Source organism: Vibrio sp. 10N.222.51.C5 (assembly GCF_041474575.1).
GTDB classification, from domain to species: Bacteria; Pseudomonadota; Gammaproteobacteria; order Enterobacterales; family Vibrionaceae; genus Vibrio; species Vibrio crassostreae_C.
The window spans coordinates 173,015-214,043 of sequence record NZ_JBFRUJ010000005.1; the positions used below are offsets into that span (position 1 = coordinate 173,015).

A 41,029-nucleotide genomic window follows, 5' to 3' on the forward strand; every position below is an offset into this window, starting at 1 on the left:
TTCTCACGACCAGGTGTTAGTGCGAATAGACAATCACACCCCATCGCGTTGTATTAATCTTCTAAGTTTTCTACATCAATGCGATTTGCTTTATCAAGCACTGACGCTTTTGCACGAATCTTAGCTTCAAGTTTGTCGACAAGGTCATCGTTGTCGAAGCGCTCTTTCTGACGCTTACCATCTTCGTAGAAGGCACTCTTACGTGCACTACCAGCTAAACCTAAGTGAGACACTTCAGCTTCACCAGGGCCGTTAACCACACAACCGATGATAGATACGTCCATTGGAGTGATCACGTCTTCTAGGCGCTCTTCAAGGGCATTAACGGTGTTAATAACATCGAACTCTTGACGAGAACAGCTCGGACACGCAATGAAGTTGATGCCACGCGAACGAATGCGCAAAGATTTAAGAATATCAAAGCCAACTTTGATCTCTTCAACCGGATCAGCCGCTAGCGATATACGCAGCGTATCGCCGATACCTTCAGAAAGAAGCATACCTAAACCTACCGCTGACTTCACAGAGCCTGCACGCGCACCACCCGCTTCGGTAATACCAAGGTGGAGAGGTTGATCAATCTGCTTAGCCAGCAAACGGTAAGAACCGACAGCAAGGAATACATCAGAAGCCTTCACGCTGACTTTGAATTGATCAAAGTTCAGACGGTCTAGGATATCTACATGACGCATTGCTGATTCAACAAGCGCTTCTGCTGTAGGTTCTGTGTATTTCTCTTGGATCTCTTTCTCAAGAGAGCCGCCGTTAACACCAATACGAATCGGAATATTCATATCACGTGCACAATCAACAACTGAGCGGATACGGCTTTCGTTACCGATGTTACCTGGGTTGATACGCAGACAGTCAACGCCGTATTCCGCCACTTTAAGTGCGATACGGTAGTCGAAGTGAATATCAGCAACCAAAGGAACAGAGACCTGCTGCTTGATTAGCTTAAAGGCTTCAGCTGCATCCATAGTCGGTACAGATACGCGAACGATATCAGCGCCAACTTTTTCCAGAGCTCTAATTTGAGCAACGGTCGCGGCTACATCTGTTGTTCTTGTGTTGGTCATGGATTGCACAGCAATTGGTGCACCATCACCGATCGGCACATCACCCACATAAATACGGGTTGATTTGCGACGAATAATAGGAGATTCGTGTTGCATATTAACTCTAAGGTAAGGTTATTCTAGCTACTTTGCCTGAAGTATACCCAGAAAGGTCGACAGGTTCACTTGCAAATGTCATTGATACGCCTTCTGGCGCACCTAGAATCACTTTATATGGCGCAGTTCCTGATAGATTTAACGACTGACCTGCTTTTTTAATGCCAGTCGACAAGGTTTTACCCGTTGCATCTTTTACTTGGATCCAGCAATCAGCGGTGAACTGCATCACTAGTTCGTTAGCCACAGCTTCAGGAGCCGTGCTAGCTTCAACCGTTTCTGCATTCGCAGCAGCTTCAGCAGTTGGTTCAGTCTCTGTTGTTTGTTGTGCAGAAGTTTCGTCAGCTGGAGTAACAGCATCTGAAGTATCTTCCGCATCGCTTATCGCAGCAAGGCCTTCAGCACCTTCAACAACAGAAGCACCCGCTTCGTTTTGTTCAGCTTCAATCACTTCTAAAGAGGTGAATTCAGGGGCAAGTGACTCTTCTACCGCTAGCTCTTCTGAGCTTTCAGTATTCGCTAAAGATTGAGATAGGGTGTCTTGCTGTTGGTTCTGCCACCACCAAAGTGAGGAGATACCCGCAATGACCGCAAAAATGCTCCAAGTCAGGATCATAATACGGCTGTTGTGCTTCTCGGTTTTGGTCTTACGAGAAAAACTCAGCATTTCTTGCTCTTGATGCTGAGCATCACCGGCATGATGCAGCGCACTCAATACGACTTTTTCGTCAAGATTGACGTATTTCGCGTATGAACGAATATAGCCACGCATAAACGTCGCCACTTGATCTGACTCGAATTGGTTTTCTTCAATTTGTTGGATCAGAGTAACGCGAAGTTTCAAGCGATCAGAAATCTGCTTTTGCGTTAAACCAAGAGATTCTCGTTTGTTCTTAAGCAGCGTTCCCGCTTCCAAAGCTGGAGCTACGTTTTCTTGCGCTTGTGTATCTTGTTCTGTGTTCATAGAGAGTGAACTTCTAAAGTATTATCGCAGGTTGAGGAGAGCGTTTTCTTATTGTCGTTTAAGCTCAATCTAACAACCCACGTTATGTGGAATTTTTCCTGCTATCTAAATCATCAACCCTTAAAGGCGAACATCATTCATTTATTATGGATGACCTTCTCAGGAAGCTAGTTTATCAAGTAGCCAACCTAAATAGACATATTGATGATCAGTAGCAAGCGAGCACTTAAATTAATTTAAGATTAGTTAATCATAAGCTAATGCCATTACAAGGCAAAAACACTTTAAACAAAATTTACCGTCAGCTCATGGTTTTGTCCAAAATTTGACGAAAAATGTAAGAAAGCGTGGGCAAGAAGTCCAAAAAATCAAAAACTGCACCCCAGAAAAGCAACAAGCCAGAAGTAAGACTTCTGGCTTGTTTAGGTTCTAATCGCGTTTTATACCGCTTTTACTTCAATCACACCACCGGCAATCAAGTTCGCTTCAGAGGCTGCTTTAAGCATTTTAGTACGCTTGGTTCTATCAATCACATCACCGACTAACTGACCACACGCGGCATCAATATCATCACCACGAGTCTTACGAACGGTTACTGTGTAGTTGTATTCCATCAGCGTTTTTTGGAAGCGATCAATACGAGAGTTGCTTGGCTTCTTATAAGGCGACCCCGGGTAAGGGTTGAATGGAATCAAGTTGATCTTACAAGGCGTCTCTTTCATTAGCTCAGCAAGTTCACGTGCGTGGTCCATATCATCATTCACATGATCCAATAACACGTACTCAACCGTTACTTTACCGCGGTTAGCATTTGAAGATGCAATGTAACGACGAACAGATGCTAGGAAGTCTTGGATATCCCAACGGTCGTTGATCGGCATGATTTGGCTACGTAGTGCATCGTTTGGCGCATGTAGAGAAATAGCCAATGCGACATCGATGTTGTCTGTCATTTGGTCAAGGCCAGAAACAACACCAGAAGTTGATACGGTTACACGACGCTTAGACAGTGCGAAACCTAGATCATCAAGCATGATTTCTAATGATGGCATTAGGTTCTTCATGTTCAATAGAGGCTCGCCCATACCCATCATTACAACGTTAGTAATTGGACGACGACCGGTTTCTTTTTCTAGGCCGATTTCGCGAGATGCACGCCAGATTTGGCCAACAATCTCTGAAACTTTTAGGTTACGGTTGAAGCCTTGTTGAGCTGTAGAACAGAACTTACATTCAAGTGCACAACCAACCTGTGAAGATACACATAGCGTCGCACGGTCACCATCTGGGATGTATACCGTTTCAACGTCTTGGTCGCCAACGCTCATCGCCCATTTAATTGTGCCATCTGAAGAGTGTTGAGCTTCAGAAACAACAGGTGCAACAATCTCACAGCGACGTTGAAGTTTCTCACGTAACTTTTTGTTGATGTTATTCATTTGTTCGAAGTCATCGACACCGAAGTGATAAATCCACTTCATCACTTGCTCTGCTCGAAACGCTTTCTCATTCAGTTCTTCTGTGAAAAATTTACGAAGACCTTTACGATCAAAATCGAGTAGATTGACTTTAGCTGTGGTCATGATGCCTCTCAATGACGGAACAATAATTAAGGGCGCGAATTGTACAGGCTTTACGCAACTTCAACAAGCATTGTAAAACCCTGTGTTTATTAAGACATTCAAACTTAAGCGATTAAAATTTGAACAATTGTATTTATCGGCCTGAGATTAGCCAATTTAAACAAAGATTCCCGATTACACTCCTTCGTCGCTTTCGGGAATGACGTAAATAATCACCAATTGCTTGATAATATTTACCACGAGATGGTTGCTCCAAAGTTCCCCGTCATTCCAGAACTGAGGAACGAAGTATCTGGAATCTCCAATAACAAAAACAGATTCCCGATTACGCTCCTTCGTCGCTTTCGAGAATGACGACTAAATTGATTATCGAGAGCGTAAAATCCACTTACAAAAAAGGCCTCACCGAGGTGAAGCCTTTAGAATAATTTGCAGTGCCGATTATTGAGCTGGGCGTGGGCAAATTTCAGATTCTGGGAAGAAGAATTCGATTTCGCGAGCTGCAGACTCAGGGCTGTCGCTGCCGTGAACTGAGTTGTAACGCATGCTGATTGCGTAGTCAGCACGGATAGTACCGCATGCCGCTTCTTCTGGGTTTGTTTTACCCATAAGTTCACGGTAACGAGCGATAGCGTTTTCGCCTTCAAGCACTTGAACCATGATAGGACCAGAAGTCATAAACTCTTTAAGAGCTGGGAAGAACTCTTTGCCTTCATGTTCAGCGTAGAAGCCACTCGCTTGCTCTTCAGTAAGACGAACCATTTTAGCAGCAATAATTTCTAGGCCTGCTTTTTCGATACGGTGGTAGATTTCACCAACAAGGTTACGCTTAACTGCATCCGGCTTAACAATTGAGAACGTTCTTTCTAGAGCCATAGGGATTCCTTCACTTCATTTTTTTGTTATTAAATACTGAAATTACTGAGATCTTTCGATCTGAGCTTTATGAATGAGCGGCACAAAATACCGCTCACCCTTATTATTATTTTGCTTGGTCGATAAGAAGACGAGCCAGTGTGCGAACGCCCATACCCGTTGCGCCTGCCGCCCACTTGTCACTTGCTGACTTACGGTAAGTACCCGCGCAATCCATATGAATCCAACCTTTTTTGTAATCATCTACAAAGTAAGAAAGGAATGCCGCTGCTGTACTTGCACCCGGTGTGTAATCGCCTGTGCTGATGTTTGAAAGATCAGCAAAGTTTGAAGGCAACATACCACGGTGGAAATCAGCAAGAGGCAGTGGCCATAAGCCTTCTTTCTCTTGGTTTGCCGCTGTTAGCGCTTGGTGAGACAACTCATCATCGAAGCTTAATAGTGCGTGGTAGTCGTTACCTAATGCGTTTTTAGCCGCGCCTGTTAGCGTTGCACAGTCGATGATCAGCTCAGGGCTTTGTGCACTTGCGTACATCAGGCCATCAGCTAGCACTAAGCGACCTTCCGCATCAGTGTTCATGATCTCAACTGTTTTACCGTTTTTGTAGGTAATGATATCGCCAAGCTTCAATGCGCGACCAGAGATCATGTTCTCTGCGCAACATAGAATAAGCTTGATGCGCTTGTTAAGACCGCGTTCAATCGCAAGACCTAAACCACCAGTAATCGTTGCTGCGCCACCCATGTCAGCTTTCATCGCTGTCATGAATTGGCCTGGCTTGATACTGTAACCGCCCGAATCGAACGTAATACCTTTACCGACTAAACAGGCAAATACAGGTGCGTTTTCATCGCCTGTTGGGTTGAAGTCCAGTTGCAGCATTGCTGATGTACGCTCAGAGCCACGACCTACCGCGTAGATGCCTTCCCAACCTTCGGTTAGTAGATCCTTGTCTTTAACAATCTTCGCTTTAACAGTGCCCGCTGGTGCCACTGACTTGATGTATTCTGCAGCCATTGTCGCAAGTTGACGAGGTGCCACTTCTTCAGCGGTTTTATTGATAATGTCACGCGTCCAGTCAGTTGTGCGAATACGAGCTTCAAGCTCAGTTTGATCGGCTTCTGAAAGTGCATCCCATTCCAATGCATTCTTTTTCTTTGGTCCACGGTAGCCTTGGTAGAAAGCCCAAACGCTTTCTAGATCCCAACCTTCACCACGAAGTGAAACGAATGCGATACCTTGTCCGTCAAGCGTACGACCCGCACGTTGAACTGCGCCTAGATCGTGGCCTTCACCAATGTGAATTGTCGCTCCCGCTTCTGAGAACGATAAAATAGCTCTTGCTCCCCACTGAGGCTGGGCAGCTTCTTGACTTAAAAATACTGACATCTGTGTAGACATGATTTCTCCTTGTCATGAACCACTGTGAGTGTGTGATTCTGATTATTTTTTATTAGCGCACTGATGTTAGCATTATGTAGGAGGAAAATGTCATTTTGATAAAAAAACGGACCATAAGGTCCGCTTTTTTTAGTAAGAATTGTTAACTTGGCTGCGTTTTATATTGGACTGATACCAACCCGCGACCAAATCATTAGACAAGAGGATTAATCCATCTCATCCATCCAGCACAAAATAATAGCCTCTAAGATTTTCTCATTCGAGTGGTTAGGCTCGTCGTCGAACTCTTCAAGGTCTAGCACCCATTGATGCAGATCGGTAAAACGTACCGTTTTAGGATCAGTATCAGGGTACAAATCACATAGCTCAATTGCGATATCTCGCGAATCAATCCACTTCAAGCTCATAACACTTCCTTATATTTATCAGCGACGCTCTGTCACCTTTATGATCTATATTCTAGGCCAGTTTTCTTAGTATGTTTGTCTAAGCAATAACTCTCTCAGTCATCGCTGTATTAGCCATGACTGAGAACAGGTTCTTAATGGTCTTCAGAAGCCAGGTTCAACGTGTACTTTGGAATCTCTACAACAAGATCCGTATCAGCCACTTTAGCTTGGCAACCCAAGCGAGATTCCATCTCTAAGCCCCATGCTTTATCTAGCATGTCGTCTTCTAGATCATCACTCTCTTCTAAAGAATCAAAACCTTCACGAATCACAACGTGACATGTTGTACATGCACACGATTTTTCACATGCGTGTTCAATACCAATACCGGCCTTCAATGCAACATCAAGAACCGTCTCACCAGTTTTTGCTTCTAAAACAGCGCCTTCTGGACATAGATCTTCGTGAGGTAAAACAATAATCTTTGGCATGTTTATCTATTCTCTAACTATTAAATATTATCGACTGACTGACCTGACAGTGCAGCACGAATTGATTTATCCATACGACGAGAAGCAAAGTCTTGGCTCGCTTTGTCGGTATTCTTAATTTCTAGTTCAATAGCATCAGCGTTGTCGCCATTACGCACTTCAATCAGTGCTTCAATCGCTTGAACAAGTTGTTGTTTGCCTTGCTCATCAAGTAGCTCGTCACCGTCGGCTTGCATTGCAGCGATAAGGCCTTCGATAACGCGATCCGCTTCTACGCGTTGCTCAGCAAGAGCACGCGCTTGCATGTCTTCTTTTGCAAACGTCATCGAATCTTTCAGCATGCTAGCCACTTCGTTGTCGCTTAGACCGTAAGAAGGCTTAACTTGGATTTCAGCTTGAACGCCAGTGCTCTTCTCCATTGCGGTAACCGATAGCAGGCCATCAGCATCCACTTGGTAAGTAACACGAATATGAGCAGCACCTGCAGTCATCGGCGGGATGCCTTTCAGAGCAAATCGAGCCAGTGAACGACAGTCATCAACCATCTCACGCTCGCCTTGCACGGTGTGTACTGTCATTGCAGTTTGACCGTCTTTGAACGTGGTAAACTCTTGTGCACGAGCAACTGGGATCGTGGTATTACGAGGGATGATCTTTTCGACTAAGCCACCCATGGTTTCGATACCCAGTGACAGAGGGATAACATCCAATAGCAGCATCTCAGAGTCAGGCTTGTTGCCAACTAAGATATCCGCTTGAATCGATGCGCCAATCGCAACCACTTCATCAGGGTTAATACTGGTTAATGGAGTACGACCAAAGAAGCCACCGACCATTTCACGAACAAGTAAGGTACGAGTTGAACCACCTACCATCACGACTTCTAGTACTTCATCCGCGTCAACTTCCGCATCTTTCAGTGCTCGGCGGCACGAAAGCAGCGTTTTCTTAACTAGTGGCTTGATGATCTCTTCGAACTCTTCACGAGTTAAAGAGCCAGACCAACCTAGTGCTTCAACATTAACGCTTTCAGCTTCAGATAAGCCAATCTTCGCTTCTGTTGCTGCGTCTAGAAGAATACGGTTCTGTTCTGCTGTCAGCTCTAACAAGCCCATTTGCTCTTGGAAATGATCCGCAATTAAATGGTCAAAGTCATCGCCGCCTAATGCAGAGTCACCACCGGTTGCTAAAACTTCGAAGACACCTTTAGACAGGCGTAGGATAGAGATATCAAACGTACCACCGCCTAAGTCATAAACAGCGATTACCCCTTCTTTACCTGAATCCAAGCCATAAGCAATCGCAGCTGCAGTGGGTTCATTAAGAAGACGTAACACATGAAGACCAGCAAGTTGCGCTGCGTCTTTGGTACCTGCACGTTGTGCATCATCAAAGTACGCAGGGACGGTAATCACGGCACCAGCCAATTCACCACCTAACGTCGACTCAGCACGTTGACCGAGTGCACGAAGAATATCTGCAGATACTTGAATTGGGTTCTTATTTCCTTGCGCTGTGTTAATCACAGGCAGGCCATTATCACTTTCTTCAAACTGATATGGCAGAGATGGGTATCGCTGTTGAATATCTGACAGTGAACGACCGATTAATCGCTTAACTGAGATAATAGTATTTTTAGGATCAGTTTGTGCATTTACACGCGCTTCATCACCAGTCGTGTACGACTCTGACGTATAGTGAACAACGGAAGGAAGAATACTGCGACCTTGTTGATCAACCAGTGTGCTCGCCTCACCACTGCGCACTGCCGCAACCAATGAGTTTGTTGTACCTAAATCAATACCCACAGCAAGCTTGTGCTGGTGAGGAGCGGCGCTTTGCCCTGGTTCTGCAATCTGAAGTAGTGCCATGGATGTGTCCTTGTTATACGAACTAGCCGATCAGACGATCTTCAACTAACTCGATTTCATTCTTTAATTTTGCAATAAACTTAAGCTTTCTTACTCGGTCTGCAGCTTCTAACCAAGCCTCACTGTCGAGTTCTTGTTGGATAGCGCTTAATTGTTGTTTATACATTTTGCTAACCTTTCCTTCAAATGCAAACAAAGCATCTTCAGGATCAGAACTGTCGGCGATGTCTTCAAGCTCTTCACGCAATTCCATTTGCTCCATCAGGAACATAGGATCTTGCAGGGTCTGCTGCTCACCACGAATATCCTCACCATGTTGAACTAACAGGTATTCAGCGCGGCTGACTGGATTTTTCAACACCTGGTACGCATCATTGATTTGCGCAGCTTTTTGCACAGCCAGCAAGCGATCTCGCTCAGAAGCCGTGGCAAATTTATCAGGGTGGAATTGGCGTTGCAGATCTCTAAACTGAGAAGAAAGAAGGCTACCATCCAGTTGAAACTGAAGTGGTAGCCCAAATAATTCGAAATGATTCATGTAACGGTGGTCCTAAGTTTAGGCTCTTTACTTAGAGCCTAATTTTATTCTTCGCTCATTATAAACGCTCAACGATTGAGGCGTTTATACATTGAAGCTCTCACCACAACCACATTCGCCTTTCGCGTTAGGGTTGTTGAATTCAAAACCTTCGTTTAGGCCTTCTTTTACGTAATCAAGCTCAGTACCGTCTAGGTAAACTAGGCTCTTTGGATCAATGATGACCTTAACACCTGAATGCTCGAACACTTCGTCTTCTTCGTTGAGCTCGTCAACGAATTCCAGTACATACGCCATACCCGAACAGCCAGTAGTTTTTACCGCTAAGCGCAACCCGATACCTTTACCTCGGTTATCTAGGAAAGCTTGAACTCGGCTTGCTGCCGTATCTGTCATGGTGATGGCCATACTACAACCTTGTGTTTTATATAAATTGAGAACTCAGGGGAGCACAAAGGGTGCTCCCAAATATTACTTTTTTGAAGTGATTACGTTGTAGAAACGATTAGTGCTTCTTTTTGTAATCCGCAACCGCTGCTTTGATTGCATCTTCAGCAAGAATTGAACAGTGAACTTTCACTGGTGGCAACTCTAGCTCTTCTGCGATTTCAGAGTTTTTAATAGCAGCTGCTTCATCAATACTTTTACCTTTAACCCACTCAGTGACTAGTGAGCTAGAAGCGATTGCGCTACCGCAACCGTAAGTCTTGAATTTTGCGTCTTCAATAATACCTTCTGCAGATACTTTGATTTGCAGTTTCATTACGTCACCACAAGCTGGTGCGCCAACCATGCCGCTACCTACACTTGGATCTTCTTTATCAAACGAACCTACGTTACGTGGGTTTTCGTAGTGATCAATTACTTTTTCGCTATATGCCATGATAGTTACCTCGAATCCTCTATTTCCGTGAGATTAGTGATGAGCCCACTCAACAGTGTTCAAATCAATCCCTTCTTTATACATATCCCATAGAGGAGACATGTCGCGTAATTTATTTACTGCTACACGGATTTGTGCAATCGCGTAGTCGATTTCTTCTTCCGTAGTGAAACGGCCGAATGAAAAACGTACTGAGCTGTGTGCCAGTTCATCGTTTAAGCCAAGAGCGCGTAAAACGTATGAAGGCTCAAGACTCGCTGATGTACATGCAGAACCTGATGATACCGCTAAGTCTTTTAAAGACATAAGCAGAGATTCACCTTCAACGAAAGCAAAGCTCACGTTTAGGTTATGTGGTACACGTTGATCTAAGTCGCCATTTACCGTTACTGCTTCTAGATCTTGAACCCCTTTCAATAGACGCTCGCGAAGTGCTAGTGCGTGGTCATAATCTTTCTGCATGTCTTGTTTAGCGACAGCAAAAGCTTCACCCATACCCACGATTTGGTGAGTAGCAAGCGTACCAGAACGGAAACCACGTTCGTGACCTCCACCGTGCATCTGTGCTTCAAGACGAATACGTGGCTTACGACGAACGTACAAAGCACCAATGCCTTTAGGGCCGTATGCTTTGTGTGCAGAAAGAGAGATAAGGTCAACTTTCATCTCTTTTACATCTAGTGGGATTTTACCCGCAGACTGAGCCGCATCAACGTGGAAGATGATCTTGCGTGAACGACATAATTCGCCGATTGCAGAGATATCTTGGATTACACCAATCTCGTTGTTTACGTGCATGATAGAAACAAGAACCGTATCTTCACGCATTGCTGCTTGTAGCTTGTCTAAATCAATGATGCCGTTTGCTTCAGGCTCAAGGTAAGTCACCTCAAAACCTTCACGCTCTAGTTGGCGACATGGATCAAGAACCGCTTTATGTTCTGTTTTACACGTGATTACGTGCTTACCTTTCTTCTCGTAAAAGTGCGCTGCACCTTTGATAGCAAGGTTGTCTGACTCTGTAGCACCTGACGTGAAAACAATCTCACGTGGGTCTGCATTTAGTAGATCGGCAATTTGCTCACGAGCATTATCTACTGATTCTTCTGCCTGCCAGCCGTAACGGTGTGAACGAGATGCAGGGTTACCGAAGTTACCGTCCATCGTCATGCACTGAACCATTTTTTCAGCAACACGTGGATCGACTGGGCATGTAGCTGAATAGTCAAAGTAAATAGGCAGTTTCATTTTCTACTCCAATGTAAAAACTGACCGCTAAGAGCGGGCATTAACACCGTGAGGTGCTGCACTAATCGTTGTAGTGCTCGTATTTTTATGTGCAAAACCATTATTAACCGCAAGATCGATATCTTGACGATCAGAAATCTCTAAAACTTCGTTATCTTTCATTAGCTCACCGAGCGTAATGTCATTTAAGAAGCTGCTGATTCGGGAGCTTAAATCACGCCAAAGAGTGTGAGTTAAACAACGACTACCACCTTGGCAATCTGCTCGACCGTGACACTTAGTTGCATCAACTGATTCGTCTACTGCAGCAATTACAGTTCCGACAGCGATGTCGCTCGCTTCAGCACCTAAACGGTAACCACCGCCAGGACCACGAACACTAGCAACTAAGCCAGCTTTACGTAACTTAGAAAATAGCTGTTCTAAGTAAGATAATGAGATGCCCTGTCGCTCTGAAATATCAGCCAGAGGAACTGGGCTTTTTTGCGAATGCAGTGCTACATCTAGCATAGCTGTTACCGCATATCTTCCTTTAGATGTAAGTTTCATATCACACCGAATCCACATTGTTTATGTGGTTGGAATCTTCCCATACCCGACTAAATTGGTCAAGTATTTAGTTGACTATTTTAGTCAGGTATTCACCCTTAGGGTTTGTGCGGGTTTTATTTGTCGTTTTTGCTCTTCTCAATTGAAGTCAAAATGCCGCGTAGAGTGTTGATCTCTTGCAACTCTGGACGAGCTCGACTGAACAGACGACGTAGTTTATTCATCACCTGACCTGGCTTATCCTTAGAGATAAATTGGGTATCAATGATCACTTTTTCAAGGTGCTCATAGAACATTTCTAGTTCTTCGTGACGAGGGTACTCATCTTGTTGCTGTGGCTGATATTGGCTAGCGACCATATCAAGGTGAGCTACACGCACTTCGTAGCTCAGAGTCTGCACTGCCATTGCTAGGTTTAGCGAGCTGTATTCAGGGTTAGCTGGGATACATACATGGAAGTGGCACTTCTGAAGCTCATCGTTAGTCAAGCCAGTACGTTCACGGCCGAACACTAATGCGACTGGGTGCTTTTGACCTTCAATCGCAAACTTTTGTCCACACTCACGAGGCTCAAGCATTGGCCATTCAAGCGTACGTGAACGTGCACTCGAACCAACCACTAAACCACAGTCTTTTACGGCTTCGTCTAATGTAGAAACGATGGTCGCGTTTTCTGCGATGTCACCTGCACCCGCAGCCAGTGCTAAGGTCTGCTCGTCAACTTCACATTGAGGGTCTACAAGAACTAATTGACTCAAACCCATCACTTTCATTGCGCGAGCTGCTGATCCGATATTTCCCGAATGAGACGTACCAACCAGAACGACTTTTACATTGTCTAACATGCTATATGACACCACTTTAAAAATAATCGCGAGATATTAACACATAGCAAAGTAAAATGGTCAGACCCTTCGCGTAATGTGAAACCAAGAGTTCAAAAAATAACCACTTCCCTTTTGGTAAAACTTTGGTATACTCGCCGCCGCTTTAAATTGTTCTTTAACATCTTGTGGGAAAAACCATATGCATCCAATGCTAAACATTGCGATACGCGCTGCGCGTAAAGCTGGCAACCATATTGCTAAATCTCTAGAAACAACTGATAAGATCGAATCGTCTCTAAAAGGTAACAACGATTACGTTACTAACATTGCTCAAGAAGCTGAGTACATGATCATTGAGACAATCAAAGCATCTTACCCAGAGCACAGCATTATTTCTGAAGAGAAAGGCCTGACTGAAGGTAAAGACTCTGATGTACAATGGATCGTTGACCCACTGGATGGCACCAACAACTTTGTAAAAGGTTTCCCTCACTTCTCTGTATCTATCGCTGTTCGCATGAACGGTCGTACAGAAGTTGCTTGTGTTTATGACCCAATGCTAAACGAGCTATTCACAGCTCAACGTGGCGCTGGCGCTCAACTTAACAACGCTCGTATGCGTGTTACTCAACTAAAAGACCTTCAAGGTACTGTTCTAGCGACTGGTTTCCCATTCAAGCAAAAACAACACTCTGAATCTTTCATGAAGATCATCTCTGGTCTATTCATCGACTGTGCTGATTTCCGTCGTACAGGTTCTCCTGCTCTTGACCTATGTTACCTAGCGGCTGGCCGTGTTGATGGTTACCTAGAACTTGGCCTTAAGCCATGGGATCTAGCAGCTGGCGATCTAATCGCTCGTGAAGCTGGCGCTATCATGACTGACTTTGCTGGCGGTACTGATTACATGACTTCTGGTAATGTTGTTGCTTCAAGCGCACGTGGTGTTAAGTCTATTCTTAAGCACGTTCGTGAGAACGCTAACGAAGGTATGCTGAAGTAATTCAGACCTTACGTTAACGCTCCCTATTTTAAGGGCGCATAAAAATTCCAAAGCCTCGCTATATAGCTATAGCGAGGCTTTTTTGTATCTGCGATACGAGATACGAGATACGAGATACGAGATACGAGATACGATCAGGATGTCTCTTAGTGAAATGAAGTTCAACATACTTCAACGCTAAATTGTATTGAGCTTCCCTAGAATACAGACGTAAAAAAACCGCTAGTTGCCTAGCGGTTTTTTTGGTTTAGCGAAACTTATTAAGCCAAGGCCTAAGGCATCTCGTCAAACTCTTCACCTTCTTTGTCCACTTGTGGTGGCATTAGGTGTTCACGCGTAATACCTAACTTCATAGCCAGTGCAGATGCAACGTAGATAGAAGAGTAAGTACCAACCGTAATACCCAGTAGAAGTGCAGTCGCGAAGCCGTGAATCATAGCGCCGCCCTGAACGAACAGTGCGATAACTACGAATAACGTGGTACCAGAAGTGATCAATGTACGACTCAATGTTTGTGTGATTGAGCTGTTCAGTACTTCAGGCGCTTCACCCTTACGCATCTTACGGAAGTTCTCACGAATACGGTCGAATACAACAATGGTATCGTTGAGGGAGTAACCGACGACCGTTAGCAAGGCTGCTACGATGGTAAGGTCGACCTCAATTTGCATTAGAGAGAACACACCCAGAGTGATGATAACGTCGTGCGCCAGTGCTAATACTGCACCCGCAGCCAAACGCCATTCAAATCGCACTGATACGTAGATCAAGATACAGATAAGAGAAACTAGAATAGCAAGGCCACCCGCTTCTGTTAATTCGTCACCCACGTTAGGACCAACGAACTCGATACGACGCATTTCAACTTGCTCACCAGTACCATTCTCAATAGCAGAAAGGATTTGGTTACCAAGCGTTTCGCCCGCTACGCCATCACGTGGACGTAAACGAACCATCACATCACGAGCTGAACCGAAGTTCTGTACCGTTGCATCACCAAAGCCTTCGGCTTCTAGTGCACTACGAATATCAGGAAGGTGTGCCGGTTGTTCAAAACCAACTTCAATCAGAGTACCGCCAGTAAAATCTAGACCCCAGTTCAACGATTTCGTTGTTAGGGTGAAGATAGCAGTACCAATCATCAAGATAGAAAAAACAAAGGCAACCTTTGACCAACGCATAAAGTCGATCATTTTGTCTGCTTTTAGAATCTGAAACATATTAATTCCTAGCCTTAGATCGACAGTTTTTTAACGCGTTTGCCGCCATACATCAGGTTCACGATACAACGTGTTCCGATAATAGCTGTAAACATTGAAGTCAAGATACCGATAGACAGCGTTACCGCGAAGCCTTTGATAGCACCCGTACCCACAGCAAATAGAATGATTGCTGTTAGTAGTGTGGTGATGTTGGCATCGGCGATTGTGCTGAATGCGTTCGCGTAACCTTGGTGAATCGCTTGTTGTGGACTGCGTCCATCTCGAAGCTCTTCACGTATACGCTCAAAGATCAGAACGTTCGCATCAACCGCCATACCAACCGTTAATACGATACCGGCAATACCTGGTAGGGTCATGGTAGCCCCCGGAATCATCGACATAACACCGATAATCAACACCAAGTTAGCCATTAGCGCAACGTTCGCAATCAGACCAAAGCTACGGTAGTAAAGCAGCGTAAACAGCATTACAGCAGCCATACCCCAAACCATCGCCATGATACCCATATCGATGTTTTGCTGCCCCATAGATGGACCAATGGTACGTTCTTCTACAATCGAGATAGGCGCAATCAATGCACCAGCACGCAGTAGAAGTGCCAAGTTATGAGCTTCAGCCGTTGAATCGATACCAGTAATACGGAAGTTACGGCCTAGCGCAGATTGAATCGTCGCTTGGTTAATCACTTCTTCGTGCTTACTCAAGATAACTCGACCTTCCGGTGTTTTACGACCGCTGTCTTTGTACTCTGCAAATACCGTTGCCATTAGCTTACCGATATTCTGACGAGAGAATGCAGACATCTTGCTACCACCTTCGCTGTCTAGCGAGATGTTAACTTGAGGACGACCATATTCATCAACACTTGAGCTTGCATCAGTAATACTTGAGCCGCCTAGAATAACGCGCTTCTTAAGTACCACAGGACGACCATCACGATCTTGCTTGATTTCGCTACCCGCAGGGGCACGACCAGAAGCGGCAGCGGCTAAGTCAGCACTGCTATCCACTTCACGGAACTCAAGCGTCGCGGTAGCACCAAGAATTTCTTTAGCGCGAGCCGTGTCTTGAACACCAGGCAATTCCACTACGATACGGCTAGAGCCTTGACGTTGAACCAAAGGTTCAGCAACACCAAGTTCGTTAACACGGTTACGTAGAATGGTAATGTTTTGCTCTACCGCATAGTTGCGGATTTCTTGAAGACGAGCCTCTGTGAAGCTAGCAACCAAAGAAAAACGACCATTAGATTCAGAATCTACAAACGTCATGTCTTGGTGCTTAGATTGCAGTAGCGATTTCGCTTCAGCAAGCTGCTCGGCGTTACGTAGAATCACTTCAACCGCATCTTTACCAGATGGGCGAATTGCACGGTAACGGATTTTTTCTTCACGAAGTTCGCTACGGAACGCTTCTTCTTGTTGGCCAACCAGCTTTTGCATCGCAGCGTCCATATCCACTTCCATCAAGAAGTGAACACCACCACGTAGGTCAAGACCAAGCTTCATTGGTGCAGCACCAATAGATTCAAGCCAATCAGGAGTTGAAGCAGCTAAGTTTAAAGCAACGATTACGTCTTCATCTAATGCTTCAGTGATGACATCACGAGCACTAATTTGAGAGTCTGTATCGTTAAAGCGAACAAGAATGGAACCGTTTTCTAGAGCAACGGATTTAGTAGAAAGGTTTTCAGCTTCAAGAGCATTGGTGACAGCATCCAGCGTAGACATATCTACAGAGGCGCCGCGCGCCCCTGTAACTTGAACTGCCGGATCTTCACCGTATATATTCGGAAGTGCGTACAACGCAGCGATGGCGATAGTAAACACCACCATCAGGTACTTCCATAACGGGTAACGGTTTAGCACAGCGAGGATCCTCTAGCTGTTTATAGAGATTTCAGAGTACCTTTTGGTAGCACTGCTGTAACGAAGTCTTTCTTGATAACTACTTCGTTGTTTGCATTCAGTTCGATAGCAACGTAGTCGCTGTCTTCTGCAATCTTAGTGATCTTGCCAATTAGGCCGCCGCTTGTAAGAACTTCATCACCTTTGCCCATAGAAGACATAAGGTTCTTGTGCTCTTTAACACGCTTAGCTTGTGGACGGTAGATCATGAAGTAGAAGATCACAGCGAACATACCTAGCATGATAAGCATTTCGAAACCGCCGCCTGCTGGTGCACCTTCTGCTGCTGCGTGAGCTTGAGAAATAAACATTTAAAACATCCTCTATTTATATTTTCGTAATTGTTTGTCTAATTGGGTCGCATCCCTTTATTTTCAAGCCCCATCACTCGGAAGAGAGATAGGGCTCGCAAAAAAGAAATACTAAGATTCTTTACCTAATGGTGGCACTTCACGCCCCATTCTTGCGTAGAACTCTGCAACGAACTCTTCAAAGCGGTCTTCATCGATAGACTGACGAATGTCTGACATTACTCGTTGGTAGAAACGCAGGTTATGAATCGTGTTCAGTCGAGCACCTAGGATTTCGTTACAACGATCCAAATGGTGTAAGTACGACTTGCTGTAGTTCTTACAAGTGTAACAGTCACACTCTGAATCTAGTGGTGTTGTATCGGTTTTATGCTTCGCATTACGGATCTTGATCACACCTTCAGTCACAAACAGGTGGCCGTTACGTGCATTTCGCGTTGGCATTACACAGTCAAACATGTCGATACCACGGCGAACACCTTCAACCAAGTCTTCCGGTTTGCCTACGCCCATTAGGTAACGTGGCTTATCTTCTGGCAGTTGAGGACATGTGTGCTCAAGAATGCGGTGCATATCTTCTTTTGGTTCGCCTACTGCTAGGCCACCTACTGCGTAACCGTCAAAACCAATTTCTGTTAGGCCTTTAACGGATACATCACGAAGGTCTTCGTACACGCCACCTTGAACGATACCGAACAGTGAGTTCGGGTTTTCTAGTTTGTCGAAGTGGTTACGTGAACGCTCAGCCCAACGAAGAGACATCTCCATTGAGTCTTTTGCTTCTTTGTGTGTCGCAGGGTAAGGCGTACACTCATCGAAGATCATTACGATGTCTGAACCTAAATCTTTTTGGATTTCCATAGACTTCTCAGCGTCCATGAAGATCTTGTCACCGTTTACAGGGTTACGGAAATGAACACCCTCTTCAGTGATTTTACGCATTGCACCTAGGCTGAATACTTGAAAGCCGCCTGAATCAGTCAGGATAGGACCGTGCCAGTTCATGAAATCGTGCAGGTCACCGTGCATTTTCATGATTTCTTGACCAGGACGTAGCCATAGGTGGAATGTGTTACCTAATAGGATTTCAGCACCTGTGTCTTTTACTTCTTCAGGTGTCATACCTTTAACAGTACCGTAAGTACCTACAGGCATGAATGCTGGGGTTTCAACGGTACCGCGTTCAAACTGAAGTTGACCACGACGTGCGCCGCTATTAGTTTTTTTAAGTTCGTATTTTAATTTCACGAAGCCTCCAATATGCCAGAGAAACAATCTGACTGTTAATTCAGAACCTTAGGCCAAACAAAAGTTCAGTCTAGTGGGTTCTATGAGGAGCGGTCGCGTATTCCTTGCGAGAGATTAGACAGACACCCTGCCCGACTCCTAGCTTACTGCTAGCACCCGTAAATTTTTGTATCGCTTAAACCTGCTTAAATTAGCTCGTTTTCTTATTGATGAACATAGCATCGCCGTAGCTGAAGAAACGGTATTCGCTCTTCACTGCGTGATCGTATGCGCCCATCACATTGTCGTAGCCAGCAAATGCACTCACCAACATAATCAGTGTTGATTCTGGCAAGTGGAAGTTGGTAATCAAGCAATCCACCAACTGGTATTCATAGCCAGGGAAGATGAAGATTTCTGTATCACCAAAGAAAGGAACGAGCTCAGTGCCTTTCTTCAATGCATCTTGAGCTGCACTTTCTAGTGAGCGTACTGATGTTGTACCAACAGCAATAATACGGCCGCCACGGGCTTTTGCTGCAGCTACGGCGTCAACCACTTCTTGCGGCACTTCAACGTACTCAGCATGCATGTGGTGATCGTTAATATTATCAACTTTTACTGGCTGGAACGTACCAGCACCAACATGAAGCGTCACGTAAGCAAACTCAACACCTTTTTCTTTCATGTCAGCCATTAGCTTGTCATCAAAGTGAAGGCCTGCTGTTGGCGCTGCAACCGCACCCGGCTTTTCATTATAGACAGTCTGGTAGCGCTCTTTATCTGCATCTTCATCAGGACGATCGATGTAAGGAGGCAGTGGCATGTGACCAACACTGTTAAGAATCTCTAAAACGCTTTGATCAGATGTGAAATGGATTTCGAATAACGCATCGTGACGCGCCACCATTTCAGCTTCATATTCATCGTTCTCACCAAGGAACAACTTGGTACCCGGCTTCGGTGATTTAGAACAACGAACATGCGCAAGAATGCTTTTCTCATCAAGCATACGTTCAACCAGCACTTCAAGCTTACCGCCTGATGCCTTGCGACCAAATACACGAGCTGGAATCACTCGAGTGTTATTGAAAACAACAAGATCGCCTGGCTCAACCAAGTCTAAAACGTCTTTAAACGAACCATCAGCTAGGTTACCGCTGTCGCCATCTAATTTAAGCAGGCGGCTTGCTGTACGCTCCTCTTGAGGGTAGCGAGCAATGAGTTCATCTGGTAGGTCAAAGTGAAAATCTGAAACTTGCATGTGTCTAGTCTTGTCTTAGTTGATGAGATTTGTGCCGTTGACGAATCATAAATCGTAGTTGCTGGATAATCGTTACGGTAAGTCAATCGTTACCAGAAACACATCGCAAACACGACTAAAAATTTCGCAGTGGGCTAGTATAGGCACACGAGCCGCAATAGCAAGGTTTACAGCACTGGATTATTGTAAAGAGGCGTAAAATAATGCGACTGATTCACCTCTTCAAGCTAAAGAATTAGTTGCATAAAACTCACCCAAGAATGCGTCAGATCTCAGTTATTTTTTGGATAAAAAACTATAGTAATAGCAACAAATAAAAAAGAAGGAGGTTCGTATGATCAAGGTTGAAGATATGATGACTCGCAACCCTCATACCCTATTGCGCTCACACTCACTGGCCGATGCTAAGCACATGATGGAAGCACTTGATATCCGCCATATTCCGGTCGTCGATTCCGACAGGCAACTACTAGGTGTCGTCACACAACGAGACGTTCTCGCCGCTCAAGAATCCAGCCTACAAAACATCCCACAAGCTCAATCTTTTACTCTTGCTACTCCCCTCAACGACATCATGCACAAAAGTGTTATGTCGGTAGAGCCGCGTGCAGGATTAAAAGAATCGGCTATCTACATGCAGAAACATAAAGTGGGCTGTTTACCTGTCGTAGAAAACCACGAACTAGTAGGCATTATTACAGACAGCGATTTTGTCACGATAGCGATCAATTTACTGGAGCTGCAAGAAGAAGTAGAGCCAGAAGAAGCAGAAGTAGAGTAACGCTCGGAATTGATATAAAGAAGAGCGGCCAATTCAGCCGCTCAGAGGGATTGTTGTCGCAGCGGATTATTATAGAAGCTCAGATACCACATCCGCTAATTGATGGAATGTCTCACGACGCGAAGAGCTTGGTCGCCAGACAAGGCCAATATCTCGGTAGGCCTGCTGACCAGGAGGATCGATCACAACGAGATTCTGGTTTTCCAATAAACCGTGGTCGATCGCCATTTGCGGAATAAAGGTGGTTCCTAAACCATTGGCCACCATTTGCACCAATGTGTGAAGGCTCGTCGCAGTGAACGGGTTGATCTTCTCTTTATCCGTTAACTTACAAGCCGACACAGCATGCTCGGTTAAGCAATGCTCGTTCTCCAACAAAAATACAGATTCGTCTGGCAGGTCATCGTATTTAATCGGAACGCGAATACCATCAGCTTGATTGCGACTGATCACCATCCGGAAAGGGTCTTGCCCAACAACTTGGCTTTCCATATTGTCGATATCGACAGGCAAAGCCAGAATCAGCACATCTAAGTCTCCATGACGCAGCGCAGCCAATAGGTTGGTCGTTGTGTCTTCACGTAACAGCAAATTTAATTGTGGAAAGCGCTGGTTGGCTTCCTGTACCAAATCGCACAAAAGGAACGGCGCTATAGTAGGAATACACCCGACTCGCAGCTGCCCTTGCATCGCATCCCCGTTACATAGATTTCCAAGCTCTACGAGATCTTGTCCTTTCGCTAGTAGCTCTCGACCGTGCTTGACCACCAGCTCACCTGCTTGCGTGAAAACTAGCGGGCTCTTTTTATCTTTCTTCTCATAAAGCGGGCAACCAATCAGCTCTTCTAGGTTTTGAATGCCTTTACTTAGCGTAGATTGACTGACGAAACAGCGATCTGCGGCATCACTGAAATGACGAGTTTCGTGAAGAGTAACAAGATAGTGAAGTTGCTTAAGACTTGGCCATTTATTCATGAAATTACTTTGTAATATGAGTAGGATAAGTTAGGTAAAGGTCATTCGACCTAAGGACAGGACAAAGAATAAGCTTATCGCTTTTTTCGATTAACTTAATCTATTTAATTCGCTTTTTTCTATAGTACCGATTGTACTATAGTTTGTCCCGTAGAAACGGAGCCCAAACAAAGATGTGTTGGGCCAACTAATTTTTTAGGAGATTCCAAAATGGTACTAGTAGGTCGTCAAGCCCCTGACTTTACTGCAGCAGCTGTTCTAGGTAACGGTGAGATCGTTGATAACTTCAACTTCGCAGAATTCACTAAAGGTAAGAAAGCTGTAGTTTTCTTCTACCCACTAGACTTCACTTTCGTTTGTCCTTCAGAGCTAATCGCTTTCGACAACCGTCTTGAAGATTTCCAAGCTAAAGGCGTTGAAGTAATCGGTGTTTCTATCGATTCTCAATTCTCTCACAACGCATGGCGTAACACTGCTATCGCTGATGGCGGTATTGGTCAAGTTAAATACCCTCTAATTGCTGACGTTAAGCACGAGATCTGCAAAGCATACGATGTTGAGCACCCAGAAGCAGGCGTTGCTTTCCGTGGTTCTTTCCTAATCGACGCTGACGGTCTTGTACGTCACCAAGTAGTTAACGATCTTCCACTAGGTCGTAACATCGACGAAATGCTACGCATGGTAGACGCACTAAACTTCCACGAGAAGAACGGTGAAGTTTGTCCTGCACAATGGGAAGAAGGCAAATCAGGTATGGACGCATCTCCAAAAGGTGTTGCAGCATTCCTATCTGAGCACGCTGACGACCTAAGCAAGTAATTACCTCTTAAGCCCGAACTCAACGCGGGTTAATGGTTGGAAGATTCTCTTTAAAGAGATATAAAGCATAAGCTAATAGCGCAAAGCGCACCGCCAATCAGTTAAGAAGTAAAGTCCTATTAAAAGCCCGAAGTTAACGCTTCGGGCTTTTTGTTTTCCCCTCCTCGCTCCCCTAGACTGACTCTTGTAATAGATAATTGAGGTAGCGATAAACCTAAACTTTACCTCTATTTTCCCTTATCCCCATCTATTCAGAATCACACCTAGATTGCTATTATTTCATCAGTATCTTTTTGAACGGATAAACACGATGAACACCGAAATTGAAGTCTGTATCGATAACTTAGAATCTCTTCATACCGCACTATCTGGTGGCGCGAATCGAATTGAGCTTTGCTCTTCATTAGCACTTGGCGGATTAACTCCAAGCTTCGGAATGATGAAACAAGCGGCAATAGTTTCGTCGGTTCCGGTCTACGCTATGATACGCCCAAGACAAGGCGACTTCATTTTCGATAACGACGATATGCTCTGTATGCTTGAAGATATTGAAGCTTGCGCAAATGCAGGATTGGATGGGGTCGTACTTGGTGTGTTAGCGCCGAACGGAAGTATTGATATGCCAAAGATGCAACAACTGGCTGACAAAGCGCACTTGTTAAAGCTTGGGATTACCTTCCACAGAGCCATCGATCAAAGCTCTGATTTCCAAGCAGCATTAGAACAAATCATTACACTTGGATGCGAAAGAGTCCTGACATCAGGGCTTGCTGCTAATGCTGAGCAAGGTATCGATGTATTGGCTGCAATGGTCAAACAAGCCGATGGACGAATTGATATCATGGCGGGGGCTGGCGTTAACGCTGCGAATGCCAAAATGATTCAAAGCGCTACCCAAGTACCTGCTCTTCACCTTTCAGGTAAATCGACAAGGCCGAGTCTAATGGAAAACAACTCAAGTGCTCAAATGGGCAGTGATGATATTGATGATTATCAGATACCAGTAACTGATGCTAGCAAGATATCCAGTGTGAGAGCCGCCCTCACCGCTTAGGGCAATAGTCGCCAGCATAAATCCAGAGAACCTCGCTGACTAATCTAACTGACTGACGTATATTAGATTTAATAGCGCAGAAAATTTTCATGGATAGATATGGCTAAAGACTTATTCAGCTCTCTTGATTTAAACCTGTTACGAAGCAAAACATGTTTGGAAGAAACCAAACCCACGGCTTTCAGGCTGAGATTGGTGTGGCAAGTTATGACGGTACAAAAACGCGCTCAGGCGAAGTAGAAGAGAAAACAACACATGGTATAAGCCTAGGTGGTGCCTACGTTTACCAAGCGACACCAATGCTTGGATTACGTGCTGGTGTTGATATGAATATTTTTGATCACAACAAAACCTTTGTGCCTTACGACACAACGGTCAATTTCAATCTTGGTGCCATTATTAGCTTCTAAAGATAAGCTCTATTTTAGTGCGTCATCAAGGCTTTGATCACCGAGGTGACGTACATCTTTACCCTTCACAAAGTAAATAATGTATTCGCAGATATTTTGGCAGCGGTCTCCCACTCGCTCAATCGCACGAGCTGACCACATCACCTGCAAAATATTAGGGATGTTCTTAGGGTCTTCCATCATATAGGTCATTAACTGACGAATAACGGCTTCGTATTCCGCATCCAACTTATCATCAAGTTTGTGAACTTCAGCAGCCGCATCAACATCCATACGAGCAAAAGCATCTAACACTTGGTGAAGCATGGTGATTGCCTGACGGCAAAGAGGCTCTAACGAAACATGGAATTTTTGCTCTTTGGTTGAAGGGATCTCAATAGCACCTTGCGCAATTTTAGAGGCAACATCGCCAATACGTTCTAAGTCGGTAATCGTTTTGATGATCGCCATAATCAAACGCAGATCTTTTGCGGTCGGCTGACGCTTTGCAATGATTCGAGTACAGGCCTCATCAATCGACACTTCCATCGCATTCACTTTATGGTCATCACGAATCACTTTTTTAGCCAGTTCAACATCGTCTTTATGAAGCGCCTGCATTGCAAACGAGAGTTGCTGCTCCACTAACCCGCCCATGGTCAATACATGAGTACGGATCGATTCTAACTCGACATTGAATTGCCCTGAAATGTGGCGACCGAAATGCATACTTGCTCCTTGAAAGAAATGAAGAAAGCCATTTTTGTAGAGTGACTTAGCTCTATATGACACCTTTGCAGAGGTTAACCATATCTACCAGTAATGTAGTCTTCTGTCTGGTTTTTCAATGGAGACGTAAAAATTGAGTCCGTATCTGAGTACTCGATCAATTTTCCCATATGAATAAAGGCAGTATGGTCACTCACGCGAGCTGCCTGCTGCATGTTATGAGTAACAATCACCACTGTGTATTGGGTTTTGAGATCGTTGATCAACTCTTCAATCGTCAAAGTAGAAATAGGATCCAGTGCCGATGTCGGCTCATCTAACAACAGCACTTCAGGTTCAATCGCAACCGCACGAGCGATAACCAAACGCTGCTGTTGACCACCCGATAAACCAAAGGCGTTCTCATGCAACCGATCTTTCACTTCATCCCATAACGCAGCAGCGCGCAGAGAGCGTTCAACCGCATCATCAAGGTCTCGGCTGTTGCTAACGCCTTGTAGCCTCAAGCCATAAACCACATTCTCATAGATAGATTTAGGAAAAGGGTTTGGACGCTGGAATACCATACCCACACGGCGTCGTAAGGTCGCAACATCCACCTTAGGGTGATAGACGTTCTTGCCATGAAGCTTCACTTTCCCGGAAACCTTACAGCCTTCAACAAGATCGTTCATGCGATTAATGCAGCGCAGCAGAGTCGACTTACCACACCCAGAAGGGCCGATAAACGCCGTCACCTGCCCCTTCGGGATCTGCATCGAGATATCATCAAGTGCTTGGCTCTCTTTATAGTAAAGATTTAGCCCTTCGATCGAGATAGCAATTTGCTCATCCTTCAGATTGTGAACATCAAGTGGTGCTTGGTAACCCAAGGTTTCATTAATCGAGAACATCTAATCTTGTCCTAAGGTTCGGTATTTTTCACGCAAGTTATTACGGATATTGATGGCTGTTAAGTTCAACCCAACAATCACCGTAACCAATAAAAATGAAGTCGCATACACTAAAGGTCGTGCCGCTTCGATATTAGAGGTTTGAAAACCAACATCATAGATATGAAAGCCTAAATGCATGAACTTTCTATCTAAGTGTAAATACGGAAACTGACCATCGACTGGCAAGCTAGATGCCAATTTAACAACACCCACCAGCATAAGTGGTGCAACTTCCCCCGCGGCTCTCGCGATTGCCAAAATTAAACCAGTGATAATCGCTGGGCTTGCCATCGGTAAAACAATGCGCCAAAGCGTCTCAAATTGAGTCGCACCAAGCGCTAATGAACCGTGCCTCACTGCACTAGGAATACGCGTTAAGCCCTCTTCCGTGGTTACGATAACGACTGGAAGCGTCAAGACCGCTAAGGTTAGTGCTGACCAAAGTAGACCCGGCGTACCAAATGTCGGTGCTGGCAATCGCTCTGCATAGAACAACGTATCAATCGAGCCACCAATGGTATAGACGAAAAAGCCTAAACCAAAAACGCCATACACAATCGACGGTACACCCGCCAAGTTAATCACGGCGATACGAATTAAACGTGTTAGTGCGTTGTTTTTTGCGTATTCATGAAGATATATCGCAGCGACTACCCCAAGAGGCATCACGACGATCGACATGAGAATAACCAACAGTACTGTGCCAAAAATAGCAGGAAACACACCGCCTTCAGAGTTTGAGTCTCGTGGGTTCTCTGATAAGAACTTCCAAACTTGTTTGCCCCAGTGCCCAACCTTTTCTAGGTAAGACATATTATTTGGGTACCAATAATCCAGAATGTGACTTAGCGAAATCTCGACCTGCTCGCCTGTCATATCCTCAACGAGTAAGCTTTCGACATTAAGTTGCGTTCTAAGGTGCTCAAGCTTAACTTCGGCTTCACCTAACTGACGGTTTAATTCCAGTTTAGTTTGAGTATAGGTTTTAAGGTATTCATCGCTCACTGACTCATTGAGTTCAAGCTTACGCTTTTCTAAGCGCAGGTTTTCCAATTGCCAGCTGATATTGCGAATTTCTTGGTTCACGACACGCGACGTTTCTTTACGTAGCGCATCAGCGAACGCCAAGCCTTGTTCGAGCTTTTGGTCTATGTTCGAATCAAAGGTGCCAGAAGCGGTTTTAAAACCCACCGGCTTACCAAAGAAATAACCACCTCGACTTCGTTCAATCACAACCCAATCAAGCGGGGTGGTTGGTTCACGTAAGTTAACATCAAGTATGGAAACAAAGTCCGCAGGGTACAGCTCTCTGTTGGCAACTTTAATGCTTAAGCGCTGTATTAACCCAGTCGACAAATTTTGAGGTGACAAAAGGTCATGGACTTGTGGAACTTGCTCTATCGGGATGTATTTTCGTTCATATAACTGACCAACTAGTACTTCTTGTTTTGATACGGTTTCGTCAAGATCGACCACGAGCGATAAGTCTTTGGAATCAACTTGCCATTGATACAAAGGTGCGGGCCAAAAATAGGTTAAGCCCTTCCAACCAATCAGCAGCATTAGGCCAAGAACAGAAAGCATACTGATGCTCACCGCCCCGCCCGTAAGCCATATCCACGGAGAGCCCGATTTAACCCAAGATAATAATGACTTCAGTTTATTCATCATGATCGACCTTGCTCTTGGCGTGCTGAAATCAAGGAGCTGCAAAGATCAAGAGACACGCTAGTCAAGCCACTAAAAGCCATTGATACACATTGAGGCAAACCTTTAAAACTACAGCGCACGATATTTATCTCTCAGTCTTTGTCTAACCCACTCAGCAACTGAGTTCACCGCGAATGTAAAGATAAACAGCAAGAGTGCAGCCAAGAACAGCAAGCGGAAATGAGAACCACCCACTTCTGATTCTGGCAGCTCAACAGCAATCGTTGCCGATAAAGTTCTCATCCCTTCCAAAACATTCCAGTCAAGAATTGGGGTGTTACCTGTCGCCATCAAGACGATCATGGTTTCACCAACTGCTCGCCCTAGGCCCATCATAACCGCAGAAAAGATACCTGGACTCGCCGTCAATAGCACCACATAAATAAGCGTCTGCCACGCCGTCGCACCCAACGCTAATGACCCATCAGACAAATGTTTAGGTACAGAGAAAATAGCATCTTCAGCAATAGTGAAAATCGTTGGGATGACCGCAAAGCCCATAGCAAAACCAACCACTAGCGCATTGCGTTGGTCAAAGTCGATACCATAGCTAGCCAAGAAGGTACGAATATCACCACCAAATAACAAGGCTTCAATGTTGTTTCCACCAGCAAACACCGCAACCACTGTAATCACCAATACCGGAATCAATATCAGAGCATGCCAACCGTTAGAGAAGCGACCCGTTACGCTCTTCGGTAAACAGAACCAAACAAGTCCAGTCAACAGTGTGCTCAGTGGTAATAGCATCATTAATGAGAAGACAGCCGTTAAATGTGTTTCAACGATTGGAGCAAACCAAAGCCCAGCCAAAAATCCGATGATCACGGTTGGAAGAGCTTCCATCAGCTCTATCGAAGGCTTCACCACTCTTCGCATGCGTGGAGACATAAAATAAGCGGTGTAAATAGCTCCGAGCACAGCAACCGGCACGGCAAACATCATCGCAAACAGAGCGGCTTTGATAGTACCGAATGTGATAGGTACTAAACTGAATTTCTCTTCAAAGTCATCATTCGCCGATGTTGATTGCCAAACGTATTGCGGCTCAGGGTAACTTTCATACCAGACCTTTTGCCAAAGCGAGGAGAATGAGATTTGTGGGTATTCATTGTCGACTTTAGCCACACTGATGATGCCATCAATCAACGTTGCCAGATGCAGTTCATTGGCAGACATAGCGGCTAGTTGTGGTGATTTATCAAATGCGCGTTCAAACAACGACAGCTTTTCACTGGTCGTATAGTGGCTTTGTAATGTGCCGTTCTTATAGAAGCTATAAAAACCCTTTCTATAAGTATCAGGAAGAATAAATTGCACTTGTTCAGCAAGTTGGAAGTCTCGAATATGGGTCAGGCTACGCTTTTCATCTTTGAGTACATCGAACCATTGAGAAACCTGTCCGTCCTCATGCGTAACCAACAACGAGTATGCGCCAGACAATAAATCGATGCTTTTCACGGAATGCTTCGCATCATTTAAGCTAAGATCAATCACTTCACGAACATCAAAACCGTTATCTGATAGTTTCAAAACAACCAAATCCGATTGTGCTCGTAGGTATAAGGTTTGCCCATCAGGTGTGACAAGCAGTTGCTGCTGCAAGCCCAACTTATCCGATAGCCATTGGCTCTTCTGAAAAACATACTGACCAGTAAGGTCACTCTGATACCACTTAACCAAGACTCGTTGGTCACTTAACTGCGCGGCAACCGTAATCCCACGTCCATTTTTAGAGAATGCGAATTTGTCGATCGTCGCCCCATTTGAGGGTTCATCATTTAAAAACGGTTCAGGGAGAGTAATTTGCTCAATTTTAGGTTCGGCTTCACTGCCCTTTTTCAGCACAGGCGCACTATACTCAGGATAGAAAAAAGTAAGATTGCTTGCGCTGTCGGCAAAGGCAAACCAATTTTCAGATGGGGTATTTCGAGAAAAGGCGATGGGGTTGGCTACAACATCACGCTCAAAGTAAGAGTGTGTATTTTGAGACTCTAAATCCCAAAACTGTACCAAACCGGATTTTTCGATAGTAAATGCATGTTGACCATATTCATCAACCGATAAGACGATAGGCTCTTCTACGGCAACGGTCTTTACGGCTTGGTCGGTCTCTAAACCAGTATCTGAAAATACCGGTAAAATGACCATTGCCAAGTAAACAAAGATCAATACTAGGGCAGCTAGAACACTGACCGCGCCACATGTCACCGAAAAACGGACGAGACGATCTTTCAACCATCTTTTTTTGTCGCGCTCTTTCAATGAAAATTGGGCTGAAGCCATCTGTTTATCTACCTTTTTTTAGCTACTGACATAATATGTACGTTAGATGACAATTATATTACAAGTTACGTTAAACAACTGAAACTAATAACAAGTTTGTTAGCCATATTTCTTAAAGTAAGATCATAGATTTTGTGAATTTTGCCATTCTAATTTAAAGTAATCAGCTCTATAGCCAGTACTCAAGGATTCTCATCTCGATGGAAAAAGACTATGTCACAAAAGAACTTAGCTGGTTATCCTTCAACGAAAGAGTGCTCCAAGAAGCGGCAGATAAGTCAGTCCCCTTAATCGAAAGAGTTCGTTTTTTAGGTATTTACTCGAAAAACCTCGATGAGTTTTACAAAGTCCGATTTGCTGATGTGAAGCGAAAGATCTTACTTCAAGATCCACAGCTAACCTCCAACTCGCCGAAAAGCCTACTGACTAAAATGCAGAGCAAAGCAAGCAAGCTCGATGCTCAATTCCATGAACTGTATAACGACTTGCTATTGGAATTGGTACGCAATCGTATTTTTCTGGTCAACGAACAACAAATCAGCGAAGAACAAAGTGGCTGGATAAAAAAGTACTTTAAGAAAAAAGTGCTGCCACACTTAACTCCGATTCTCTTGAACGAAGATAGCCAGTTACTTAATATTCTCAAAGATGAACAAAGTTACTTAGCCATCGACATCGAGCGTGATGCATCATCTCAATATGTCTTACTCGAAATCCCATCAGAAGCACTCCCTCGATTTGTTAAGTTACCGGAAACTTCGGGTTCGCAGCGTACAACTTTGATCTTGTTAGATAATATAGTTCGATTTTGTTTGGATGACTTACTTAAAGGATTCTTTGAGTATGACTCATTGCGTTGTTTTGCGATAAAAATGACACGTGATGCCGATTATGATCTGCAAGAGGACAATGAAAATAACCTATTAGAATCGATGTCTTTAGGTTTAGAACAGCGCTTAACGGCACTGCCGATACGTCTGATCTATGAATCTGAAATGCCAACTGAAATGCTCAACTTCTTACAAGTCAGACTTAAACTGTCTGACTATGACAGTGTCATCGCAGGTGGTCGCTATCATAACTTCAAACATTTCTCTGAGTTCCCAAGCCTTAACCGACGTGATTTAGTTAATCGTCCTCTACCCGCGATTAAGTGCGCGCATTTCAGCCATTACCCAAACTATTTCGAAGCGATCAAAGCTCGCGACATCTTACTGCATTATCCTTATCACACCTTTAGTCACATCACTGAACTGGTTAGGCAGGCTTCCTTTGACCCGAAGGTAACCTCCATCAAAATAAACGTTTACCGTGTTGCGGAAGGCTCAAAACTCCTCAGCTCGATCATCGATGCGGCGCACAATGGCAAAAAGGTCACTGTGGTTGTCGAGCTGCAAGCACGCTTTGATGAGCAAGCCAACATTCAATGGACCAAGAAACTTCAAGAAGCGGGTGTAAAAGTCATCCATGGCATCCCAAGTTTGAAGATCCATTCCAAGTTGCTGCTCATCAAACGAAAAGAAGGCAAGCATACCGAGCATTATGCCCATATTGGCACTGGCAACTTCCATGAAGTTACAGCGCGCGTGTATACCGATTTTTCTCTGCTCACTGCGAATGAAGATTTGACTCAAGAGGTGAGACAAGTCTTTAAGTATATTGAAAACCCTTATCAAAAGTCCCAGTTCAAGCAACTGATTGTGTCACCAAAGAATACTAGAAAACGTCTGTACCAATTGATAGATAATGAAATACAAAACGCGATAGAAGGTAAACCTGCAAGCATCACTCTAAAACTCAACAACTTGGTCGATCGAGAGATCATTGAAAAGCTCTATCAGGCTAGCCAAGCCAATGTAAAAGTGAGAATGGTCATTCGCGGCATGTGCTCTCTTGTCCCTGGCATACCCAACATCAGTGATCATATTGAGATAGTCAGTGTGGTCGATCGTTTCCTCGAACATCCGAGAGTGATGATATTTGGTAACGCTGGAAAGCCGAAGGTCTATATATCTTCCGCTGACTGGATGACACGAAATTTTGATCACCGCATCGAAGTTGCAGCTCCAATTTTAGATCCAAAGATCAAGCAAACCATTATCGATATCACCGAGTTTCATTTCGATGACAGCAACAAAGCTCGAGTGCTAGACCAAGCGATGAGCAACTCTTACACACAACCACCAGCAAACCTACTTGATTACCCGACGTCACAACTCTCCACTTACCACTATATTAAACGTATGGAGAAACTTGCTCGCAAGAAGTACAAACAAGAGAAGAAATCATGCCGCTAATTGATAACAAACATTCTCGATGTATTGCCGCTATCGACTTGGGTTCGAACAGCTTTCACATGGTGGTTGCCCGAGTATTCGATCAACACCTGCAATTAGTCAGCAGACACAAACAGAAAGTGAGATTAGGTGATGGATTGGATGAACGTAACGTCCTATCTGAAAGCGCTATCGAGCGAGGCCTAGAATGCCTCAAGGTGTTCGCAGAACGACTGGCGGATTTTGAGCTTGATGATGTCAGAGTTGTTGCGACTCATACCCTAAGAAAAGCCAAAAACGCTAAAGACTTCTTAGAGCAAGCCAAGCCACTGTTTCCTTTTCCAATAGAGATCATTTCCGGTCAAGAAGAAGCTCGAATAATCTATAACGGAGCAGAACACACTCAAACCGCTTCTGAATCTAAGTTGGTTATTGATATCGGTGGAGGGAGTACGGAACTCGTCGCCGGACAAGGCTTTACTCCTCTAATTATGCGCAGTTTACCGATGGGATGCGTCAACTTCACTCAACGTTTCTTTGCTGACGAAGGGCTAACTTCACGACACTTCTCAGATGCTTATACCGCAGCTACTCGTCTATTGATGCCATTGATTGAAGAATACACAAAAGCCCCTTGGGAAATCGCTTTTGGCTCATCTGGTACCACGAAATCAATAAAAGAAGTACTCATTGGCTTAGGGTTCACCGATGGTCTCATTACGCCCCAACGCCTGTCCTATTTAAAGAATCATTTATGTGAGTTTTCATCATCCAACACCGTAAATCTTTCAGGCTTAAGTGATGAGAGAAAGCCTGTGTTTGCTGCAGGCGTCACCATTCTTTCAGCAGCAATGGATACGCTAGACATCAAGGAGTTACATTTTTCTGATGGTGCCCTGAGAGAAGGCGTTCTTTATGACATGGAGGATAGGTTTAAAGATATTGATATTCGAACAAGAACTGCCGAAACGCTCGTCTCTCGATACCATGTAGACGTAACTCATGGCGAGAAAGTGAAAGTGCTCGCTCTTTCATTGCTGAAACAAGTACAGCCTCAAGTGACAACTGCGGTCACTAATGAGCTGTATGATCTGCTTGGTTGGGCTGCAGTACTTCATGAGGTAGGACAAAGCATTGCATTCCAAGGCTATCACCGCCATTCGGCTTATCTGCTTAAGCATACGACAATGCCAGGCTTTAATACTGAGCAACAACGCCTTATATCAGCATTGGTTCGCTATCAAAGAAAAGCGCTCAAACTACAAGATTTGCCGGAACTTTCTCTGTTTACTCAGCAACAAGTCACCCTGCTGATTCGTATATTGAGACTCGCTATCTTACTCAACCGTCAGCGAAATCAAGCACTGGCCCCAGACGTGACTCTAACGATTGAACAACAGGATAACTGGGAATTGAAAGGAACTAACAGCGATTGGTTGGCCCAAAACCAACTGCTTGATTATGAGCTCAGAGAAGAGCAACAACGTTGGCAAAATGCAGGATGGTCGTTAAAGCTAAAATAACGAACAGTCAAAATTAAAACAGCCTGCGACGCGCAAGCTGTTCATACGTTTCTTATCTAAGTTTATCGCAGCCTGAATTAGAGCCCGACTTTTGCCAACTCTTGCTCTGCGAACTCAGACGGTATTGCTAAATAGCCATCTTTCTCTACAAGTTCTTGTCCTTGCTTTGAGAACACAAAAGTGAGGAACTCTCTTTCAACGGGAGAAAGCGGTTTATCTGGGTGTTTGTTCACGTATACGTAAAGAAAGCGTGATAGAGGGTAATCACCGCTCAAGATATTCGCTCGAGTCGGCTCTACATAATCAGAACCATGCTCAGCAATAGGAATCAGCTTAACGCCAGCGACACGATAGCCAATACCTGAGTAGCCAATCCCACTGATGGATGAAGCGACCGACTGAACGACTGAAGCCGAACCAGGTTGCTCATTCACACGATTTTTAAAGTCACCGCCGCACAGTGCATTCTGTTTGAAGTATCCATAAGTCCCCGATACAGAATTGCGACCGAACAATTGGAATCGATGTTTCGCCCATGGCTGATCGATTCCGAGATCTTGCCAGTTATTGAGGGGCCTTGTTGCTCCGCAGCGTAATGTCTCAGAAAAAATGCCATCAATCTGACGAAAGTTAAGCCCCTCAATAGGGTTATCACGATGCACAAAAAGCCCAATCGCATCGATAGCAACTCGCAGTGCTGTTGGCTTATATCCATGCTCCCTTTCAAATGCTTCAATTTCTCGCAGGCGCATCGGACGACTCATTGGCCCTAGATGTGCAGTCCCTTCGGTTAAGGCTGGAGGAGCAGTAGAAGAACCCGATGCTTGGACTTGAGCGTTAACATTTGGGTAGTAGGACTTGAACTCTTCCACCCATAACGTCGTCATACCCGCTAAGGTATCCGAACCGACCGATAATAAGCTCCCAGAAATTCCCGGAACCTTAGAATAATCAGGAAGAGAATCGACACCCTGTTCGGCATGCACAGGGTTAACTAAAGCAAACGCTAATAATGAGCTGACTGGAAAATGCATCCTGCGTATCGAACAACTCATGATACGGTCAGTCGATTTGGTAAAGTAAAATGGAAACGACTGCCGACGCCCACTTCACTTTGAATTTCGAGATGTGAATCGTGGTGGCTAAGCGCATGCTTTACAATCGCTAATCCAAGACCACTACCACCGGTATCACGAGAGCGGGCTTTATCTACACGATAGAAGCGCTCTGTGAGTCGATGTAAGTGTTGAGGCTCAATACCATCACCAGTATCTGACACATCTAAGCACGCGCCTTGGCTGGTTTGATACCAACGCACTTTGACCGTTGCACCTGCGGGTGTGTATTTAACCGCGTTATAAACCAAATTCGATATCGCACTTCTCAATTGGTCTTCATCGGCAAGAACTCGTAGGCTCTTATCGATATCAAACTCAAGCTTATGTTCGCGCTCACCGCTAAGGCTCGCCGCTTCTTTCTCAAGAACCTCAAGCATCGCCGGAACGTTGACCACTTCATCCAACTCATGCATTGGCGCCGCTTCAATTTTCGAAAGCGTGAGTAGTTGATTAACCAAACTGTTCATTCGATTGAGCTGCTCAGTCATTACGCCATGCGCCTTGGTCCACATTGGGCCAACGATCATGTCTGGATCTTCGGTCATTTCAAGGTAACCTTGAAGGACGGTCATCGGCGTACGCAATTCATGAGAAACGTTAGCGAAGAAGTTACGGCGCATGCCTTCTAACTGCTTAAGCTGGGTCACATCACGTACCACCATCAGGTGTTCACCCTCGGTATACGGCACAATACGCAGCTCGAGCATACGCTCCACATTCAATGGAGAAGGCATCTCTAATGGCTCAGAGAAATCTTGCTTATTAAGGTACTTAATAAAATCTGGAGTACGAATCAAATTCGAGATCGGTTGACCTGAATCATCTGGCCAACGAAAGCCCAGCAAATACTGAGCTAGCTTGTTACACCAAACGATATTGCCTTCACCGCGAAATACCACAACGGCATCGGGAAGCGATTCTGCACCGTTACGGAAACGGCGGATAAGGTTAGTCAGTTCTTTGCGTTTGCGACGCTGTCTCTGCTGCATACGATAAATACCGTTAAACAGAGATTCCCAGTTCCCAGAGCCTGAAGGTGGAGTTAGACGCTTCTCATCCCACAGCCATGCGGACAAACGCATTTGGTTGTGTAGATGCCAGCCGAGCTGCAATACCGTAGCAGCCAGCAGCAACCAAGGTAGGTAACCGAATATCCATCCGACTAAAACCCATGGTGCGTAAAAAAAAGCCAGCTCCCAAGCCAGCTTTTTCCAGGTTAACTTTTCAACCATTCAGGACTCCGTAAACTGGGCAGCGAAGCCACATTAAGCCTTTGTAGAAAAACGGTAGCCAGCGCCACGAACCGTTTGGATTAGCTTATCGTGACCTGCAGACTCAAGCGCTTTACGCAGGCGTCGAATATGTACATCAACCGTTCGGTCTTCAACGTAAACATTGGTACCCCAAACGTTGTTAAGCAGCTGCTCTCGGCTGTATACACGCTCTTGGTGCGTCATAAAGAAATGCAGCATTTTGAATTCTGTTGGTCCCATATCAACTGGACCTTCACTTGCGGTAACGCGGTGAGATACAGGGTCTAACTTAAGGCCTTGCACATCAATCACATCTTCCAATGCCGTTGGTGTTACACGACGAATCACCGCTTTAAGGCGAGCAACAAGCTCTTTTGGCGAAAACGGTTTGGTAATGTAGTCGTCAGCGCCAACTTCTAAACCGCGAACCTTATCTTCTTCTTCACCACGAGCTGTTAGCATCACCACTGGGATGTTGCGAGTTAACTCTTCACGCTTCATGTGCTTGATAAAGTTTATCCCGCTACCACCAGGTAGCATCCAATCTAGTAATACTAGATCTGGGAAAGGTTCACATAGCTTGTTTACCGCTGTATCGTAATCTTCAGCCTCTACTGCTTGGTAGCCTTTTTGTTCAAGTACAAAACACAGCATCTCACGAATAGGTGCTTCATCTTCAACGACCAGAATCCTTCTCGACATAATTGAATAGCCTTTGTATTTAATCAACGCATTGCATTATCTGAGTTAATTATGACACTTTTGTGACCTTTGAAAACAAATTTTCATATAACTGTCTCAAACGTTTCACTTTATAACTTTTGATACAGAGCTAAGGACAAATCGAATTAGATCTCATATCATGAGGCACTTCTAAAAAGGTATGAGAAAAATATATGTGGTTTAAAAATTGCCTAGTCTATCGCTTCAACCGTGATATTGATTTCAACGCAGATCAGCTAGAGAAACAACTTGAAGAATTCCGCTTTACTCCTTGTGGTAGCCAAGACAAACAGAAGTTTGGTTGGGTACACGCAATGGGTAGACATGGCGATATGATGACGCACGTATCAGAAAACCGCATTCTTATCTGTGCAAAGAAAGAAGAGAAAATGCTACCCGCTTCTGTGATCAAAGAATCATTGAACGCAAAAGTAGAAACGCTTGAGGCAGAGTCTGGTACCCCTCTGAAAAAGAAAGAGAAAGACAGCCTAAAAGAAGACATCATCATTGATCTACTTCCTCGAGCATTCAGCCGCAGCAACTTCACTTACGCGCTGATCATGCCAAAAGAAGGTTTCATTGTGGTTGATGCGAGCAGCTACAAAAAAGCAGAAGATGTATTAGCATTGCTACGTAAGACAATGGGTAGCCTGCCAGTAGTGCCAGCTATCCCAGAGCAAGCGATCGAAACGACTCTTACAGAATGGGTGAAATCAGGTGATACGCCACAAGGCATCACTATGCTTGATGAAGCAGAACTAAAATCTATTCAAGAAGACGGCGGTATTGTTCGAGTTAAGAAACAAGAACTAGAAGCTGATGAGATTAAAAACCACATCGAAGCCAATAAGATGGTGACGAAACTTCTTATCAACTGGCAAGACCGTATTGAATTCATTCTTGCAGAAGATGGCAGCATCAAACGCCTAAAATTCAGTGATGAGCTCAAAGACGAAAACGACGATATTCCTCGTGAAGATCAAGCTGCGCGTTTTGATGCGGACTTCTCTCTACTTTGTGGTGAGTTCAGTGTTTTCCTTCCAAACCTATTTGAATCATTAGGCGGGTTAACTCAACCTAACGCTTAATCAGTCAAACTATAGGCTCAGGTGCTAACGGTATCTGAGCTTATTTCTCACTAAGTTCTCACTTATATCTGCCTCTAGACCGTCTTGTTAATGTCATTGCTATCTTTAGGGCTATCAACCAAACTCATTTTAGCGTAAAATTTGCGCCCCTTTGATATCACTTGGTGGTATCAACCTGACTTGAGATCAGATTAGAGAACGAAGCAATGACTACACAAAAACCATTTGTACCTGAACTATTATCACCGGCAGGAAGCCTCAAAAACATGCGTTACGCATTCGCCTACGGCGCAGATGCAGTATACGCAGGCCAGCCACGTTACAGCCTTCGTGTTCGTAACAACGAGTTCAATCACGAAAACCTACAAATCGGTATCGATGAAGCTCATGCTCAAGGCAAAAAGTTATATGTTGTATGTAACATTCAGCCGCACAACTCTAAATTAAAAACATTCATTCGCGACCTCAAACCAGTTGTAGACATGGGCCCTGACGCGCTTATCATGTCAGATCCTGGTCTTATCATGATGGTTCGTGAAGCATTCCCTGAAATGCCAATCCATCTTTCTGTTCAAGCAAACGCAGTAAACTGGGCGACCGTTAAGTTCTGGTCAACTCAAGGCGTTGAGCGTGTGATCTTATCTCGTGAGCTATCGCTTGAAGAGATCGAAGAGATTCGCGAACACTGCCCAGAAACAGAGCTAGAGATCTTTGTTCACGGAGCTCTTTGCATGGCTTACTCAGGCCGTTGTCTGCTTTCTGGTTACATGAACAAGCGCGATCCAAACCAAGGTACTTGCACCAACGCTTGCCGCTGGGAATACAAAACAGAAGCAGCGAAAGAAGACGAAAACGGTCAGATCGTTGAAGCAAACCCTACTGGTGTTGCTATTCAAGAAGTAGAAACGCAAGACATTGAAGTTCAAGATGAGCGTCCAGACAACACACTAGGCCTTGGTAAACCAACAGACGAAGTGGTTCTGCTTTCTGAATCACACAAGCCAGAAGAGAAAATGGCAGCGTTTGAAGATGAGCATGGTACTTACATCATGAACTCAAAAGACCTTCGTGCAATCCAACACGTTGAGCGCCTAACGAAGATGGGTGTTCACTCTCTGAAGATTGAAGGTCGTACTAAGTCTTTCTACTACTGTGCACGTACTGCTCAGGTTTACCGTAAAGCGATTGACGATGCAGTGGCAGGCAAACCATTCGATGAAAGCCTAATGGGTACACTAGAGAGCCTAGCTCACCGTGGTTACACTGAAGGCTTCTTACGTCGCCATACACACGATACATACCAAAACTACGAGTACGGTTACTCTATCTCTGACACTCAACAGTTTGTTGGTGAGTTCACAGGTAAGCGCCGTGGTGACCTAGCGGAAGTAGAAGTGAAGAACAAGTTCCTAGTAGGCGACAGCTTAGAAATGATGACACCGAAAGGTAACGTTGTTTTCAAACTAGAAGTTATGGAAAACCGCAAATCTGAAGCGGTCGACGATGCGAAAGGTAACGGTCACTTTGTATTTATTCCTGTACCAGCAGATCTAGATCTAGAGTACGGCTTGCTGATGCGTAACTTGAGCGAAGGCCAAGATACACGTAACGCATCAGGCAAATAATTTTTACTTAAGCGACTTACTTGAGAAGAAAATAATGGCTCTGTTAATTACTGACAAGTGCATAAACTGCGATATGTGTGATCCTGAATGCCCAAATGGTGCAATCACTATGGGCGACAGCATCTTCGAGATCGATCCTGATTTATGTACAGAGTGTAAAGGTCACTATGAAAAGCCAACATGCCAGTCAGTGTGTCCGATTACAAAATGCATCATCACTGACCCAAACCATATTGAAACTGATGACGAGCTACTTGAGAAGTTTGTTATCATTCAAGGCTTGACCTAAAAGAAGAAAGGTTCAACTTAACCATAAGTTGAACCTTTTTTTTCATCCTGATTTTCCGATTGGATAAATATTGCAGAAGAGCTCTTTTTCAAATTGATATTCGAGTCGTTCTCGCCAGTTTATTGATTGAGCTATAGGAACAAGATAAAAGTTTTCCCTGCTGGTATCGGTCACAAATGCCATTCCATACTGCATCAATTCATAGTGAACATCATTTACGAAACTAGGGTCTAAACGTTGTCTGCCTGTTAGCTGATTGATGTCATCTCTTGAAATTGAAATACCCGAGCTTTCAGCGTTGAACCTATGTCTTAACCATTCTGAAAATTCCTTCGCACAAATCATAGTCATAGTCTTATCCTTGAATTATCTATCGACGGGTATCAGACTCTGATTTCGCATACTGCATATAAGCCGCATCTTTCACCCCAAAACACTCAATCCCTGACCAAACCTTGTCAAATTCGCCATCGCCCTTGCTGATACCGTTATTGCTTTTATTAATATCAAACGATGTTCTTAATCTCGTGTTTATAAACTCTAGACAAAAGTGTGATATTTCTCCAGTTTTAGAGTCGAAAAAACCAGTGGCAGTACCACTGTAAAAAGCCTCGATGAACAGGATTACTTATTCGATATCAAGGCCAAACACTGACTTGGCATCACTTTAACTTTTTTCTTTTTCTTAGTTTTCGCTACTTTTTTAGGAGGTGGAACTGGAACAGTCTTTGGAGCCCAACTTGCAAGTTCATCTCCACAACCGTCACCTTTAGGAGGGCTCGCTTGAGCTATGCAGTTTGAACTGCCTTCAGGACACTTTAAACGAACGTGGAAGTGGGAGTGGTGTCCCCACCAAGGTCTTATTTTGCCTAACCAAGCTCTATCATTAGCGTCAGAGTTTTCTTGTTCACAAAGGGTTTGCTTGATCACTGGATGAACAAAAATACGCACCACTTTTTCATCTTTCGCCGCATAACGAATAACTTGAAAATGATCATCGGTCCAATTCGATTCACGCAATTTGTAGTTGGTAAGATCCACAACGCTCACAGGTTTAGGCACAGCTAATTCGTTCTCTGACAACCTCTTACTGGTTAACCTTAGCCATATATCAATATCTAACCCTGTTTGATGACTTGAATGACCTGAAGAAAAGCGCCCTCCTCTGGGAAGAGAAATATCACCGATCAATAAATTAGTATTGAGCTTCTCGCTGGTCGTGACTCCTAACCTCTCAATAAACTTTATAGCTTCTGTATGGCCATAGTAGCGCTCTCTTTGAGGGCGAATGATCTGATACCCCAAACCATTAATAGGCAAAGCCTGCGCGCCGTCTAGACAGCCATTGGCATAGCTTCCAATTGATGAGGGTGAATTTTTAGTAGGGTGACTCTCTTTTTCCCACGAAGTTGCTGATAGAGAAAATGAACAAAAGAATACAACCAGTGCAAAAAAGAACCTCATAATAATCCCAAATTACTGACGCTTACTCATTATATTAGTCGCCATTTAGAATTAGGTGCATATCGTACTTAAGTTTTTGGTGGTAGCTAGTGAATTATACTAATTAAAGTAAAAATGTGATCTAATTAAGATTGATGAATTATTGTGAAATTTAGCCATGGATAGCCTTAATAACACTGACTTCAAAAAGCTTGCGAGCCAGCAAAAAACCATTCAGATGAAGATGCGTTTACTTGCGCTCGCACACTTTAAAGACGGCCT

38 protein-coding genes and 1 pseudogene are annotated in these 41,029 nt (G+C 44.4%); 10 read left to right on the forward strand and 29 right to left on the reverse strand.

Annotated features, from left to right (window positions below; genetic code table 11):
• Positions 1 to 53: 53 nt before the first annotated feature.
• The 14 genes from ispG to trmJ form a co-directional block, all read right to left on the reverse strand.
• Positions 54 to 1,175: a flavodoxin-dependent (E)-4-hydroxy-3-methylbut-2-enyl-diphosphate synthase gene (gene ispG / locus AB4558_RS01460; protein ID WP_009848294.1), complete on the reverse strand. Its 1,122-nt coding sequence runs from the start codon at positions 1,173 to 1,175 to the stop codon at positions 54 to 56.
• 7 nt (positions 1,176 to 1,182) lie between these two features.
• A complete protein-coding gene (gene rodZ / locus AB4558_RS01465) occupies positions 1,183 to 2,139 on the reverse strand; it encodes a cytoskeleton protein RodZ (protein ID WP_372157775.1) in 957 nt (318 codons plus the stop codon).
• Between the two features lie 440 nt (positions 2,140 to 2,579).
• Complete coding sequence (locus tag AB4558_RS01470) at positions 2,580 to 3,722, reverse strand: bifunctional tRNA (adenosine(37)-C2)-methyltransferase TrmG/ribosomal RNA large subunit methyltransferase RlmN (protein ID WP_017062516.1); 1,143 nt, start codon at positions 3,720 to 3,722, stop codon at positions 2,580 to 2,582.
• Positions 3,723 to 4,163: 441 nt separating this feature from the next.
• Complete coding sequence (gene ndk / locus AB4558_RS01475) at positions 4,164 to 4,598, reverse strand: nucleoside-diphosphate kinase (RefSeq protein WP_016797173.1); 435 nt, start codon at positions 4,596 to 4,598, stop codon at positions 4,164 to 4,166.
• 106 nt (positions 4,599 to 4,704) lie between these two features.
• Positions 4,705 to 6,000, reverse strand: coding sequence for an aminopeptidase PepB (gene pepB, locus AB4558_RS01480; RefSeq protein ID WP_372157778.1), 1,296 nt, complete (start codon positions 5,998 to 6,000; stop codon positions 4,705 to 4,707).
• A gap of 206 nt (positions 6,001 to 6,206) precedes the next feature.
• A complete protein-coding gene (gene iscX / locus AB4558_RS01485; RefSeq protein ID WP_004740335.1) occupies positions 6,207 to 6,407 on the reverse strand; it encodes a Fe-S cluster assembly protein IscX in 201 nt (66 codons plus the stop codon).
• Positions 6,408 to 6,541: 134 nt separating this feature from the next.
• A complete protein-coding gene (fdx, locus tag AB4558_RS01490; RefSeq protein WP_010440525.1) occupies positions 6,542 to 6,880 on the reverse strand; it encodes an ISC system 2Fe-2S type ferredoxin in 339 nt (112 codons plus the stop codon).
• 20 nt (positions 6,881 to 6,900) lie between these two features.
• Positions 6,901 to 8,751, reverse strand: a complete 1,851-nt coding sequence (gene hscA / locus AB4558_RS01495; protein WP_372157779.1) for a Fe-S protein assembly chaperone HscA — start codon at positions 8,749 to 8,751, stop codon at positions 6,901 to 6,903.
• A gap of 22 nt (positions 8,752 to 8,773) precedes the next feature.
• On the reverse strand, positions 8,774 to 9,289 hold the full coding sequence (hscB, locus tag AB4558_RS01500) for a co-chaperone HscB (protein WP_372157782.1): 516 nt from the start codon (positions 9,287 to 9,289) through the stop codon (positions 8,774 to 8,776).
• An 84-nt stretch (positions 9,290 to 9,373) separates the two neighbouring features.
• A complete protein-coding gene (gene iscA / locus AB4558_RS01505; RefSeq protein ID WP_010440519.1) occupies positions 9,374 to 9,697 on the reverse strand; it encodes an iron-sulfur cluster assembly protein IscA in 324 nt (107 codons plus the stop codon).
• 97 nt (positions 9,698 to 9,794) lie between these two features.
• Positions 9,795 to 10,172, reverse strand: a complete 378-nt coding sequence (iscU, locus tag AB4558_RS01510; protein WP_004735094.1) for a Fe-S cluster assembly scaffold IscU — start codon at positions 10,170 to 10,172, stop codon at positions 9,795 to 9,797.
• A 33-nt stretch (positions 10,173 to 10,205) separates the two neighbouring features.
• Positions 10,206 to 11,420: an IscS subfamily cysteine desulfurase gene (locus AB4558_RS01515; RefSeq protein ID WP_010440514.1), complete on the reverse strand. Its 1,215-nt coding sequence runs from the start codon at positions 11,418 to 11,420 to the stop codon at positions 10,206 to 10,208.
• Between the two features lie 27 nt (positions 11,421 to 11,447).
• A complete protein-coding gene (gene iscR / locus AB4558_RS01520) occupies positions 11,448 to 11,969 on the reverse strand; it encodes a Fe-S cluster assembly transcriptional regulator IscR (protein ID WP_010440512.1) in 522 nt (173 codons plus the stop codon).
• A gap of 116 nt (positions 11,970 to 12,085) precedes the next feature.
• Positions 12,086 to 12,814: a tRNA (cytosine(32)/uridine(32)-2'-O)-methyltransferase TrmJ gene (gene trmJ, locus AB4558_RS01525; RefSeq protein WP_017062835.1), complete on the reverse strand. Its 729-nt coding sequence runs from the start codon at positions 12,812 to 12,814 to the stop codon at positions 12,086 to 12,088.
• Between the two features lie 181 nt (positions 12,815 to 12,995).
• Here trmJ and suhB point away from each other — a divergent pair, with 181 nt between their 5' ends.
• On the forward strand, positions 12,996 to 13,799 hold the full coding sequence (gene suhB / locus AB4558_RS01530; RefSeq protein WP_017062836.1) for an inositol-1-monophosphatase: 804 nt from the start codon (positions 12,996 to 12,998) through the stop codon (positions 13,797 to 13,799).
• Between the two features lie 272 nt (positions 13,800 to 14,071).
• Here the strand turns inward: suhB and secF are convergent, their stop codons facing one another.
• The 5 genes from secF to queA form a co-directional block, all read right to left on the reverse strand.
• Positions 14,072 to 15,019: a protein translocase subunit SecF gene (gene secF, locus AB4558_RS01535; RefSeq protein ID WP_017062837.1), complete on the reverse strand. Its 948-nt coding sequence runs from the start codon at positions 15,017 to 15,019 to the stop codon at positions 14,072 to 14,074.
• A gap of 14 nt (positions 15,020 to 15,033) precedes the next feature.
• Positions 15,034 to 16,890, reverse strand: coding sequence for a protein translocase subunit SecD (gene secD / locus AB4558_RS01540; RefSeq protein ID WP_102320714.1), 1,857 nt, complete (start codon positions 16,888 to 16,890; stop codon positions 15,034 to 15,036).
• A gap of 20 nt (positions 16,891 to 16,910) precedes the next feature.
• Positions 16,911 to 17,240, reverse strand: coding sequence for a preprotein translocase subunit YajC (yajC, locus tag AB4558_RS01545; RefSeq protein WP_010440492.1), 330 nt, complete (start codon positions 17,238 to 17,240; stop codon positions 16,911 to 16,913).
• A 111-nt stretch (positions 17,241 to 17,351) separates the two neighbouring features.
• Complete coding sequence (tgt, locus tag AB4558_RS01550) at positions 17,352 to 18,488, reverse strand: tRNA guanosine(34) transglycosylase Tgt (RefSeq protein WP_017056177.1); 1,137 nt, start codon at positions 18,486 to 18,488, stop codon at positions 17,352 to 17,354.
• 190 nt (positions 18,489 to 18,678) lie between these two features.
• On the reverse strand, positions 18,679 to 19,731 hold the full coding sequence (gene queA, locus AB4558_RS01555; RefSeq protein WP_372072674.1) for a tRNA preQ1(34) S-adenosylmethionine ribosyltransferase-isomerase QueA: 1,053 nt from the start codon (positions 19,729 to 19,731) through the stop codon (positions 18,679 to 18,681).
• 334 nt (positions 19,732 to 20,065) lie between these two features.
• Here queA and AB4558_RS01560 point away from each other — a divergent pair, with 334 nt between their 5' ends.
• Positions 20,066 to 20,512 (forward strand): CBS domain-containing protein, encoded by a 447-nt coding sequence (locus AB4558_RS01560; RefSeq protein WP_017062524.1) that lies wholly within the window; start codon positions 20,066 to 20,068, stop codon positions 20,510 to 20,512.
• A gap of 69 nt (positions 20,513 to 20,581) precedes the next feature.
• Here the strand turns inward: AB4558_RS01560 and AB4558_RS01565 are convergent, their stop codons facing one another.
• Positions 20,582 to 21,487: a hydrogen peroxide-inducible genes activator gene (locus tag AB4558_RS01565; RefSeq protein WP_017062525.1), complete on the reverse strand. Its 906-nt coding sequence runs from the start codon at positions 21,485 to 21,487 to the stop codon at positions 20,582 to 20,584.
• A gap of 210 nt (positions 21,488 to 21,697) precedes the next feature.
• Between AB4558_RS01565 and AB4558_RS01570 the strand changes: the two genes are divergently transcribed.
• From AB4558_RS01570 to AB4558_RS01580, 3 genes and pseudogenes are all read left to right on the forward strand, one after another.
• Complete coding sequence (locus tag AB4558_RS01570; protein ID WP_017062526.1) at positions 21,698 to 22,306, forward strand: peroxiredoxin C; 609 nt, start codon at positions 21,698 to 21,700, stop codon at positions 22,304 to 22,306.
• A gap of 310 nt (positions 22,307 to 22,616) precedes the next feature.
• A complete protein-coding gene (locus AB4558_RS01575) occupies positions 22,617 to 23,360 on the forward strand; it encodes a copper homeostasis protein CutC (RefSeq protein WP_017070676.1) in 744 nt (247 codons plus the stop codon).
• A 146-nt stretch (positions 23,361 to 23,506) separates the two neighbouring features.
• A pseudogene (locus AB4558_RS01580) lies at positions 23,507 to 23,770 on the forward strand (hypothetical protein); the annotation flags it as partial.
• 9 nt (positions 23,771 to 23,779) lie between these two features.
• On the opposite strand, the gene phoU reads toward AB4558_RS01580, so the two are convergent.
• The 4 genes from phoU to AB4558_RS01600 form a co-directional block, all read right to left on the reverse strand.
• Entirely contained in the window at positions 23,780 to 24,478 is a 699-nt protein-coding gene (phoU, locus tag AB4558_RS01585; RefSeq protein ID WP_009848270.1) for a phosphate signaling complex protein PhoU, read from the reverse strand.
• A gap of 74 nt (positions 24,479 to 24,552) precedes the next feature.
• The gene (pstB, locus tag AB4558_RS01590; RefSeq protein WP_009848269.1) at positions 24,553 to 25,371 is read right to left on the reverse strand and encodes a phosphate ABC transporter ATP-binding protein PstB; all 819 of its coding nucleotides are present in this window, start codon (positions 25,369 to 25,371) and stop codon (positions 24,553 to 24,555) included.
• Positions 25,372 to 27,081, reverse strand: a complete 1,710-nt coding sequence (gene pstA, locus AB4558_RS01595) for a phosphate ABC transporter permease PstA (RefSeq protein ID WP_372157794.1) — start codon at positions 27,079 to 27,081, stop codon at positions 25,372 to 25,374.
• A gap of 111 nt (positions 27,082 to 27,192) precedes the next feature.
• Positions 27,193 to 29,409, reverse strand: a complete 2,217-nt coding sequence (locus tag AB4558_RS01600) for an ABC transporter permease subunit (protein WP_372157786.1) — start codon at positions 29,407 to 29,409, stop codon at positions 27,193 to 27,195.
• A 200-nt stretch (positions 29,410 to 29,609) separates the two neighbouring features.
• Here AB4558_RS01600 and ppk1 point away from each other — a divergent pair, with 200 nt between their 5' ends.
• A complete protein-coding gene (ppk1, locus tag AB4558_RS01605) occupies positions 29,610 to 31,706 on the forward strand; it encodes a polyphosphate kinase 1 (protein WP_017066137.1) in 2,097 nt (698 codons plus the stop codon).
• Positions 31,697 to 33,208 (forward strand): exopolyphosphatase, encoded by a 1,512-nt coding sequence (gene ppx, locus AB4558_RS01610; protein WP_017068609.1) that lies wholly within the window; start codon positions 31,697 to 31,699, stop codon positions 33,206 to 33,208. Before ppk1 ends, ppx begins: the two co-directional genes overlap by 10 nt.
• 77 nt (positions 33,209 to 33,285) lie before the next feature.
• Here ppx and AB4558_RS01615 read toward each other — a convergent pair whose 3' ends face one another.
• Genes AB4558_RS01615 through phoB form a run of 3 tightly spaced genes read right to left on the reverse strand, consistent with a single transcriptional unit; the run spans position 33,286 to position 36,281 of the window.
• Positions 33,286 to 34,263: a PstS family phosphate ABC transporter substrate-binding protein gene (locus AB4558_RS01615; protein ID WP_032548820.1), complete on the reverse strand. Its 978-nt coding sequence runs from the start codon at positions 34,261 to 34,263 to the stop codon at positions 33,286 to 33,288.
• A complete protein-coding gene (gene phoR / locus AB4558_RS01620) occupies positions 34,260 to 35,558 on the reverse strand; it encodes a phosphate regulon sensor histidine kinase PhoR (protein WP_004740365.1) in 1,299 nt (432 codons plus the stop codon). Before phoR ends, AB4558_RS01615 begins: the two co-directional genes overlap by 4 nt.
• A 33-nt stretch (positions 35,559 to 35,591) precedes the next feature.
• Positions 35,592 to 36,281, reverse strand: a complete 690-nt coding sequence (gene phoB, locus AB4558_RS01625; RefSeq protein WP_004735064.1) for a phosphate regulon transcriptional regulator PhoB — start codon at positions 36,279 to 36,281, stop codon at positions 35,592 to 35,594.
• Between the two features lie 194 nt (positions 36,282 to 36,475).
• Here phoB and rdgC point away from each other — a divergent pair, with 194 nt between their 5' ends.
• From rdgC to AB4558_RS01640, 3 genes are all read left to right on the forward strand, one after another.
• The gene (rdgC, locus tag AB4558_RS01630; protein ID WP_017062534.1) at positions 36,476 to 37,390 is read left to right on the forward strand and encodes a recombination-associated protein RdgC; all 915 of its coding nucleotides are present in this window, start codon (positions 36,476 to 36,478) and stop codon (positions 37,388 to 37,390) included.
• Between the two features lie 206 nt (positions 37,391 to 37,596).
• Complete coding sequence (yegQ, locus tag AB4558_RS01635) at positions 37,597 to 39,015, forward strand: tRNA 5-hydroxyuridine modification protein YegQ (protein WP_017062848.1); 1,419 nt, start codon at positions 37,597 to 37,599, stop codon at positions 39,013 to 39,015.
• Positions 39,016 to 39,049: 34 nt separating this feature from the next.
• Positions 39,050 to 39,304 carry a YfhL family 4Fe-4S dicluster ferredoxin gene (locus tag AB4558_RS01640; RefSeq protein ID WP_004735061.1) on the forward strand — a complete coding sequence of 85 codons (255 nt, stop codon included), beginning with the start codon at positions 39,050 to 39,052 and terminating at the stop codon, positions 39,302 to 39,304.
• 42 nt (positions 39,305 to 39,346) lie between these two features.
• On the opposite strand, the gene AB4558_RS01645 is transcribed toward AB4558_RS01640, so the two are convergent.
• A complete protein-coding gene (locus tag AB4558_RS01645; protein WP_017062536.1) occupies positions 39,347 to 39,655 on the reverse strand; it encodes a hypothetical protein in 309 nt (102 codons plus the stop codon).
• A 273-nt stretch (positions 39,656 to 39,928) separates the two neighbouring features.
• Complete coding sequence (gene mepA, locus AB4558_RS01650; RefSeq protein WP_029235577.1) at positions 39,929 to 40,768, reverse strand: penicillin-insensitive murein endopeptidase; 840 nt, start codon at positions 40,766 to 40,768, stop codon at positions 39,929 to 39,931.
• Positions 40,769 to 41,029: the final 261 nt, after the last annotated feature.

What these genes read in the sequence shown, in the direction of transcription:
- ispG (WP_009848294.1), bottom strand. Translation starts at nt 1,175, where the DNA reads ATGCAACACGAATCTCCTATTATTCGTCGCAAATCAACCCGTATTTAT.
- rodZ (WP_372157775.1), bottom strand. Translation starts at nt 2,139, where the DNA reads ATGAACACAGAACAAGATACACAAGCGCAAGAAAACGTAGCTCCAGCT.
- AB4558_RS01470 (WP_017062516.1), bottom strand. Translation starts at nt 3,722, where the DNA reads ATGACCACAGCTAAAGTCAATCTACTCGATTTTGATCGTAAAGGTCTT.
- ndk (WP_016797173.1), bottom strand. Translation starts at nt 4,598, where the DNA reads ATGGCTCTAGAAAGAACGTTCTCAATTGTTAAGCCGGATGCAGTTAAG.
- pepB (WP_372157778.1), bottom strand. Translation starts at nt 6,000, where the DNA reads ATGTCTACACAGATGTCAGTATTTTTAAGTCAAGAAGCTGCCCAGCCT.
- iscX (WP_004740335.1), bottom strand. Translation starts at nt 6,407, where the DNA reads ATGAGCTTGAAGTGGATTGATTCGCGAGATATCGCAATTGAGCTATGT.
- fdx (WP_010440525.1), bottom strand. Translation starts at nt 6,880, where the DNA reads ATGCCAAAGATTATTGTTTTACCTCACGAAGATCTATGTCCAGAAGGC.
- hscA (WP_372157779.1), bottom strand. Translation starts at nt 8,751, where the DNA reads ATGGCACTACTTCAGATTGCAGAACCAGGGCAAAGCGCCGCTCCTCAC.
- hscB (WP_372157782.1), bottom strand. Translation starts at nt 9,289, where the DNA reads ATGAATCATTTCGAATTATTTGGGCTACCACTTCAGTTTCAACTGGAT.
- iscA (WP_010440519.1), bottom strand. Translation starts at nt 9,697, where the DNA reads ATGGCCATCACCATGACAGATACGGCAGCAAGCCGAGTTCAAGCTTTC.
- iscU (WP_004735094.1), bottom strand. Translation starts at nt 10,172, where the DNA reads ATGGCATATAGCGAAAAAGTAATTGATCACTACGAAAACCCACGTAAC.
- AB4558_RS01515 (WP_010440514.1), bottom strand. Translation starts at nt 11,420, where the DNA reads ATGAAACTGCCTATTTACTTTGACTATTCAGCTACATGCCCAGTCGAT.
- iscR (WP_010440512.1), bottom strand. Translation starts at nt 11,969, where the DNA reads ATGAAACTTACATCTAAAGGAAGATATGCGGTAACAGCTATGCTAGAT.
- trmJ (WP_017062835.1), bottom strand. Translation starts at nt 12,814, where the DNA reads ATGTTAGACAATGTAAAAGTCGTTCTGGTTGGTACGTCTCATTCGGGA.
- suhB (WP_017062836.1), top strand. Translation starts at nt 12,996, where the DNA reads ATGCATCCAATGCTAAACATTGCGATACGCGCTGCGCGTAAAGCTGGC.
- secF (WP_017062837.1), bottom strand. Translation starts at nt 15,019, where the DNA reads ATGTTTCAGATTCTAAAAGCAGACAAAATGATCGACTTTATGCGTTGG.
- yajC (WP_010440492.1), bottom strand. Translation starts at nt 17,240, where the DNA reads ATGTTTATTTCTCAAGCTCACGCAGCAGCAGAAGGTGCACCAGCAGGC.
- queA (WP_372072674.1), bottom strand. Translation starts at nt 19,731, where the DNA reads ATGCAAGTTTCAGATTTTCACTTTGACCTACCAGATGAACTCATTGCT.
- AB4558_RS01560 (WP_017062524.1), top strand. Translation starts at nt 20,066, where the DNA reads ATGATCAAGGTTGAAGATATGATGACTCGCAACCCTCATACCCTATTG.
- AB4558_RS01565 (WP_017062525.1), bottom strand. Translation starts at nt 21,487, where the DNA reads ATGAATAAATGGCCAAGTCTTAAGCAACTTCACTATCTTGTTACTCTT.
- AB4558_RS01570 (WP_017062526.1), top strand. Translation starts at nt 21,698, where the DNA reads ATGGTACTAGTAGGTCGTCAAGCCCCTGACTTTACTGCAGCAGCTGTT.
- AB4558_RS01575 (WP_017070676.1), top strand. Translation starts at nt 22,617, where the DNA reads ATGAACACCGAAATTGAAGTCTGTATCGATAACTTAGAATCTCTTCAT.
- phoU (WP_009848270.1), bottom strand. Translation starts at nt 24,478, where the DNA reads ATGCATTTCGGTCGCCACATTTCAGGGCAATTCAATGTCGAGTTAGAA.
- pstB (WP_009848269.1), bottom strand. Translation starts at nt 25,371, where the DNA reads ATGTTCTCGATTAATGAAACCTTGGGTTACCAAGCACCACTTGATGTT.
- pstA (WP_372157794.1), bottom strand. Translation starts at nt 27,081, where the DNA reads ATGAATAAACTGAAGTCATTATTATCTTGGGTTAAATCGGGCTCTCCG.
- AB4558_RS01600 (WP_372157786.1), bottom strand. Translation starts at nt 29,409, where the DNA reads ATGGCTTCAGCCCAATTTTCATTGAAAGAGCGCGACAAAAAAAGATGG.
- ppk1 (WP_017066137.1), top strand. Translation starts at nt 29,610, where the DNA reads ATGGAAAAAGACTATGTCACAAAAGAACTTAGCTGGTTATCCTTCAAC.
- ppx (WP_017068609.1), top strand. Translation starts at nt 31,697, where the DNA reads ATGCCGCTAATTGATAACAAACATTCTCGATGTATTGCCGCTATCGAC.
- AB4558_RS01615 (WP_032548820.1), bottom strand. Translation starts at nt 34,263, where the DNA reads ATGAGTTGTTCGATACGCAGGATGCATTTTCCAGTCAGCTCATTATTA.
- phoR (WP_004740365.1), bottom strand. Translation starts at nt 35,558, where the DNA reads ATGGTTGAAAAGTTAACCTGGAAAAAGCTGGCTTGGGAGCTGGCTTTT.
- phoB (WP_004735064.1), bottom strand. Translation starts at nt 36,281, where the DNA reads ATGTCGAGAAGGATTCTGGTCGTTGAAGATGAAGCACCTATTCGTGAG.
- rdgC (WP_017062534.1), top strand. Translation starts at nt 36,476, where the DNA reads ATGTGGTTTAAAAATTGCCTAGTCTATCGCTTCAACCGTGATATTGAT.
- yegQ (WP_017062848.1), top strand. Translation starts at nt 37,597, where the DNA reads ATGACTACACAAAAACCATTTGTACCTGAACTATTATCACCGGCAGGA.
- AB4558_RS01640 (WP_004735061.1), top strand. Translation starts at nt 39,050, where the DNA reads ATGGCTCTGTTAATTACTGACAAGTGCATAAACTGCGATATGTGTGAT.
- AB4558_RS01645 (WP_017062536.1), bottom strand. Translation starts at nt 39,655, where the DNA reads ATGACTATGATTTGTGCGAAGGAATTTTCAGAATGGTTAAGACATAGG.
- mepA (WP_029235577.1), bottom strand. Translation starts at nt 40,768, where the DNA reads ATGAGGTTCTTTTTTGCACTGGTTGTATTCTTTTGTTCATTTTCTCTA.